The following is a 57671-nucleotide window of genomic DNA, read 5'->3' as shown; positions in this document are numbered from 1 at the left end:
CTGACGACGGCGTCGGGCGCCAAGATGGGCAAGACCGCGCAAGGCGCGGTCTGGCTCAACGCCGACCAGTTCTCGCCGTATGATTTCTGGCAGTACTGGCGCAACACCGAGGATGCCGACGTCGGCAAGTTCCTGAAACTGTTCACGACGCTGCCGATCAGCGAGATCAGGAAGCTCGAAGCGCTCGGCGGCTCCGAGATCAACGAGGCCAAGAAGGTGCTCGCCACCGAGGCGACCGCGCTCTTGCATGGCCGCGACGCAGCGAACGAGGCGGCCGAGACCGCGCGCCACACCTTCGAGGAAGGCGCGTTGTCCGAGAAGCTGCCGACCGTGGAAATTCCGCGCGGCGAGTTCGACGCCGGCCTCGGCGTGCTCAACGCCTTCGTCAAGGCGGGCCTCGTTGCCTCCAACGGCGAAGCACGGCGCCAGATCAAGGGTGGCGGTCTGCGCGTCAATGACGAGCCCGTCACCGACGAGAAGATGACGCTCTCAGTGGCCAACCTGACCCCGGAGGGCGTGGTCAAGCTGTCGTTCGGCAAGAAGAAGCACATCCTCATCAGGCCTGCATAGGCGTATGAGCTTTTCGCTGCTTGTCAGGGCGCGCCGAAGCGCGCTCCCTGATCGGCAATGAACCAGAACACGCCCAGGGAACGGTCCAAGGAACAGTCCAAGGAACAGTCCAAGCAAGCGACCAGGGAACGCGTCACAGCGACGCCGCAGGGTGTCGCGCGCACCGCGCTGGTGGTGCTCGCGCTCTGCTTCACGCTCGCCGTGCTCGGCCGCGGCCTCAGCGAAAGCTTTACCGTCTTCCTGAAGCCGATCTCGGAAAACTTCGGCTGGGATCGCGCCCAAGTCGTCTCGATCTATTCGCTGACCTGGCTCGTCAGCGGACTGACTGCACCGCTGGTCGGGCGCCTGTTCGATCATTCCGGACCGCGCATCGTCTATGCACTCGGTCTCTTGCTGCTCGGCTCGGCCTTCCTGATCGCAAGCCATGCGCAGTCGCTCTGGCAATTCCAGCTCTCGATTGGATTGTGCGTCGGCATCGGCGTCGCCTTCATCGGCAACGTGCCGAACTCGATTCTGCTGGGCCGCTGGTTCGGCCCAAAACTGCCGACCGCGATGGCGGTCGTCTATTCGGCCATGGGTGGCGGCGTGCTGGCGCTGCTGCCGGCTTCGCAGCTTTTGATCGATCATCTCGGCTGGCGCGAAACCTACCAGCTGTTCGGCTTCGTCACGCTCGGCCTGCTGGTGCCGCTCATGCTGCTGCCATGGCGGCTGTTCGCCTCAGGCTCGCCGCATATCGCGAAGAAGACCGATCCGGATTTCGTCGATCACGGCTGGACGCTTCCGAGCGCAATGCGCCATCACGCCTTCTGGGCGCTGTTCTCGACATTCTTCTTCACTGCCGTCGGCATGTATGCGATCGCCGCGCAGATCGTGGCCTATCTGATCGATGCCGGCTTTCCGCCGCTCCAGGCCGCGACCGCCTGGGGCTTTTCCGGCGTCGTGCTGGTGTTCGGCATGCTCGGCGTCTCCGCGCTCGACGGGCTGATCGGGCGTAGGCCGTCGGTGCTGCTGAGCTACGCGATCTCGATCCTCGGCATCTTCCTGTTGTGGCTGTTGCAGTACACCCCCAACATCATTGTGCTCTCCGGTTTCGTCGTCTGCTTCGGCAGCATGATGGGCTCGCGTGGACCGCTGATCACGGCAACCGCGATGAAGATTTTTCGGGGTAAGCGTGTCGGCACCATCTTCGGCACGATCTCGATCGGCAGCGGCCTCGGTTCGGCGTTCGGCTCCTGGAGCGGCGGCCTGATCCATGACGTTACCCATGGCTACAACGCGCTGCTCGCTTTCGCACTTGCGAGCGTGGTGCTCGGGATGATCCCGTTCCTGGTCGTGCCCGCCTTGCGGCGGTAGGTCTCCTCGACGTAACCTGCATCCCTCGATGTCACCGGGAAATTACGCACGACTCACGAGGCCACGCGTGAAAAAAATTCGGCGCAACCGGAGTGAAGCGGCAAACTGCGGTGTTTTGTCCTATATGACGAAAATGTCAGCGCGGAATCGATCCCGGGTGGCTTGCGAGGCGGAACTGAATACGTTCCAAGTCGCGCATTGGATGGAGGGACAAACCCATGAACTTTCCCTATCTCACTCGCTTTCAACCGGTTCTCTTGAGCCTGTTTCGCTTCGTCACCGGCCTCTTGCTGTTCCAGTACGGGATCGCCAAACTGTTCAAGTTTCCGGTGCTGCCCTACTTCGCGAACATCCCGCCGATCATCTACGCGGCCGGTACGATCGAGCTCGTGCTTGGCGCGCTCTTGATGCTCGGCCTGCTCACCCGCCTCGCGGCATTCATTCTCTCGGGTGAAATGGCGTTCGCCTACTTCATGGGCCACATGCTCAAGGGCGAAACGCCGGTGTTCCTGCCGCTGCTCAATGGCGGCACCGCGGCGATCCTGTTCTGCTTCGCCTGCCTCTACCTCTCGGCAGCCGGCGGCGGATCGGTCAGCGTCGATGCGGCAATAGGCAAGGAAAGCGATTCGACCAGCGGCGCATTCGCACGGCGCTAAGGCTTCTAGTTATCTCGCAAGCAAGTCGGTACCGGCGGATTTGCCGGTGCCGGCTCAGCGCGTCCCCAGCACGTTCCAGATGAGAACGAGGGCCGCCACGAGCAGCAAGGACATGATGATGCGGTGAACGAATCGATTCATCGGCCGTCCTGCCAAGCTCGATCACCACCAAAGTCTGAGAACGATATCCTTCCGCAAAAATACGGGTGCACGGCGATGCATGGCGTTTTACCTGCACGCTTGCGCATAAGGTTGCGCAGCGGCTGTCCCGCAGCGGGTCGAGGCATGGCTATGTTCATGAATGGTAAGAACTTCATGCTACCGATGCGAGCAATAACAACCATTTCGTAGAGGCTGCGATGAAGCTGCTGAGCCATCTGAAGATCCGCACCAAGCTTACCAGCATGGTCTGCCTCGCGGCTCTCACAATCACGGCCATCATCGCGGTATCGGCCTTCCTCAGCAAGAGCCGCATGATGGAAGACCGGGTCCAGCAGATGAAGACAGCGGTCGACATCCTCTACACCCTTGCCCAGTCGGTCCAGGACGACGTCACCGCCGGCAAGCTGACGCAGGCCGAAGCGAAGGCCCAGTTCCACATGCGCGGACGGCGCATGACATTCAACGGTAACCAGGGCTACCCGGTGGTCTATAACGCCGATACCTCGATCCTGGTGAACGGCGCGAACCAGCAGCTCGAAGGCAAGATCACGGGTGCAAAGGACTCCAACGGTGTCCTCATCGCAGATGCGATCATAAGTGCCGGCAACCAGACTGCTCAGGGCGGCGTAACCTCATATCTCTACCCCCGCCCCGGCCAGACGGAGCCCGTCCGCAAGACCGTTTTCACGCGCAAGTTTGCGCCCTGGAACGCGACGATCAGCTACGGCCTCTATGTCGACGACATCGACGCCGACGTCCGCGCGCTGACGCTCGAGCTTGCCGGGATCGGCGTTGGCCTGATGCTGCTGATGGCGACGCTGTCCTGGCTGATCGCCCGCGACGTGCTGAGCGCCCTCGACCGCCAGAAGACCCGCATGCAGGAGATTTCCGAAGGCGCCATCGACAAGCCGGTCGAGGAAACCGGTCGCGGCGACGAGATCGGCCGCATGGCCGAGACCCTCGAAGTGCTCAGGCAGACCGCGCTGACGGCGCGTAACCTGGAGGCCGAGCAGGTCGCCACCAAGACCCGCAGCGAGCAGGAGAAGCGCGATGCGCTGATCTCGCTTGCCGACCGGTTCGATGCCTCCGTCGGCCAGCTCGTCGGCCTGATGGCCTCGGGCTCCGGCGAACTGGAGGTCACCGCCAAGTCGATGTCGTCGACCGCGGAAGGCACCAACCGCCGCGCCGCCGTGGTCGGCTCGGCCGCCACCGAAGCCAGCCAGCGCGTTCAGACGGTCGCGGCCGCTGCCGAAGAACTCTCCTCCTCCATCACCGAGATCAGCCGTCAGGTCGCGCAATCCGCCGAGGTCACCGGCCGCGCCGTGGACAGCGCACGCCGCACCGACACCATCGTGCGCGCCCTCTCCGACGGTGCCCAGCAAATCGAGCATGTCGCCGAGCTGATCTCCAGCATCGCGGCGCAGACCAATCTGCTCGCGCTCAACGCCACCATCGAGGCCGCGCGCGCCGGTGAAGCCGGCCGCGGCTTTGCCGTCGTCGCCTCCGAGGTGAAATCGCTGGCGAGCCAGACCGCGGAAGCGACCCGCGAGATCGGCGACAAGATCGCGCAGATCCAGGGCGCGACCAAGGAGGCCGTGGACGCCATCGGCGGCATCACCGCCACCATCGAGGAAGTCAGCCGGATCGCGACCTCGATCGGGGCTGCGATCGAGGAGCAAGGCGCCGCCACCGCCGAGATCGCCCGCAGCGTTTCGCAGACCGCCGAGGCGACCCAGGAAGTCACCACCAATATCGGCGGCGTCAGCACGGCAGCGAACGAGACCGGCAATGCCGCAGGCATGGTGCTCGCAGCCGCCTCGAACCTCTCCAAGCAGGCCGAGCAGCTCTCCGGCGAAGTCGGGACGTTCCTGGCCGGCGTGCGCGCGGCGTAGGCTGACTGGGCGGCGGCCCGACCTGATCGCACTCGGCGAATCAGCCCAGCGCGCTATCGCCGCGCGACGCTGCAGCCACTCGATAGTTGACGCGGCGATCCGGTCGAACCATCGTGCGACTGCGAGGGGAATTCCTCGAACGGCGTGTTCTGCTTGCCGGTGTTGAACTCGAAGATCTTTCGGAACACGCCCGGCACCATGGCCGAGACCGGATTGACGCGCATCACCGGCGCGGCCGGCGTGCCGACGACCTCGTAGGTCACGCCGATCAGTCCCTCTTTATCGCCACCACCCAGGAACAGCCCGAGTACCGGAATCTGTCCGAACATGTTGTTCAACCCGTACATCGGCACGAAGGTGCCGCTCATGCACACTTGGTTGCCGGGAAAGTCGATCGAGCCCTCGATGGTGGCGCCGACCATCGGACCCTTGACCACGCCGTCGCGGATTGTGAGCGCGCCGTTCTGCCGCGTGAACTCCGCGCGCAACGCCGTGAAGGCCACCCCGCTCTGCGCGCCGTTAGCAGCGCCCGCCGCGACGCGATCGAGCTGTTCCATTCCCTTGACCGAGAAGTCGCGCACATTGATCAGGCCTTCTCTTGTCGTAGGCTCAGACGTCGGCGGCTCCATCGCCACCACCATCTGGCCGCCGAAGACCTTGTTGGTGGTGTCGGTGAAGCGCAGGAAGCTGCCGGCATCGCTGGTCTGGAGATAGATCACCTCACGGTTGCCCTGGGCGCGGCCGCCGCGCAAATCGGCCGCCACGGGCGTGTCTTTTCCGATCCTGCCGCTCAGCGTGAAGGCTTTGACCGCGCCGCTGCGGCGCGACATCTTGGCGTCGACGCTGCGCATCGCCTCGCCGTTGAAACCCATGACGGCGCCAAGCTTCACGTCTATGTCGAAATCGACGTTCTTCGTCTTGCTCTTGGCATCGTCCTTGGAATTGCCTGAGATCGCCGACTTAAGGAAGCCGCGGCCGTCGAATACGTCGCCGCGCATCGTGCCCTTGATCACGCCGTCCTGGCCTCGCTCCACCTTCAGCGACGCCTTGTCGCCGTCGGACGGCGCGTAGGTCGGGAAGTTCGCGTTCATGAGGTCGCCGCTGGCATCGACCTCGAGCGCCCCTTTGATCGAAGCGCCGCCGCCTTCGACGACGATGTCCTCCAGACGCGTCGATTGCGCCGTCGGCACCACCTTGAAGCTGGCCTTGCCCGATTTGCCCGGCAGCTTGACCCAGCCGGGCAGGATGTTGTCGAGCCTGACCGAAGTCAGGTCGGCCTCGATGCCGAGCTTCGTCGTCTGGTCGGGCCCTCCTGCGATCTTGCCCGACAGCTTGATCGGCAGCGATCCGCTGACGGCGGGGCTCAGATCGAATCCTAGGCGCGCGCGGCCCGCATCATCGAGCGTGGCCTGCAATTTGACGTCCGCATCGCCCTCAGCCGGCTTGCGGTAGTCGAGCGAGGCCGCCTGCCCGTTGATCTTGACGTCGCCCTTGACCTGATAGCCCTGGTTGTTCGCGACGATCTTGAGGTTGTTGGCCTCCAGCTTCTGGTTCATGACCAGCTTGTCGGCAGCAAAACCGTTGAGATCGGCGGTGACGGTATAGGTGGTGTCGGCCTTGGTCAGCTCGCCCTTGACCGGCAGGCCCAGCTGGATGTTCGCCGAGAACGTCCCTTTGCTGGTGTTGGGATCGATGACGGTCGACGACAGATCGCTCAGGCGATCATTGGAAAGCATTTCGGCGGCCGCAGGCACCGGGCCATCGGCACGGAACCTGGTCCGCGACGGCGACGGCTTGGGAACCATATCAGGCACCTCGAACACGAAGTCGGAAATCGTGATCTTGCGGCCCGCCGGGGTGTCGGCAATGCCCTGCCCGATATTCACGGTCGCGGTGCGCCCGGTCACGCGCGCCTTCAAATCGGCATCGTGCACCACCGGCATGCCATCCACGGGGCGAACCGCGACACCGCTTGCAACGATATTGACCGACAGGCCGTCGTCGGGAATGGGTGGACCCCTGCGCGGAAGATTCTTGACCGGCGAATTGATGCCGATCTCGATGCGCTGGAGCGTGCCACGCTCGATCCGCTCGATCACCCATTCGCGCAATTCGGGAACGACAAGCGTCGGCCACATCCGCTTAAGCGCGGAGGCCGACATCGGCGTCCCCGCAAAACCCAATGTCAGCCTTGGCTCGCCCGAATAGTCGATCGCACCGGTGCCGGCGACGCCGATCTCTCCGTTGGAGATATCGGCCTGCGTCAACAGCAGCCTTTTGTGATCGGTGTCGAAGCGGAAGCCGATCGCGATCCGGTTGAAGACCAATGGCGGCTCGTTGTCGATGCCGCCCAGCAGGATCGAACCGCCGCTGAAGCCGAGCTGCCAGTCATTGATGGTGCCGTTGGGCGGCTCGAGATGGGCCAGAAGGGTCAGGCGGTTCGCGCCCGAGAGAATCTTGAACGGCGCGACCAGCACCCGCCGGTTCGAATCCCACTCGACATTGATCTCGGCCGAGTCGATCGCCATCGGGTAGTCGGGCGTGTCGGTGTCGATGATGTTGCCCGCGCCGATCGCAATCTTGCCGCGGAAGAATGTCGGCACGCCGTCGCGGCCGAGCTCGCCCTTGAGCTCGCCGGTGAGCGGCAGGTCGGCGGTATAGGTGAGGTCCTTCACCCGCAACGCCAGCAGGATGTTGGCGGTCGAGACCTTGTCGGCGCGGATATCGACCGAGCGCACGCCATTCTCCGCGGGGCCGATCGTGGCACGCAGCGACCACGGACGCGCGCCCTCCTCGCCGAGGCTGAGCGCGACGCCGCCACGGCTCGGCCGGCGCAGGCTGAGCGTGATGTTCTCAAACGTCCATTTGCTGCCGCGCTGCTGATCGTCAACGACCAGATTGCCGTTCTTCAGGCCGATCTCGTTGAGGTTCTGGCCGTCGAGGCCGGTCATGCTCAGACTGTCGAGCCAGTCGAGACCCTGAAGAATCCCACTCGGGGGCGTGGCCTGGGCAACGGCTTGCGATGCGTCCGGGCTCGCAGGCACTGTTGCGAATGGCGGTGGTGGGCCACCGTTGCGCGGGAATGTCGGTGGCAGGCCCGCGTCCTTCTTGGAGGCGACGCCGGTTGCGAGCGGCTTTGCGGTGTCGCCGGCCGACACTGTGACGGTGCCGTCGGGCGCGATCCGGATCGCGAGCTCGGCATCGACGAGGTTGAGGCTTTCGGCGCGCAGGCGTCCCATCAGCAGACCCGCACCCGACAGCCTCACCTCAGCCTTCGGCGCGGTGGCGACAATGGCGTGATCCTGGTCGCGCACGACGATGTCACGGATACGCACGGCGATGCGGATCCGCCCGGCCCGCTCGATCTGCGTGCCGCCGACCTCAACCGTGTTGCCGTGGCCTATATTGTCCTCGATCGCCGCGGCGAGCCACGGCGTCGCAATGTCCAGATTGATGGGACCGGCGCCGAGCCGCCACCACAGCGCGCCGAAACAGCCGACGAAGATGACGGCCAGGGCACCGACGACCACGGCCGTGCGCTTTAGCCAGCGCCCACCACCCAGCCAGCGGCGCAACCTTCCAAACCCGTCACCGAAACGATGGAAGCCCGAACTGGAACGCGACAACAGCCGGCGCGCCCGATGGCCCGCCGCCGCTTCCTGATCCGAATCCCAATCGGCGTCGTCCCATTGCTGCGACTCTTGTTGGCCGCCGCGCCGATCCAAATCCCGATTGTAGTCCTGGGGCGACGTATTCCTTGCCATTGCCTCTCGATACAGGCGCCCGTCGTGGGATTGAGCGCCGCCAGGACCGCAGCCGTCGACCGGAAGCGAAGCTCCCTGCGCCGGCATTGCCGCCATACCTCGAATGTTCCTGCTGTTCGTCATTTCGCCCCGGGAGCGCGTTCAACGAGCAGTGGGGTGGTGCGTGTAATTCCTTGTAACCAGACTCCGGCGTCGTCAGACTCGCCTACCTGAGGGCGCGATTCCGGCACACCGGACGAAGGCTGTAATACCGCTTTGGTTGACCCGCCGAAAGCGACGAAAGGAAGGCGTATGTCCCAGAAATCCCGAAAGAAATCGTCCAAAACGCGCTCCGGCAGTTCGACGGCTAAAAAGGCGCCCCTGAAAACGCGGGCCGCGACTCAAACAAAGTCCGCGAAAACACAGCGGACACCGGCGAGCAAATCAACTGGAACGATAGCAAAAGCAGCATCGCATAAGGCCGCATCGAAACGGTTAAATTCTTCTAAATCCGCCTCCGCGCCCGGAACGGCGGCGAAGGCGGCCTTGGCCGAGGGCCAGAAGGCTCCCGCCTTCCGCCTGCCCCGCGACGGCGGCGGTGTCGTTGCGCTATCGGATTATGCCGGCCAGAAGCTCGTCCTGTTCTTCTATCCCCGCGCCGACACGCCGGGCTGCACCAGGGAGGCCATCGACTTCACCCGGCTGACCGGCGCCTTCGCCACGGCTGGCACGGCGGTGCTTGGTATCTCCGCCGATCCGTTAAAGGCCCAGGAGAAGTTTCGCGACAAGCACGGTCTCGGCGTCCCCCTGATCTCGGATGAGAAGCATGAGATGTTGGAGGCCTACGGCGTCTGGGGCGAAAAATCGATGTATGGCAAGACCTTCCTGGGAGTTCTTCGCACCACGATATTGCTCGGCGCCGACGGCAAGGTCGCCAAGGTCTGGCGTAATGTCCGGGTCGACGGCCACGCCGACGAGGTGCTGGAAGCGGCAAGAAGCCTTTAACCAATCCTTTAAATTCAAGGGGTTCCATTTCCGGAAAATTAACCATGACCGGCCCAGATTGCTGCGGCAATTAAGCCGTACGGACTCATCCGACCGGCGCGGGAGTGCCGATGTCGAAAAGTTCTGCCCAATATTCGCAGTACACCCAACATCACCCGCACGACCACGGACGGTCTTTCAACCGCCGTCCTGCCGCGACGGCGGCGACCGCGATTCCCCTTCCGGACACCGATGACGCCTACACCATTGTGCATCACGGCAAGCAGGTTCGCCTGGGGCCTGTGGTGTTCTGGATCGTGGTCGGCACCGTCGTGCTGCTCGGGCTCTGGTCGGCCGCAACCGCGACCTATTTCGCCTTCCGCGACGACGTCCTCACCCGGCTGATCGCCCGGCAAGCCGAGATGCAATACGCCTATGAGGACCGCATCACCGAGCTGCGCGCCAAGGTCGACCGCACCACCAGCCGGCAGCTGCTCGACCAGGAGCAGTTCGACCAGAAGCTCGACCAAATCATGAAGCGCCAGACGGCGCTGGAGTCCCGGGCCACGGCGCTCGGCGCCATGCCCGACGTGACCGGATCGATTCCCCGGTCCACCCCGCAGCGTGGCGAGGCGAGCCAGGCGACGCAGGGCACGCCAAAACCCTCGCCGATCAGCGACACCGTGATTTTCGTGGCGCCGCCGGATCGCGAAGCGCGGCTCGAATCGCGCGCACCGACCCTCGCGGCTCCGCCGGTCAATCAATTCGCCAAGAACCAGGGGTTCGACAACGTCGTGGTTCGGCTCACGACCTCGCTTGACCAGGTCGAGCGTCGCCAGATGGCGGCGCTCAGCGCCGTCGAGGAAGGCATGGATTCACGCATGCGGCGGATGCGCGGCGTCGTCAGCGACCTCGGCCTGAACCTCGCAAATCTCGAAGCCGCCGTGCCGCGCACCGCGATGGGCGGGCCTTTCGTACCCGTAAAACTCACGGCCAGTTCAGGGCCGTTCGAGAAGCAGCTCTCTCGCATCAACACCACGCGTGCCGAGATGGACCGTCTCAATCGCACGCTCGCCCTCGTGCCCTATCGCAAGCCCGTCATCGGCGAGGTCGAGTTCACCTCCGGCTTCGGCGTGCGCAGCGACCCGTTTCTCGGCCGGCCCGCGATGCACACCGGGCTCGACTTCCGTGCCGCGACCGGCGATCCCGTTCGCGTCACCGCCAACGGCAAGGTCGTCTCGGCCGGCTGGTCCGGCGGCTACGGCCGCATGATCGAGGTCGATCACGGCAATGGACTTGCGACCCGCTACGGCCATCTCTCCGAGATCAACGTCAGGGTCGGCGAGATCGTGAAGATCGGCCAGGTCGTCGGTCTCGTCGGCTCGACGGGACGGTCCACCGGCCCGCATCTGCACTACGAAACCCGTATCGACGGCGAAGCGGTCGATCCGCAGAAGTTTTTGCGCGCCGGTGTGCGGCTGAGCGCCGGCTAGGCCTGCGCTTCTCGCTTTGGGTGCAAGCGCTTAGCTCTGGCCGCCAGCCCTGACTATTGACTGCGCTCGTGGCCGACTTCGCCGGTGATGACGTCGCCGAACAACTCCCAAGCCTGCCCGTTGAAGCGCATCAGCTGCATCTGCTCGATTGGGAAATAGTCATCGGCCGAGGTGTTGACCAGGATGCCGGGCAGCATCAGATCGGTGTGAAAATCCTTCAGGCTGGTGGCCTGCTTCATGACGTTGTCACGTGTGAGGTTGTCGCCGCACTGCTTCAGCACCTGCGCCATCGCCTCGGCCTGGACGTAGCCGTAAACGTTGTTGGCATTGGCCTTGTCGCCGTCAGGGTAATATTTGTCCATGAACTCGCGCCATTTGACCACCGCGGGATCCTTGTCCCAGGTCGGATCGGTCGGGTCCTTGAGATAGACAGTCGAGATGATGTCCTTGGAATAGTCGAGCCCGGCGGGCTTGAGCACCGAGGCGACCGAGGTCGCGGTGTTGGCGAGGAAGAATTTTGGCTTCCAGCCGAGTTCGCCGACCTTGCGGATCGCCTGCGCGGAGCCTTTGGGCGCAGCCCAGGAGAAGAAGATGTCGGCGCCTGAATCATGCAAGGCGACGATCTGCGAATCGATCGAGGGATCGCTGACCTCATAAGATTTGTCTGCGATGATCATGTTGGCCTTGTCGCCAAGCCCATCCTTCAGGCCCTTGAACTGGTCCTTGCCGGCATCGTCGTTCTGCCAGAACACCGCAATCTTGCTGTTGGGGAATTTGTCGCGGATATACTTTGCGTAGATCCGCCCTTCGCTTTGGTAGTTCGGCTGGAATCCCATGGTCCACGGGAAATTCTTGGGGTCGCCGAACTTGGTGCCTCCGGAGGCGACGAAGAGCTGCGGCACCTTCTTGGAATTCATGTATTTCATGATCGCGGAGTTCGAAGGCGTGCCAAGCGGCTGGAAGATCAGCAACACCTCGTCGCTCTCGACCAGCTTGCGCGCCTGCTCGATCGCCTTCGGCGGCGAATAGGCGTCGTCATAGCTGATGAAATTGATCTTGCGGCCGTTGATGCCGCCCTGGTCGTTGACCATCTTGAAGAACGCGGCCTCGGTCTTGCCGATCACGCCATAGGATGACGCCGGCCCGCTATAGGGCATGATGTTGCCGAGCTTGATTTCGGTGTCGGTGGCGCCGGGATCGTATTTCTTCTGCGCCAGCGCCGGTGTCGTGACCAACACTCCGGCAGCAAAAATGGCGAGGGCAACAAGGTTTTCGCGACGACCCGGCATCGTTCTCTCCCCTATTTTGTAGTCTTGTTTTGCCGGGAGTGTCGCAAGCGGACTTGCCGCTGGCAAGCGCTTCGATTTTCCGCGACGTGAAACGACGATCCGGAACTTACGCGACGCGCCGCAGTAGATTTAGAACGCGTCCGTCGATCACCAGCAACGCGCTGCCGATGACGATGGCGCCCGCGATCTCACGCATGGAGATCGGCTCGCCCAGCACAAGCCATCCCAGAAGAACGGCGGTGACGGGAATGAGCAGCGTCACCAGCATCACATTGGTCGCGCCCGAGCGCCGCAGGATCTGGAAGAAGACGATATAGGCGAGCGCCGTCGACAGGCCGGCAAGGCCAAGCACCGCGAGCCAAATCGTCACGCCCGGCATCGGGAGACGCCACAGCTGCTCCATTGCGCCGGCGACGATCGCCATCATCACCGTGGAAGCCATCAGCTGAAATGCTGCCGTCCCCAGCGGGGCTGCGTCCTTCAACAACCGCCGCGCCACCAGCGCCGCAAAGCCATAGCTGAAGGCGCCGCCGAGGCAGAGCAGGATGCCGAGCCCCTGCCCTGCCCGTGTTTCAACGCCCCATCCGCGCAGGATGATCACGCCGGAGAGGCCCAGTGCCACGCCGGCGACGCGGCGCAGCTGTAAGGCCTCTTCGCCTGCCGCCGCCATCACGATCACCGTGAACAGCGGCGTGGTGGCATTCAGGATCGACGCCAGGCCGCTCGGGATGAAAGTCTGTCCGATCCAATCGCAACGAACGGCTTCCAGCCCGCCATGCCCTTGGGAAAACGGATTCCCTGGACGCGCAGCAGCGGCAGCAGAATGGCCGCGCCCAGCCCGACACGCAAAAACACCAATGTCAGCGGCGGCAACTCCCGCAACGCCGCACCGTTGAAGAAGAACGAGCGGCCCCAGAGGACCGAGAGCAGCGCGAGCAGCGACCAGTCCCGCGCGTCGATCCGGTTGTCGTTTGGGGGCATGGCGTCTCATCTCGGCGGCCGAGCTTGCCGCCTAGGACAGCACAGCGAACAGCGCCACCCGATTTCCGATGAAGCACCGGTTTACGAAGCCGATGCTCTAACGGTGCGAACGAGGCTACCGATGTCGATGTGATCCGCTATGACGGCCTCTTCGGCCGCGACACCAGCTCGATCATCTTGCCTTCATCGTCATCCGGCATCGTAGCTTTTGCCTGCGCGTAGGACTCGACCGCGGCGCGCGAGACCAGTGGCTTGTCGGCCAGCAGGCTTTCGGCGAGCTTCACGGCGTAGGCGGCATCCTTGTGCCGCAGCGCCGCCGTGAACGTCGCGCCGCTGAAATCGCGGGCGACCATGCGCTTGGAGTGTCGCTGCACCTGTGGGCTTGCGGCGACGCCCGCCTGGATCGATTCCAGCACGAGGTTCATGTCGAGCCCGGCCTGCTCGGCGATGGCGAGGCCTTCGGCGAGACCGGCGATCTGGATGGCACCCATCAGATTATTGACGAGCTTGTAGACGGTGCCGGTGCCGACCGCGCCGAAATGGCGGATGGTCGAGCCGATCGGTTCGAGATAGGGCCGCGCGCGTTCGAGATCGGCAGCGTCAGCGCCAACCAGCAGCGTCAGCTTTCCGCTCGCTGCCGCATCCGGCAAACCCGTCACGGGGCAATCGATATAGATGAGCCCGCGCGCGTTGAGCTCGCGGCCCATCTCGCGGGCGTGGTCATAGGAAACGGTGGAGCATTCGATCGCGATGGTGCCGGCCTTCGCGGTCTTGGCCGCGCCCTTCGGGCCGAGCCAGACTGCGCGCGAGGCTTCGTCGTCGGCGACCATGGTCACCACCGCGTCCGCATCGATCGCGGCGTCCTCAGGCGAGGTCGCCCAGAGCGCGCCGCGCGCGATCAGGTCTTCTGCCTTCGCCTTGCTGCGATTCCACAGCGTCACCGTAAAGCCGGCATCGAGATAGCGGCCGGCCATGCCGTGGCCCATCCGTCCAAGCCCGATGAAAGCGATCCGGGGCATCAGTCGACGTCCTCGATGTCAGCGCCCGTGGTGCCGAAGGCGCGCTGCGCCAGCGTCGCGGCCATGAAGTCGTCGAGATCGCCGCCGAGCACGCCGGAGGTGTCGGAGGTCTGCACACCCGTGCGCAGATCCTTCACCATCTGGTAGGGCTGCAGCACATAGGAGCGGATCTGGTGGCCCCAGCCTATATCGGTTTTGGCGGCCTGGTCGGCGGCGGCTTTCTCTTCGCGCCTCTTCAGCTCGATCTGGTAAAGCCGTGCGCGCAACATGTCCCAGGCCTGCGCCTTGTTCTTGTGCTGGGAGCGGCCGGCCTGACAGACCACCGCAACGCCGGTCGGAATATGCGTCAACCGCACCGCGGATTCGGTCTTGTTGACGTGCTGGCCGCCGGCGCCGCCCGAGCGCATGGTGTCGACGCGGACGTCAGATTCCTTGATGTCGATCTTGATGCTGTCGTCGATCACCGGAAACACCGCGACCGACGAGAACGAGGTGTGCCGCCGCGCGTTGGAATCGAATGGCGAGATGCGCACCAGGCGATGCACGCCGGCCTCGGTCTTGAGCCAGCCATAGGCATTGCGGCCGGAGACCTGGATCGTTGCCGACTTGATGCCGGCCTCTTCGCCGTCGGACTCTTCCATGACCTCGACCTTGAAGCCGTGGGTCTCCGCCCAGCGTGTGTACATGCGCAGCAGCATCTGCGCCCAGTCCTGGCTCTCGGTGCCGCCGGCGCCGGCATGAACCTCGAGATAGGAATCGAAGCTGTCGGCTTCGCCCGACAGCAGCGCCTCGAGCTCGCGCCGCGCCACTTCCTTCTTGAGGTTCTTCAGCGCAGCTTCGGCTTCCTTGACGACGCCCTCATCGCCCTCGGCTTCGCCGAGCTCGATCATGCCGATGTCGTCTTCGAGTTCCTGCATGACCTTGCCGATGCCCGAGAGCGAATCCTCAAGCGAGGTCCGCTCCTGCATCAGCTTCTGGGCCTTCTGGGGATCGTTCCAGAGATTGGGATCTTCTGCGAGCTTGTTCAGCTCAGCGAGGCGCGCCGTCGATTTCTCGACGTCAAAGATGCCTCCTCAGCAGCCCGACTGACTGCTTGATCTCTTCTACCAACCGTTCGATTTCGGCGCGCATATGGTTCTCTGGTCTCGCGGAATTGGTCCCGCGCGTAATTGAGATCGGGATGTAGCGGCGGCGGCTGCAAAGCGCAACCGCGGCCGCGAAGAACGCCCGTCTTGTCCTAAGTCTTAGTACAGTCCGCCGGTGCCCGGACGCATGAAGAAGCCGGAATCCGGCTGCTGCTGCTGCGACGCCGGCATGCGGCCGTCGGCGTCGGCAACGCCGATGACGGAGTAGTTGTCCGGCGGTGCCGTGCCCGGCTTGAAGGCTTCGAGGATGGTTCCGCCGGTCTCGCCCGGACCGGCGCGCATGCCGGTCTTGGAGACGACGCGCACCAGCTTGATGCCGGCCGGCACCTTGAACGGAACGGCGGGCTTGTCGGCGAGCGCGAGCTGGAGGAAGTCGCGCGCTATAGGGGCTGCGAGATGGCCGCCGGTCGCGGCGTTACCCTTGCCGAGCGGACGCGGCTTGTCGTAGCCCATGTAGATCGCGACGGCGACGTCGGGCGAGAAGCCGACGAACCACGCGTCCTTGGCCTCGTTGGTGGTGCCGGTCTTTCCGGCGATCGGCTTGCCGACCGCCTTGACCACGGTCGCGGTACCGGCCTGGACCACACCTTCCATCAGCTCGGTGATTTGATAGGCGGTCATGGAATCCAGCACCTGCTCGCGCCGGTCGATCAGCTGCGGCTCGTTCTGGTTCTTCCAGCCGCCCGGCGCGTCGCAGCCACGGCATTCGCGCTGGTCGTGCTTGAAGATGGTGTGGCCATAGCGGTCCTGGATGCGGTCGATCAGGGTCGGCTTCACCCGGCGGCCGCCATTGGCGAGCATCGAATAGGCCGTGACCATGCGCATCGCCGTGGTCTCGCCGGCGCCGAGCGCGTAGGACAGATAATTCGGCAGCTCGTCATAGACGCCGAAGCGGCGGGCATATTCGCCGATCAGGGGCATGCCGATGTCCTGCGCGAGGCGCACCGTCACCGTGTTGAGCGACTGCCGCAACGCGTTGCGCAGCGTCACCGGTCCCTGGAACTTGCCCGAGGAGAAGTTTTCGGGCCGCCAGACGCCGGCGCCCTGGCCCTGGTCGATTTCGATGGGCGCGTCGAGCACGACAGTCGAGGGCGTATAACCGTTGTCGAGCGCGGCCGAATAGACGATCGGCTTGAACGACGAACCGGGCTGCCGATAGGCCTGCGTGGCGCGGTTGAACTGGCTCTGGTCGAACGAGAAGCCGCCGACCATCGCCAGCACGCGGCCGGTCCAGGGGTCCATCACCACCATCGCGCCGGACACTTCGGGAATCTGACGCAGTCGGTACTGGCCCTCGACAGGCTGGCCGTCCTTGTACAGTGGATCGGCATAGATCACGTCGCCGGACTGGAGCACCTGCGATACCGCGCTCGCCGCCCTGCCCTTCGCAGCCCCGGTGGCCGCCTTTGCCCATTTGATGCCGTCGAGCGTGATGAGGCCGGTCTCGCGCTGCTTGCTCACAGCGCCGCCGAGCTCACGGCTCGGCTGGAAGCCGATGCGCGCCGACTGGTCGCTGGTCTCCAGCACCACCGCCATGCGCCATGGCGAGATGTCGGAGAGCGATTTGATCTCGGCGAGCTTCACGCCCCAATCGCCCGAAATATCGAGCTTGCTCATGGCGCCGCGATACCCCTGCTGCTCGTCATAGTTCACGAGGCCGGAGACCATGGTCTTGCGCGCCATGACTTGAATCTTTGGATCGAGCGTGGTGCGGACAGAGAGGCCGCCCTCGTACAACTTCTTCTCGCCATAGCGCTCGAAAATGTCGCGGCGGACTTCCTCTGCGAAATATTCGCCGGCGAAGGTGTGGGCACCGTTGGAACGATTGGTGACGGCCAGCGGCTCCTTGCGCGCCTTGTCGGCGTCGGCCTGCTTGATCCAGCCGTTCTCCAGCAGACGGTCGATCACGTAGTTGCGGCGCTCGATGGCGCGGTCGCGGTTGCGAACCGGATGCAGCGTCGCGGGCATCTTCGGCAGCGCCGCGAGATAGGACGCTTCCGCCACCGTCAGCTCGTTCACCGACTTGTCGAAATAGACCAGCGACGCGGCCGCGATGCCGTAGGCGCCGAGGCCGAGATAGATCTCATTCAGATACAGCTCGAGGATCTTGTCCTTCGAGTAGGTCTTCTCGATCCGCATCGCCAGCAAGGCTTCCTTGATCTTGCGGGCGAAGGAGACCTCGTTGGTCAGAAGGAAGTTCTTGGCGACCTGCTGGGTGATCGTGGAAGCGCCCTGCGGACGGCGGTTGGAGCCGTAGTTCTGGATGTAGGCCACGCCGGCACGCGCCATGCCGGTGTAGTCGATGCCGCCATGCTCGTAGAAATTCTTGTCCTCGGCCGCGAGGAACGCGTTGATCACGAGCTTCGGCACCGCCTGGATCGGCAGATAAAGCCGCCGCTCCTTGGCGTATTCGCCGAGCAGCGAGCCGTCGGTCGCGTGCACGCGGGTCATCACCGGCGGCTCGTAATCCTGGAGCTGGGAGTAGTCCGGCAAGTCCTTGGAGAAATGCCAGATCAGGCCCGCGACGGCACCGACACCGACCAGGAACAACACCGTTCCCGCGGCGAACAGGAAGCCCATGAACCGCACCAGCAAGCGCATTATCTGTTTATCCGTTCAAACTCTGGATCAGCCCAGTATCAGCCCCTTGGCACACAAAACTGGCGCCAACCTCACGTCGCGAATTCACCGGCCTTACTCAATACTATCCGTGCCGGATCCAAGACGCTTGCCGAGCGGGATTCTCGCCGATTCCGGAACCCCCTGCGGCGTTTTTATAAAGCGCCCGCTGTGGCCAAACTAGGGCTTTTGCGGCGGGACGGAAAATCCCCTCTCAATTCGACGACCCCCGGGTCGTCAATTCGACGATCCCCCGGGTCGTCAATTCGACGATCCCCCGGTCGTCAATTTGACGATCCCGCAATGGCCATGCGCTTGGCCAGGAACCCGTCGATCGCCTGCGCCATCGAGCCCACGGCACGCGACCGCCATCCCTCGGAGACCAGATGCTCGAGGTCGCCCTTGTTGGAGACGTAACCGATCTCGACCAGCACCGACGGCACATCGGGCGCCTTCAGCACGCGGAAGCCGGCCGACTTCAGGGGGTGCTTGTGCATCCGCACCGTCGACTTCATTTCGCCCATCAAGAGGCGGGCAAAGCGGCTTGAAAAGGTACGCGTTTCCCGCTGGGTAAGATCGATCAGGATGTCGGCAACATCGGTCGGCTCCTCCGCAAGGTTGAAGCCGGCGATGGCGTCCGCCCGGTTTTCCGCGTCCGCCAGCCGCTGCGCCTCGGCGTCGGAGGCCTTGTCCGACAGCGTGTAGATCGTGGCGCCCTGCGCATCGCCTTCGGCACGCGGCAGCGCGTCCGCATGGATAGAGACGAACAACGCCGCCTTGAGAGCGCGGGCGACTTTGACCCGGTCGTTAAGCGGGATGAAGGTGTCGTCGTCCCGCGTCATCACCACGCGATATTTGCCGGTCTTTTCCAGCCGCTCGCGCAGCGCCAGCCCAAAGGCCAGCACCAGGTTCTTCTCGCTCTCGCCGCTCGACTGCGTGCCGTTGTCGATGCCGCCATGGCCGGGATCGATCACGACCACCGCACGGCCATCGGCCTTCTGCTGCCCTGACTCAGGGGGGGTGGATCCGGGAACCGTTGCCGGCGGCGGATCGGCAATTGCGGGCCGCAGCTCGGGACGGTTTTCCGGAGCGAGCGACGGCACGAAGGCGGCGCGATCGACCTCCTCCAGTTCGAGCACCAGCCGGGCTGGTTGACCGTTGGCGGCCTCCACCACATAGGAATTGGCGATCTTGGCCGGACCCGCCAGGTCGAACACGATTCGCGAGCCGCCGGGCATCACCAGCCCGTAGCGGAAAGCCTTGACCAGTCCCCGTCCCCCGGCCCCGGTGCCCGCGGGGAGTTGAAAATTGACCTGGGGGACGTCGACCACCACCCGATACGGGTCAGCCAACGTGATGGCGCGGAAGGTAACGGTCTGGTCGATGTCGAGGATAAAGCGAGTCTGCTTGCCGTCACCGGCCAGCCGGGCGGCCGAGGCGATTGGGAAATTCGCTGATGCAACAGAGGATTGGGGCTGGCTTTCCGCCGCCTTCAGGCGCGAGGAATCAGCACACGGCACTGCCATGGCGCAGAGCAGCGCGCATCCCAGCAAAAACCTTTGATTTGCGCGGCTCGCCACCGATTCCGTGCCTCCGAGCAGCCTCTTTAACGCAATAGAACCACAGGGTTAAACGATCCTTAATGACGGGCACGCGAAACTCGCTGACTGTGACCGCCGTGCGACGCTCCTTGCACGGATGACCCAATCCACGTATGTACGGAATGCTGACGGCCGATATTTCCGGTTGTGTCGCATTCAGCCTCCCGGTGCAGCGCCGGAACTCTCAAGGTTTGGGAATTCCAGCGTTTTTCCGTTCCCCTCTAAGTCCAGCGCGGTGCGCGGCAGCGAGGTGGGGCGGGGCAAGCCCCGGCGGCGGACGGTCCCCGGTTACCACCACGTTTCCGGGACGGTTCTGACAGCGGCGCAACCCGTTACCCGGTCCCTTAATCTCAAGGGAGCGGTTCGTATACCCTAAGGTGAGCGCGCTCGCGCCATGCCTGGCCAGCAGCAACTGATTGAGGGGCGGCCCCGCCGCCCAATGTTTCATACGGGCCGACGCTTGATGCGCCAGACTGTGCCGACCAATTCTGAAGGACCATTCGCGACGCTGCGGAGTAACAATCCCGCGCGCCGCTTCGGTCCTTCGGCTTCCGGTTCGGCAAGGCGCGAGAGACGGCGTTTCGGCCTTCCCCTCACCCCCGAATCAGGTGGACCGTCGCGTCACCCGGCAGCGCTGATGGCGCCCACGGTGAATCGCGCCCGCCGCCGCCGAGAGTTAAGACATGCCCAACAAGATGTTGATCGATGCCACCCACCCGGAAGAGACCCGGGTCGTCGTGGTCCGCGGCAATCGCGTCGAAGAGTTTGATTTTGAGACCGCGCAACGCAAGCAACTGCGCGGGAACATCTACCTCGCCAAAGTCACGAGGGTCGAACCCTCGCTCCAGGCCGCCTTCATCGAATATGGCGGCAACCGCCACGGCTTCCTCGCCTTCAGCGAAATCCATCCCGATTACTACCAGATCCCGGTTGCCGACCGGCAGGCGCTGATCGAAGCCGAGGAGCAGGCCCACCGCGAGGCCGAGGAAGAGAGCGAGAACCGTTCCCACGGCCGCCGCCGCTCGCGCCACCGCAACTCCCGCCGCCGGAGCCAGGGCGAACGCGTCCGCAGCGACGTCGTCGACGGCGCCGATCCCGCAGCCCAGCCGCTCCAGGGCGAGGCCCTGCCCGAGGGCGCTTCGCACGAGGGCGAGCACCTGCACGCCGGCGCGGAGCATCACGGCGAGCACGAAGGCCACGATCATCACGATCATGACCACGAAGGGCATGATCACGACCACGATCATCATGCCCATGGTGACGATCATCACGCCCATGACCATGACGACCATGGTCATCACGGCGAACACGATCATCACGACCATGATCATGACGACGAGACGCCGGCGCCAGTTGCGGCGATCGGCGCCGAGCCCGTGGTCGCTGCCGAGCAGCAGGCGGCTGCCTTCGAAGCACACGCCGACAATCTCGCCGAGGCCGTAACGTCAGCCGCCGAACCGGCCGACGCCGTGTACGCCGCCGGCGAGAGCGCCGAGGCTCCGCATCACGAATCCGAAGCGGCGGGCGAGGACGACGACGACGAAGACGACGAGGAAGCCGAAGAGGACGTCGTTGAATCCGTCGGCGGCGACGATGTGCTGGAGGAAGTGCCGGAGCGCACCTTCCGTCCGCGCCGCCAGTACAAGATCCAGGAAGTCATCAAGCGCCGCCAGGTGATGCTGGTGCAGGTCGTCAAGGAAGAGCGCGGCAACAAGGGCGCGGCGCTGACGACCTACCTCTCGCTCGCCGGCCGCTACGCCGTATTGATGCCGAACACCGCGCGCGGCGGCGGCATCAGCCGCAAGATCACCAGCGCGCAGGACCGTTCGCGCCTGAAGGAAGTGGTGCAGGATCTCGACGTGCCCGAGGGCATGGGAATCATTCTGCGCACGGCGGGTGCCGCCCGCACCAAGCCCGAGATCAAGCGCGATTTCGAGTACCTGATCCGGATGTGGGAGACGGTGCGCGACATGACGCTGAAGTCGCAGGCCCCCACCCTCGTCTACGAGGAAGGCTCGCTGATCAAGCGCTCGCTGCGCGACCTCTACAACAAGGAGATCGACGAGATCTCAGTTGCCGGTGAATCCGGTTACCGCGAAGCGCGCGACTTCATGAAGATGCTGATGCCCGCCAATGTGAGCGCGGTGAGGCAGTATCGCGACGGCCAGCCGTTGTTCTCGCGCATGGGCGTCGAAAGCCAGCTCGACGCGATGTTCTCGCCGACCGTGCAGCTGCGCTCCGGCGGCTACATCGTGATCAACCAGACCGAAGCGCTGGTTTCGATCGACGTCAACTCCGGACGCTCGACGCGCGAGCATCATATTGAGGACACCGCGCTCAAGACCAATCTCGAGGCCTCCGAAGAGGTCGCGCGTCAGCTTCGGCTGCGCGACCTCGCCGGTCTGATCGTCATCGACTTCATCGACATGGACGAGAAGCGCAACAATCGCGCGGTCGAACGCAAGCTGTCCGATTGCCTCCGGCAGGACCGCGCGCGCATCCAGGTCGGACGCATCTCGCATTTCGGCCTGCTCGAGATGTCGCGCCAGCGCATCCGCGCCAGCGTGCTGGAATCCTCGACCGATCCCTGCACGCATTGCGGTGGCACCGGCCATGTGCGCTCGGTGTCCTCGGTTGCGCTCCAGTTGCTGCGCGGCCTCGAAGAGATTCTGATGAAGGGCGCGACCCACAATCTCGTGGTCCGCACCCGCACCGACGTCGCGCTCTACGTGCTGAACCACAAGCGCGGCCATCTGCGCGACCTCGAGAACGGCTTCAAGGTCACGTTGTCGGTCATCGCCGACGCGAGCGTCAGCGGACCACAGGCCTATGTCATCGACCGCGGCGAGCAGGTGCATACGCTGGAAGCCGCCAAGGCTCTGCTGGCGGCGCAGGCGGCCGCAAGCCCGCCGCCCCTGGTCGAAGAGGCCTATGACGACGAGGAGTTCGATCCGGAGACCGAATCCGAGGTCGAGACCGAGGAGACCGAAGGTCTCGTCGAAGAGCAAACCGCAGGCGACGCCGCGTCCGAGCAGGACAGCCAGCGCCGCAAGCGTCGCCGTCGCCGCCGCGGTCGCGGTGGCCAGCGCGACGAGGAGACGCGCGAGGATGGCGCTCCCGCTGTTGCCGAGACGGCCGTAGCGGCCGGCGAAGGCGAAGAGGAAGTCGAGGCCGAGCAGGACGGCGAGGAAGGCGAGGAGCAGGCAGCCCGTGGCGAGCAACAGGCCAGCGCCGACCGCCGCCGCCGGCGTGGTCGCCGTGGCGGACGACGCCGGCGCGGTCCTGGCGAGGAAGGTCTCGCCGGCTCCATTGGCGACGAACTCGCCGCCAATGCGCCGTCGGAAGCGACCGACGCGGTTGCCGATTTCGACGGTTTTGGCGGCGAGGCTGCGCCCTCGATCGCGCAGGCCGAGCACACCTCGGAGCCGCAGGTCACCCAGCCAGAGCCGCGCGCCGAGGCACGGATCGCCCAGCCTGAGGCGGCTCCCGCTGCCGCGGACGAAGAGCACGCCGACGACAAGGCCGGACGACGCCGTTCTACGGTTCGGGAAAAAGTGAGCTTCGGGTCAAGCAGCCCGAGTGAGCCGGCACCGGTTGCGCAGGCGGCCGAGCCGGTTGCCCCGCCGGCTCCGGAGCCCGCGCCGGAAGCAGAAAGTCAAACATCGTCCGCACCGCGTCGCGCCGGCTGGTGGTCGCGCCGCTTCGGCGGCGGCGAATAAAGCGAACAAGACTGTTGAAACCGCCCGGCCAAACCGGGCGGTTTCGATTTGGCGAGGTCATTCCGATGCAAAGCGCGATCGTACTTGGCGGCGGCATGATCGGCGTCAGCGCGGCACTGCACCTCCAGCAGCGCGGCTGGTCCGTCACGCTGGTCGATCGCAGGGAGCCGGGCCGCGAGACCAGCTACGGCAATGCCGGGATGATCCAGGCGGAAGCGGTCCGCCCCTATCCGATGCCGCGCGATATCGCCTCGCTCCTGAAGATCGCCACGGGCCGCACCAACGACGTGCGCTACAGCCTGTCGTCGCTTCATCTCCATATCGAGCCCCTGCTCCGTTACTGGTGGCATTCGGCGCCGAAGCGGCATCGCGAGGCGACCGACGCCTGGGCGCGGCTGATCGCCTACGCGACGGTGGAGCACGACATCCTCATTCGCGAAGCCCATGCCGACAATCTCATCCGCCGCGCGGGGTACCGCCATCTGCATCGCGACGCTGCATCGTTCGATCTCGCCGTCAAATCGGCGGAAGAAGACCAGCGCGAATTCGGCGTGAGGTTTCGGGCGCTCTCGGGCGCCGAGCTCGCCAAGGCCGAACCGGTCCTGCGCGACGATTTGCCCGGTGCGATCCATTGGCTCGACACCTGGACCGTGTCCGATCCCGGCGCGCTGGTCACGGCTTATGCCGAACTGTTCGAGCGCCTCGGCGGCGGCATTGTGCTCGGTGATGCCCAGAGCTTGCAGCAGACCTCCACCGGCTGGTCGGTCGATACGGATCAGGGACGCATCGATGCCGCCCACGCCGTCGTGACGCTCGGACCGTGGTCGCCCGATCTGCTGCACAAATTCGGTTATCGCATTCCGCTGGTGCGCAAGCGCGGCTACCACATGCATTACAGCGGCGGCGCGTCGCTCGATCTGCCGCTGGTCGACAAGGCCGGTGGCTACGCCATGGGTCCGATGGCCAAGGGCATCCGCATCACGACTGGCGCGGAGCTGACCGGCATGGATGCGCTCGCGACGCCGGTGCAGCTCGCCAGCGCCGAAGCCAACGCGCGCGAACTGATCGACCTCGGCAGGCGCGTCGAGCCCGATCCGTGGTTCGGCACCCGCCCCTGCACGCCCGATATGCTGCCGGTGCTCGGGCCTGCCCCACGCCATCCCGGCCTCTGGATGAACTTTGGCCACGGCCACCAGGGTTTTACGCTGGGCCCCGCAACCGGACGATTACTCGCCGAGATGATGAGCGGCGAAACGCCGGCGATTGATCCGACGCCTTACCGGCCGGAGCGGTTCTAACCTTCGGTGCTCGCGGCGACGACCGCGAGCCGGCCGTCCCATTCGCGTGGGGCGCGCTGACGGATCAGCCGCATGGTCGGATACCAGGGGCTGTGCTCGTCAGTCGACGTGCCCCGCGAGCAGCTTTTTGATCCGCTCGGCATCTTCGGGTGCCGCCGGGTTGTAGACGATCATGCTGAGATCGGAGCGGCCCTCGACATTGAAGCTCGAATATTCGAACGACATGGTGCCGTGAACGGGGTGCCGCAGCCGCTTCGTGCCGTCGCCATGATGGCGTACGTCGTTGTCGCGCCACAGCGCTGCGAATTCCGGACTGGTGCGGCAGAGCTCATCGACGAAATCGGCGACATGCGAGACCGCGCCCGCCCGCGCGGCATCGGCCCTGAAGGCTGCCACCACGAACCGCGCCACGCTGTCCCAGTCATGATTTGCTGCGCGCACCCGGGGATCGCAGAAGATGAAGCGCAGGATGTTTCGCTGTCCCGGCGGGATCGCGCCGTAGTCGGTCAGCACCACGCTTGCGGCACGATTCCAGGCGACGACATCCCAGGTCGCGGTCCGCACCAGCGCCGGGCTGACTTCGAATGCATCGAGCACGCGCTGCAGCCGCGGCGAGACGCCTTCGCTCGCCTGGTAACGCACTTCAGGCGGTCGGCCGAGGCCGATCAGGAACAGATGCTCGCGCTCGACATCGGTCAGCATCAGCGCACGCGCGATGCGGTCGAGCACGTCGGCCGACGGCGCGCCGCCGCGGCCCTGCTCCAGCCATGTGTACCAGGTCGGGCTGATATTGGCGCGCTGAGCCACCTCCTCGCGGCGCAGCCCGGGCGTACGCCTGCGGCTGCCGGCGAACCCGAACGCGGCGGCATCGAGCCGGGTGCGGCGGTCTTTGAGGTAGGTCCCCAAAAGGTTCTCAGCTGTCGCGGTCTCGCTCATCCTGTTAGCTCTTATACCCTGATAATCTCACTACTTTACCCGGATAAACCTAGCGCAGATGGTCGTCTCCACCAACCTCTCAAAGGTTTCTTGGAGATTACTCATGCGTGTTTTCGTCACCGGCGCCACCGGCTTCGTCGGCTCCGCCGTGGTTCGGGACCTGATCGCCGCCGGCCATCGCGTTACCGGCCTTGCCCGCAGCGACACCGGCGCAGCCGCCCTCGCCGCGATGGGCGCCGAGGTCCATCGCGGGTCGCTGGAGGACCATACGTCCCTGCGCAGCGGCGCCGCTGCTTCGGACGGCGTCCTGCACCTCGGCTTCAACCACGACTTCTCGAAGTTTCTGGACAATTGCGAGCTCGACCGCCGCGCGATCCTGGCGATCGGCGAGGAGCTCAACGGCTCTGATCGTCCGCTCATCGTCACCTCCGGCGTCGCGCTGCTCGCCCCCGGCCGCCTCGCGACCGAGGACGACGAGTCCGCGCACGGCTTTCCACGCCTGTCGGAATCGACTGCGTTGTCGCTGACCGGCGTCCGCGCAGCCGTGGTTCGTCTTCCGCCGTCCACCCATGGCGAGGGCGATCTCGGCTTCGTCCCGATCCTCATCAACCTTGCGCGTCAGAAAGGCGTGTCAGCCTATGTCGGCGACGGCCGCAACCGCTGGCCCGCCGCGCATCGCTTCGATGCCGCGCGCGTCTATCGGCTGGCGCTGGAGCAAGGCGCAACCACGAAGCACTATCACGCGATCGCGGAGGAAGGCGTGCCGTTCAAGGCGATTGCGGAGGTGATCGGCCGACGGCTCGGCGTGCCCGTCGTGTCCAAATCGCCGGAGGAAGCGGCCGCGCATTTCGGCTGGTTCGCACAGTTCGTGGGCGTCGACGTTCCGACCTCGAGCGCGAAGACGCGTGCTGCTCTCGGCTGGACGCCGAAAGAAAAAGGGCTGATCGAGGATCTCGACCAGCCCTGTTATTTCGCGACCTGACGGCGCAGCTAGCGCCGTCACAGGCAACCAGCAAATCAGTCCGTCGTGACAGCCGTTTCCATGTCGGTCGGATCGATCTGCCTGGCGAGGTTGGCGTTGAGCTTGTCGCGATCGAGTTCGCCCTCCCACCAGGCGACGATCACGCAGGCCACGCCGTTGCCGCACAGATTGGTCAGCGCGCGGCACTCGCTCATGAACTTGTCGATGCCGAGCACGATCGCCATGCCCGGCACGAGGCGCGGATCGACCACGGCGAGCGTTGCCGCCAGCGTGATGAAGCCCGCGCCGGTGATACCGGAGGCCCCCTTCGAGGTCAGCATCGCCACCACCAGGATCGTCAGCTGCTGGCCGAAGGTGAGATCGAAACCCAGCGCCTGCGCGATGAACAGCGTCGCCAGCGTCATGTAGATGTTGGTGCCGTCGAGATTGAACGAATAGCCCGTGGGCACCACGAGGCCGACCACCGACTTCGAGCAGCCGAGGCGCTCGAGCTTTTCCATCAAGGACGGCAACGCGCTTTCCGAGGACGAGGTGCCGAGCACAATCAGCAGCTCGTCCTTGATGTAGGCGAGGAACTTGAAGATGGAGAAGCCCGCGAAGCGCGCGATGGTACCGAGCACGACGAACACGAACAGCGCCGCGGTCAGGTAGAACGTCGCGATCAGGCCGACCAGGTTGAGGATCGCCCCGGTGCCGAACTTGCCGATGGTGTAGGCCATCGCGCCGAAGGCGCCGATCGGCGCCGCGCGCATCACGATGGAGATGACTCCGAACACCGCATGCGCGGCGTCGTCGATGAAGCTGCGGATGGTGTGACCGCGCTCGCCGAGCCCCATGATGGCGAAGCCGAACAGCACCGAGAACAGCAGCACCTGCAGGATCTCGCCTTGCGCGAAGGCGCCGACGACGGTGTCCGGAATGATATGCAGCACGAAGTCGACCGACCTCTGGCCTTCGGCCTGCTTGGCGTAGTTGGCGACGGCCTGCGCGTTGGCCGCGGCGCTGCCGAAGCCCGCACCCGGCTTCACCAGATTGCCGATGATGAGTCCGATCACCAGCGCGAAGGTCGAGACGATCTCGAAATAGACCAGCGCCTTGACGCCGATGCGGCCGACCTTCTTGGCGTCTTGAATATGTGCGATGCCCGAGACCACGGTGCAGAAGATGATCGGCGCGATCACCATCTTGATCAGTTTGATGAAGCCGTCGCCGAGCGCCTTGACCCATTCGTTGGTGGCGATTGACGGCCAAAGCCAGCCGACGATGGCGCCGAGCACGATCGCGATCAGCACCTGGACATAGAGAACCTTGTACCACGGCTTGGCGGCGGGCGGCACGACCGGCGCCCCCGCCATCGTTGTCGTCGTCATGTTTCACTCCCCCTCAACTCAGAGCCAGCCAAGATCAACTTGGCCGGCCCTGTCAATTGGAACTGCTCGCTATTGCGCGTATTACCGGCGATCGACGACCCGGCGTATCGCCGGCATCAACGTCGCGCCAAGCGCGTTCTTGACCAGCGAGGCCGCAACGAACGGCAGCAGGCCGACCTGCCACGCCTTCGCGGCGCCCAGGCCGAGGCCGAAGGCCAGCCAGCCAAAGCCCGCGGCCAGAATGAGGATGTGGCCCACGGCCATGGCCGCAAACAGCAGCACCACGCTGCGGTCCCAACCGCGCTCGGCGAGCCAGCCGGTGACGAAGGCAGCGCCAATGAAGCCGAACAAATAGCCCGCGGTCGGGCCGACCAGCGGTGCAATTCCACCGACCGGACCGGCGAATACCGGCAGGCCCATCGCCCCCTCAGCGAGGTAGGCAACCATGGTTGCGCTGCCAAGCCGCCAGCCATAGGCGGCACCGATCATCAACACGACCAGCGTCTGCAATGTCATGGGCACGTAAGGCAGCGGCAGGTTCACCTTGGCGGACAGCGCCATCAAGCCGGTGCCGAGCGCAATCAGCACGAGCGCGCGACGTGCGCCGACGGCTTCACCCGGCCGGGTCGGCCACATCAATGCGGCGAGAGAAGAATGAGAAGTGGCGGTGGACGGGACGGAACGGTCAGACAAAATTGAACTCCGGAGGCTGTCGAAGAAGGCTGTCGAAAACTCGCGGCTATTTAAGCCAGTGAGCGATCCGGTCAACTGCTTCCCGCATCTCCTCTGCCGAACGCGCATAAGAGAGGCGTATGAATGAACGACCGTGGATGGGATCGAAGTCGAGGCCTGGCGTGACCGCGACGTGCGCCTGCTCCAGCATCTGCTTGGCGAACTCGAAACTGTCGGAGGTGAAGTCCGAGACGTCCGCATAGAGATAGAATGCGCCGTCGGCCGGCAGAAACCTGGTCAGGCCGGCCTTGGGCAATCCCTCGATCAGGATGCGCCGGTTTTCCTGATAGCCGTGCTTGATCTCCTCCATCTCGGCCGCGCCGTCGAAGGCAGCCTCGGCCGCGATCTGCGACAGCGACGGCACCGAGATCGACAAGTTCTGCTGGAGCCGCTCGATCGGCCGCACCAGAATTTCGGGCACGACCATCCAGCCAACACGCCAGCCCGTCATGCAAAAATACTTCGAGAAGGAGTTGATCACGAGTGCGCGGTCCGACAGCGCTGCCGCCGTCACCGCGGGAAACGCATAGTCGAGCCCGTGATAGATCTCATCCGAGATGAAACGGATGCTCGCGTCTTCCGCCGCCGCGATCAGGCCAGCGAGCGCCTCGCGGGACATCATCGTCCCGATCGGATTGGCGGGGCTGCCGACCAGCACACCCTTCAGCGGCGCCTTGCGGTGGGCGGCCAGCAACGCCTCGCCGGTCAGCGCATGGCGCGTCTCGTTCGTGGTCTCGATCAGCACCGGCTCGCAGCCGAGCGCGGTGAGGATATGACGGTATGGCGGATAGCCCGGCACCGTCACGGCGACGCGGTCGCCGGGCTCGAACATCGCCAGGAAAGCCAGAATGAACCCGCCGGAGGAGCCCGTGGTCACCACGACCCGCTCGGGGCTGACGTCACAGCCATAGGCGTCGCGATAGTGTCGCGCGATGCGCTCGCGCAGGCTGGGGATGCCGAGCGCGGAGGTATAATCGATCCGACCCGCCTCGAGCGCCGCATGGGCGGCCGCAATCGCGGTCTTCGGCGCGCCGGCGGCGGGCTGGCCGACCTCCATGTGGATGACGTGGCCCCCGGCCGCCTCGATTCGGGCCGCCGCGGCCATGACGTCCATGACCATGAACGGGGGAACATCGCTGCGGCGGGAGGGCTCGAGCCACTGCCCTAACCGGTTCCTCAATGTCGCATCGTTCATCGATTTCTGCTATTCGCTGGCGGACTGGTCCGTCCGGTCCGGGAACGGGGCGCTTGCGCCCCAGACTGGCCGCATTGTACGGCTCATAAGGGGTAAGGCGCACAAGGGCATATCGCGTATCCGGTCCGCCGCCAATCGACAAAACCAATCACGAAGCTGCTTGACCAAGAATGCTTGACCAAGACTGCTTGAACAAGTCCGTTTGACCCAGACCGCCTGATGTTGCTCCAGATCGCATTGCGCAAGAATGCCACCGTTCTCACCGCCCTCGTCACGGCGGCTGCGGTTGCGCTGCTGCCGTTGCCGGCCGCGCAGGCGCAGATGAAGGGGCCGCCGGTGCTGCGCGACACCGAGACCGAACAGCTCCTGCGCGAATACACGCGCCCGATCCTGCGCGTCGCCGGTCTGGAGAAGCAGAACATCCAGATGGTGATCGTCAACGAGGGCTCGTTCAACGCGTTCGTCGCCGATGGTCGCCGCATCTTCGTCAATTACGGTGCGATCCTTCAGTCGGAGACGCCGAACCAGATCATCGGCGTGCTCGCGCACGAGACCGGGCATCTGGCCGGCGGCCATCTGTCCAAGCTGCGCGAGCAGCTCGCCAACGCCCAGACCCAGATGATCATCGCGATGCTGCTCGGCGCCGGTGCGATGGTCGCAGGCAGCACACGCGGCAGCGGCAGCGCCGGCAACAATGGGCTGGCCAATGCCGGCGCGGCGGCGATCGCCGGACCGCAGGAGATGATCCGCCGTACGCTGCTGTCCTATCAGCGTCAGCAGGAGGAGAACGCCGACCGCGCCGGCGTGAAATTCCTGACTGCGACCCAGCAGTCGCCGAAGGGCATGTACGAGACCTTCAAGCGCTTCACCAGCGAGAGCCTGTTCGCGGCACGCGGCACCGATCCCTATCTCCAGTCGCACCCGATGCCCGCAGAGCGCGTCGCTGCACTCCAGCAATTCGCCAGCGCCAGCCCCTATTGGGACAAGAAGGACGATCCCGCACTCCAGCTCCGCCACGACATGGTGCGCGCCAAGATCTCCGCCTTCATGGAGCGGCCCGAGACGGTCTACCGCCGCTATCCCCAGACGAACGACAGCATGCCGGCGCGCTATGCCCGCGCCATCAGCACCTATCTCCACGGGGATTTGCGCAGCGCGCTCGCCCAGATCGACGCGTTGATCCAGGTCCAGCCCAACAATGCGTATTTTTACGAGGTGCGCGGCCAGGCCCTGCTGGAGGGTGGCAAGCCGGCCGAGGCGATCCCCGCCCTGCGCAAGGCTGTCGCACTCTCGAACAACGCGCCCCTCATCGAGATGTTACTTGGGCAGGCGCTGGTTGGGTCCGATAATAAGGCCTACACCGATGACGCCGTTCGGATTCTCAGGAGCGCGGTGGCACGGGAACCGGAGGCCCAGCTCGGCTACATGCAGCTCGCGATGGCCTATGGCCGGAAGGGAGACTATGCCGAGGCGGATCTCGCGTCGGCACAGGCCGCTTATCTGCGCGGCGACAACAAGACCGCCCGCGAGCTTGCGACGCGCGCGAAAACCCGTTTCGCCGTCGGCACGCCCGGATGGGTCAAGGCCGACGACATCGTGGCGTCAAAACCGTCGCGCAACTAAATCGACCAAGCTACGCCTTACATCACGACGTCACGACACCGAGCTTAAGTCAGCCGGGACGTTTTCCGAAACCTGCTTTGGATAAGAGGATTTGCCTATGCCTTCGTTGCGCCTGCTTGCTCCCGCGCTGTTCGCGCTCGCCCTGTTCGGCGCGGCCGCGCCCGCGTCGGCCGACAGCTTCTCCGATGCCCAGCGCACCGACATCGAGGCGATCATCAAGAACTACCTCGTCACTCATCCAGAGGTGCTCGAGGAGGCGATGACCGAGCTCACCAAGCGCCAGGCCACGGCCGAGACGCAGAAGCACGAGGCCAGCATCGCGCAGAATTCCGATGCGATTTTCAACTCGCCGCGCCAGGTCGTGCTCGGCAACAAGGACGGCGACGTCACCTTCGTCGAATTCTTCGACTACAATTGCGGCTACTGCAAGCGCGCCATGGGCGACATGCTCGACCTCATGAAGGCCGATCCGAAGCTGAAGGTCGTGCTGAAGGAGTTTCCGGTGCTGAGCCAGGGCTCGGTCGAAGCAGCCCAGGTCGCGGTCGCGGTGCGCATGCAGGATCCCTCCGGCAAGAAATATCTCGATTTCCATCAGAAGCTGCTGGGCGGCCGTGGCGCGGCCGACAAGGCGCGCGCGCTTCAGGCGGCCAAGGAAGCCGGTCTCGACACCGCCAAGATCGAGAAGGACATCGGCAGCGCCGAGGTGCGCACCACCATCGAGGAGAACTTCAAGCTCGCGGAAGCGATGGGCATGAACGGCACGCCGAGCTATGTGATCGGCAAGCAGATCGTTGTTGGCGCCATCGGTGTCGAGGGCCTCAAGGAAAAGATCGGCATTGCCCGCTGCGGCAAGGCGACTTGCTGAGCGCGCATTTACAACGACACGATGAGAAAAGGCCGGCTGATGAGCCGGCCCTTTTTTGTTTGCACTGCTTTCATCGCGAACGTGGCGCGAATCCGACGTACGCATTCATCTCGCGTTTAGGAAACAAATGCCCCGGAACCCCCGATGTTCCGGAACAACTCAAATCTCCTTTCGTTGTCGGCGCGGGCAATGACGCAAAGAGACACGTGAGGAGAATTACATGTCTAACCGCTTTATGATTTCGGTTGCCGCGCTCGCGCTGGTCGCGGGCACGGGTCTGGCAAACGCACAGGGCACCACGAACCGCGACAGCGGTGGTGGCGCCGGTGGTGCGCAGATGCAGCATTCGCAGCCTTCCGGCGGCTCCGCCGAGCGCGGCGGTTCGATGGGCCGCGAGTCGACCCAGGAGAAGGGCACCGTTGGCCAGGCCGGCGGCTCCAGCAGCATGAAGTCCGGCACGTCCGCGGAGGAGAAGTCCTCGGGTGCGACCAAGGACGAGCATTCGGGCCGCGAGATGAACAAGAACGCGGCTGAGGACAAGGCCGGCGCCACCAAGGGCCAGCGCACCGACGAACGCGCGCAGGACAAGTCCCAGCAGGACAAGTCCAAGAGCACGATGGACAAATCGCAGACCGACAAATCCCAGATGGACAAGTCCAAGAGCACGGAGACGGACACCAAGAGCGGCAACATGAACGCCCAGACCAAGGGCGCGGAGACCAAGGGCGCGGACAGCAAGTCGCAGACCACGACCGGTAACGCCTCCGCCACCGCCTCCGCACCACCTCCCGAGAAGCGGAGCCAGATCTCGACGGCGATCAAGTCGACCAATATCGAAGAGACTACGAACGCCAACTTCAACATTTCGGTCGGCACGGCCGTCCCGGCGTCCGTCCGATTCCACCCGCTGCCGCCCCAGATCGTGGAAATCTATCCGGAATGGCGCGGCTACGATGTGATCTTGGTGCACGGCAAGTACGTCATCGTCCGTCCCCAGACGCGTGAGATCGTGTACATCATCGAAGGCTAAACCACTTCGCTGAAGCCCAAAATGAGCCCTTGCCGAGCGATCGGCAGGGGCTTCTGCTCTATTGGGTGGCTTCTGCCCATGGGGCCTCCCGGCAGCCATGCTTTAGACTGGTTAACAAGCAATTTCCGTAGCTTCCGCACAGGTTTTTGCACCCCGGATGAGGTATCTGAAGCCCCCTGGGAGGTCCTTCAAGGCTTCCCCTCACGCGCTTTGTTACCTATAACCCCCGCCACGCCGAAGCACCTCTTGCGGGATTGGGATGGCCGAACCAGCAACCGACACGATCCTTGTTCTGAACGGGCCGAACCTCAACATGTTGGGGACGCGGGAGCCCGAGAAGTATGGCCATGCGACGCTGGCCGACGTCGAGGCGCTGTGCCGGGAGACGGCGGCGACGTTCGGCCTCAAGGCCGACTGCCGACAGTCCAACCGCGAAGGTGAGCTGATCGACTTCATCCACGAGGCGCACGGGCGCAAGATGAAGGGCATCATCATCAATGCCGGCGGCTATTCACACACCTCGATCGCGCTGCACGACGCGCTGCTCGCGGTGCAGATCCCGACGGTCGAAGTGCACGTGACCAACATCCACGCCCGCGAGAGCTTCCGTCACCACTCCTACACCGCGCGCGCGGCCTTCGCCTCGCTCTGCGGTTTCGGCATCGAGGGCTACCGCCTCGCCATCCAGGGCCTTGCCGCCAAGCTCGGCATCACGCCCAAAGCCTGACGCTCCCTCTTCACACAGAACATTCGGATCAAACAACATGGCGCGCCAGCCAGACGACAAAGCAGCCACAAAGTTTTCCAGCGAGGATTCCGCCCTCGTCCGCGAGCTCGCTTTGCTGCTCGATGAGACCAGCCTCACCGAGATCGAGATCGAGCGTTCCGGCCTGCGCCTGCGCGTCGCCCGCAACGTCAGCGTTGCTGCGACCATGCCGATGCAGATGGCAGCCGCCCCCGCCGCCCTCCAGGCGGCCGCAGCTGTCGCCGCGCCAGCCGCTGCCGACCTGTCGAAGCATCCCGGCGCCGTGACCTCGCCGATGGTCGGCACCGCCTATTGGGCGCCGGAGCCCGGCGCCAAGCCGTTCATCGAGGTCGGCAGCAAGGTCGCGGTCGGCCAGACGCTGCTGATCATCGAAGCCATGAAGACCATGAACCAGATCCCCTCGCCGCGCGCCGGCACGGTGACGCAGATCGTGATCGAAGACGGCCAGCCGGTCGAGTACGGCGAGCCGCTCGTCATCATTGAGTGACGGTCGAGGCCAACAGAGCCCTCGCCGCTTCCCGCGCGCCAGTCCCTTAAGGACACCATGTTCGACAAGATCCTCATAGCCAATCGCGGCGAGATCGCCCTTCGCATCCTGCGCGCCTGCAAGGAGCTCGGGATCGCGACTGTTGCCGTGCACTCCACCGCCGATGCCGATGCCATGCATGTGCGCCTGTCGGACGAGAGCGTGTGCATCGGGCCACCGGCGTCCAAGGACAGCTACCTCAACGTGCCCGCACTGCTCGCGGCCTGCGAGATCACCGGCGCCGATGCCGTGCATCCCGGCTACGGTTTCCTCTCGGAGAACGCGCGTTTCGCGGAGATCCTCTCCGAGCATAATCTGCATTTCATCGGCCCGAAGGCCGAGCACATCCGCCTGATGGGCGACAAGATCGAAGCCAAGAGGACTGCCAGGAAGCTCGGCATTCCCGTGGTGCCCGGTTCCGACGGAGGCGTCGGCCCCAACGACGACGCGATGGCAATCGCCAGGAAGATTGGCTTCCCGGTGCTCGTGAAGGCCGCAGCCGGCGGCGGCGGCCGCGGCATGAAGGTGGCGCAGAGCGAGGGCGACCTTCAGATGGCGCTGTCGACGGCCGCCAACGAGGCCAAATCCGCCTTTGGCGATGCCTCCGTCTACCTCGAAAAATATCTCCAGAAGCCGCGTCACATCGAAATCCAGATCCTCGGCGACGGCCGCGGCGGCGCGATTCATCTCGGCGAACGCGACTGCTCGCTGCAGCGGCGCCACCAGAAGGTCTGGGAGGAAGGCCCCTCGCCCGTGCTGGCCGCGGCCGCGCGCGCCAAGATCGGCGAGACCTGCGCCAAGGCGATGCGCGAGATGAAATATCTCGGCGTCGGCACCATCGAATTCCTGTTCGAGGACGGCGAGTTCTACTTCATCGAGATGAACACCCGCATCCAGGTCGAGCATCCCGTCACCGAGAGCATCACCGACATCGACCTGGTGCTCGAGCAGATCCGCATCGCCGCCGGCGGCGACCTGCCGGCGAGGCAGGAAGAGGTTCAGGTCATCGGCCACGCGATCGAGTGCCGCATCAACGCCGAGAATCCGCAGACCTTCCGTCCTTCGCCCGGCCGCATCACGCAATATCACCCACCCGGGGGGCTCGGTGTGCGCATCGATTCCGCGGTCTATCAGGGCTACACGATCCCGCCTTATTACGACTCGCTCGTCGGCAAGCTGATCGTGCACGGCAAGACCCGCGGCGAGTGCCTGATGCGACTGCGCCGGGCGCTGGACGAGATGGTGGTCGAGGGCATCGAGACCACCCTGCCGCTGTTCCGCGCGCTGGTCCGCGAAGACGACATCATCAACGGCGACTACCACATCCATTGGCTGGAACAGTATCTCGCCGGCAAGACGGAACCCGGCCGGCAATAATCCGCCTCCCATGGAACCCTTTCCCCCCGATCGCGTTCTGGTCGGCGGGGACAGTTCCGAGGGGGCGTTGTGAATTCCGCTAAACCTGATCAGGCGAGACCGTCGTGATCGCTGAAGCGCAGCGACGGCGCGCATTTTGGCAGATCCTGCTGTTCTCGGCGGGCCTTGTGGTGCTGACCGTGATCAGCGCCGGCTCGGTCTACCTCGTCAACAAGGCGAGAGACGACAGCAAATGGGTGGTTCACACCATCGAGGCGGAGAACCAGATCAACACGCTCCTGCTGGAAATCCGGCGCGCCGAGAGCGCAGCCCGTGGCTACCTTCTGACGCAAGCGGCGGATTTCCAGGCCGACCATGACAAGGCCGTGGCAGCAATCATCCCGGCGCTCGACAAGCTCACGCGCCTGACGGGCGACAATCCGGCGCAACGCGAAAGCATCGAGAGGCTGAGCGCGGCGATCGAGACCCGGCTCGGCCAGTTCGTGCAGGAGATGGATTTCGTCCGCCACGGTGAGCCCGAGAAGGCCGCAGCGCTGGTCCGCAAGCTCGCCTCCACCGACGCCACGGCCGCGATCGCCGAAGTCGCGTCGGGAATGATTTTGGAAGAAGAACGGCTGTTCCGGCTCCGAACGGTCAACTCGGACCGCAGCCAGTCCCTCGCCGCGTCGATGACCGGCGTTGGCTCCGGCCTCGTCGTGCTGCTGGCCCTGATCTCGATCTGGCTGGTGCGGCGCTCGGCCCGCGCCCGTGACGACGCCGAGGCGCGCCTGCGCGATGCCAATGTCAATCTGGAGACCATCGTCGACGAACGCACGGCCGATCTGCGCGAAGCCAACAACGAGATCCAGCGCTTTGCCTATATCGTCAGCCACGATCTGCGCTCGCCACTCGTCAACATCATGGGCTTCACCAGCGAACTCGAAGAGCTCGGCGGCGACATTTTCCGCCGCATCGGCGGCCTCACCCATGTTCCGGCCAACGGGCCGCTGCTGACTGGCGGCGAGATCGCACTCGAAGGTCCCGACAAGCAGCTTTCAGCAGATTTTTCCGAAGCGCTGAGCTTCATCAAGTCGTCGATCGCCAAGATGGACCGCCTGATCTCGGCGATCCTCAATCTCACCCGCGAGGGCCGGCGTGAGTTCCAGCCGGAAAAGATCGACACGCGCGGGCTGATCGAAGCGATCGTGTCGACGCTGGCGCATCAGGCTGCCGAAGCGCAGGCCGAGATCCACATCGCGTCCCTGCCGGATCTGGTCAGCGACCGCCTCGCGCTGGAGCAGATCTTCTCCAATCTGATCGACAACGCCATCAAATATCTCAAGCCCGGCGTCCCCGGCGAGATCAGAATCCGCGGGCGTACCAAGCTCGGCTACGCTATCTTCGAGATCAGCGATACCGGCCGCGGGATCGATCCAAAGGATCACCAGCGGATATTCGACCTGTTTCGCCGCGCGGGAACCCAGGACAAGCCCGGTCAGGGCATCGGTCTCGCGCATGTGCGTGCACTTGTGCGTCGCCTTGGTGGCACCATGTCGGTATCATCGGAACTGAATACGGGCAGTAGCTTCACCATCACGCTGCCCATCTCCTGGAACGCCAGCAGCCGGAACGCGGATCAATGACTCAACCCGTCAGCATCATCATGATCGAGGACGACGAGGGACACGCGCGACTGATCGAGCGGAACATCCGCCGATCCGGCGTCAACAACGAGATCATCTCCTTCGCCAATGGCACGGATGCGATGAAGCACCTGTTCGGGGCCGACGGAAGCGGGCTCGTGCAAAAGGGCAATGCGCTCCTGATCCTGCTCGATCTCAACCTCCCCGACATGACCGGGATCGACATCCTGAAGCAGATCAAGGAGAACAAATATCTGAAGACCTCGCCCGTGGTGGTGCTGACCACCACCGACGATTCCCAGGAAATCAAGCGCTGCTACGAGCTCGGCTGCAACGTTTACATCACCAAGCCCGTGAACTACGAGAATTTCGCCAATGCCATCCGGCAGCTCGGCTTGTTCTTCTCGGTCATCCAGGTCCCGTCCGCCGCCTCATGAACCAGCGAACGCCAACACTGCTCTACATCGACGACGACGGCGCGCTGGCGCGCCTGGTCGATCGCGGCCTGACACGGCGCGGCTACAAGGTCCTTCATGCCGCAAGCGGTGAGGAAGGCCTCGAGCTCATCCGCCGCGCGGGGACGACCGGCGGCATCGACGTCGTCGCGCTCGACCAGTACATGCCCGGCCTCGACGGGCTGGAGACGCTGGAGCAGATCATGGCGATCCCCGGCGCACCTCCCGTGGTGTTCGTCACGGCCTCGCAGGATTCCAGCATTGCGGTGACGGCGCTGAAGGCGGGCGCGGCCGATTATCTCGTCAAGGACGTCAAGGGCGACTTCATCCCCCTGCTTCACGTCGCGGCCGAGGGCGCGCTGCGCCAGGCCGAATTGCAGAAGGCGCGCGAGGAGGCCGAAGCCGAGATCCATGCCTCGCGCGACCGCTACGCAGCGCTGGCCGCCGAACGCGAACTGCTGCTGCGCGAGGTCAACCACCGCGTCGGCAACTCGCTCCAGATCATCGCCTCGCTGCTGCATCTCCAGGCAAGCTCCGCGGCGCAGGACGAGGTCAAGGCGGCGTTGACCAATGCGATGGGCCGCGTCGCCGCGGTCGCGCAGGTGCACCGCCGCCTCTACACCTCGCAAGACCTGAAGAGCGTGGTGCTGAACCAGTATCTGGACTCGTTGCTCGAGGATCTCCGCCGCTCGGCCGAAGGCGACCGGATGTCGCGCTTGACGCTGAAGGCCGAACCGGTCGAGATCGATCCGGACCGTGCGGTCGCCGTCGGCATCATCGTCAACGAGCTGGTGATGAACGCGGTGAAATACGCCTATCCTGATGGCGCCGGCCCGATCCATGTCGAGCTGACCTCGCAGGGCGACGATCTGCTGCTGGCGATCAGGGATGACGGCGTCGGCGACAACGTCAAGGCCGATCCGCGCTCCACCGGCATGGGCCAGCGCATCGTCGCAGCCATGGCCACCAAGCTCGACGCTTCGGTCGAGCGCGACCCCACCCATTCCGGAACCCGCATCATGTTGAGGTTCCGCCGTGTGCCCGCGGGCCCCGTCAAGCCCAATACTGCCGCAGCGAGCTGACCCGCACCGCCCATCGCAACCGCATTGCGATCCTGCTATTGTCGCGAGCCATGACTTCGCGCGACTCTGCCCCGTCTGAAATCACGCCAGCCGTACTGCTGCGCGCCTATGCCTGCGGCATCTTTCCGATGGCCGAAAGCGCCGACGATCCGACCCTGTTCTGGGTCGAGCCGGAGTTGCGCGGCGTCATCCCGCTCGAGGGATTTCGCGTGGCCTCGCGGCTCGCGCGCACCGTGCGTTCGGATTCGTTCCGTGTGACCGTCAACACCGCGTTCAAGGCCACGATCGCCGGCTGTGCCGCGCCGCAGGCCGGGCGCGAGGACACCTGGATCAACAAGCGCATCCGCGACCTCTATGGCGGCCTGTACGAGCTTGGCCATTGCCACAGCGTCGAGGCCTGGCAGGGCGAGGACCTTGTCGGCGGGCTTTACGGCGTCAGCCTGGGGCGGGCCTTTTTCGGCGAGAGCATGTTCCACAGCGCGCGCGATGCCTCGAAGGTCGCGCTGGTGCATCTGGTCGCGCGGCTGATCCATGGCGGCTTCGAGCTGCTCGACACCCAATATGTCACCGAGCATTTGAAGAGTTTTGGTGCGGCCGAGATTTCGCGGCGGCGCTACACCGCGCTGCTCGACAAGGCGCTCGCGGGCGAGCCCGGCGATTTCCTGAAGCTCTCCGCCGGTGAAGCGATCCCGGGCGCACGCGCGCTCGAGATCATCGCCTCACGGCAATAATCAGGGATATCACCGGCCGAATCCGGGGGATTTGGCCTAGCGGCCAAACCCCGGGATACCGAACAGACCCGGCCGCTGCTCGGGCGGCGGAGGTGGCGGCGGTGCCGGTTGCTGCTGCTGGATCGGCGGCAACGGCTGCGGCGGACGCTGCTGCACCTGCTTGGGCGCGGACTTCTTCTGCGCGGGCGGCGGCGGCGCAGCCGGCTTGGTGCCGGGATCCGGCGCCGCGGTCGCGATGGTCTGCTGCGGCTCTTTGCAGTCGGTGAGCCAGATATCGTAGATCGGGTGCTCGACGCCGTGCAGGCCCGGACTTGCCGCGTACATCCAGCCCGAGAAGATGCGCTTCACCTCGCCCTGCAAGGTGATCTCGTCGACCTCGACGAAGGCGTCGGTGTTGGCGGCCTCCGTCGCCGGCCGCGTGTAGCAGGCGTCGGTTTTGACGCGCAGCGCGCCGAACTGCACGGTCTCGCCGATATCCTCGTCGAAATTGATGATGCGGCCGGTGATTTTGTCGAGGCCGGAGAAAGTCGCTTTCTTGTTCACGATCTTCTGGGCCGGCGGTTCGGTGACGACCTCGTCGCCCGGCTGCAGGGTCGCCGGCGTCTGCGGCACAGTACCACCCGGTCCGCCCTTCTGCTGCGGCTGGCGCTGACCGGGCGCGCCCGGCTGCGGGGCGCCTTGCGGATTGGGCGGAGCGACCGCAACGGACGGCGGCTGGTTTGGCGGAGCGGCGGCCGAGCCAGGGGGCGGCGCCAGAGGTTGGGTCTCGACCGGCCCCGGCATCACATTACCCTGCCGGCCCGGCGGCGGCGGCATCGGGCGCGACGGCAGCACACGACCCTGCGGCGGCAGCTCCGGCACCTCTTCGTCGTCATCGGGGATCTGCTGCTGCGGCTGAGGCTGGCCACGCGGAATGTTGCCGGGCGGTCGCAGCGGCGGCGGATCGGAAAAGATCGTGCCGATTTGCGCCTGAGCCGGCGTCGCAGCCGTCAGTGCGGTGGCGGCCAGAAGCGCCGCAAGACCTGTCAGGGTAAAGGTTCGAAACATCTCGCGCGGCTTCAACAGCGAATCGGGCTTGCTGGACATTCTACAGGGGATACCGCCGCTCGCAGGTCATCCGGTTAACACGGCGAATACGGCGGGGGAAGGGCGGCATCCCTGCCCTTCCCGGCCCCGGTCTGGCCAGACCGGCTCCCGGATGGGATAGTCCGAACGCCCCTCGCCCGGGCCAAGGCGGCGGCGTCCCCGAAGAGGCGGCGCCGCTCCCCGAAAACGACATCCAACGATCGCTGGAAACCCGTAAGGTCGCTTCCCCATGCCTGTTGTGCTCGATCCCGACGCCGCCGCCGTCTACAGGGCCTTTCAGGAGGCCGGCCGCCCCGCCTACGAGACCCTGACCGCTCCGGAAGCGCGCGCCTATTACACGCAGGCGCGCTTTGCGACCAATCCCGAGCCACCGGAACTTGCGCGCGTCACGCCGCTGGCGATCCCGGCATCGCACGGAACGATCCCGGCCCGCATCTACGTTCCGAAAGACCCCCGCCGGCATGACGGCCTCTCCCCGGCGCTGGTGTTCTTCCATGGCGGCGGCTGGGTGATCGGCGATCTCGACTCCCACGACGTCGTCTGCCGCCAGCTCGCGGTCGAAGCCGCGCTGATCGTGATCTCGGTCGACTACCGCCTCGCGCCCGAACACAAATTTCCCGCCGCAGCCGATGACGCGATCGCCGCGACCAAATGGGTCGCCGCCAACGCCCGCGAGCTCGGCGTCGACGCCGCGCGCCTGTCGATCGGCGGCGACAGCGCCGGCGGCAATCTCGCCGCAGTCGTCGCGCTTGCTGCGCGAGACGGCAACGGCCCCGCGATCGCGGGCCAGGTGTTGATTTACCCCGCCGTCGATTTCGCTATGACGCACGGCTCGCACAGCGAGCCCGAGACCAGTGTGCTGCTGACGCATTCGGTAATCCGCTGGTTCCGCGACCATTATCTCAATGGCGCCGCCGACGTCGACGATTGGCGCGCCTCGCCGGCGCGCGCGCAAAACCTTGGCGGCCTGCCGCCGACCTATGTGCTGACCGCCGGCGCCGATCCGCTGCGCGACGAAGGCGACGAATATGCCGAGCGACTCAGGCAAGCCGGCGTGCCCGTCGCCACCAAGCACTATCCCGGCCAATTCCACGGCTTCTTCACGATGGGCAAATTGCTGCGCGAGGCCAATGTCGCCGTGAGCGAGATCGGCGCGTGGCTGAAGGGCTTGGGCTGATGCCGCCTCCCGCATGCCATCCTTCTTTCAAAACCTCTTCGCCCTCCCGCTGCGCGGGCTGACATGGCTCGGCGGCCAGGGCACCCGCGCTGTGGCTGCCGTCGTGTTCATCGCACTCGCGGTGCCGCCGCTCGGGGCGTTGCTGCGCCCTTACGTCACCGAGGCGATCTTCGTTCTGCTCTGCATCTCCTTCATGCGGGTCGATCTCGCCGCGCTCTCCGGCCATTTGCGCCGGCCGGCGCTGGTTGCGACCGCGACCGCCTGGACCGTGATCGGCGTGCCTGTGATCGTCGGGCTGATCGTCCATCTCACCGGTCTCACCGCGCGCTCGCCCGGCCTTGCGCTGGCCATGATGCTCCAGAGCATGGCTTCGCCGATGATGGCCTCGCCGGCGCTGGCCGCACTGATGGGCCTCGATGCCACGCTCGTTCTGGTCACGCTGGTGACCGCGACCGCGCTGGTGCCGTTCACCGCGTCGCTGTTCGCGAGCCTGTTCCTCGGCGACATGCTCAGCGTCACGCCGGCCACGCTCGGCCTGAAACTGATCGGCATCCTCGCGGCATCGCTGCTTGCAGCGACCGTGATCCGCTGGGTCTTCGGCGCGGCCGCGATCCAGCGCCACAGGCGGCCGATCGACGGCTTCAACATCGTCATCCTGCTGATTTTCGCGGCCGCGATCATGGGCGACGTTGCGAGCGACCTGGTGGCCCAGCCGGTGTTCACGATCGGCTTGGCGCTGCTGTCCTTCACGATCTATTTCACGCTGCTCGCGATCACCACGCTGCTGTTCCGCCGCATCGGCTATGAGCGCGCACTGGCGCTCGGGCTGATGGTGTCACAGCGCAATCTGGGCCTGATGCTGGCCGCGACCGCCGGCGCGCTGCCGCCCACCACCTGGCTCTACTTCGCGATGACGCAGTTTCCAATTCACCTGGCGCCGTACATGCTGACGCCGATCGCGCGGCGGCTGAGCGCGCGGGCGACTCTTGCAACTGCAAAAAAGAGACCACGACCTGGCGATGAGATGAAACGTATCAGCTGATGCCCGGCCGCACGGCGTTGCCAGAGAATATGGAAACTGCCGGCGCCCGTGAAACCGAGCGCTGCGCGCTACTGACGTGTCACTGCGACCTTACTCGTGTGTTGGCGGAACTTGGTTGAGGAGTTGTGAGATCGCGGTCACGACCTGTGCCGGGGCGAAGGGTTTTTGCAGGAGCATACTGTGAGGAACGCCAAGGGACGGCCAATCATCGGCGGCGGCACCGGTCATGTAGACCACGGGAATGTGGGGATTGAGTTCTCTTGCGCGCCTGGCAACGTCCCAGCCGGTGAGAGCACCGCTGAGGTTCACGTCGGTGATCAGGGCCAGATATTTGCTTTCTTCGTTTTGGAGAAGTGTGAGCGCTTCCTCCCCGGATGAACCAACCTCTGGGTGGAAGCCACCCTCGGCCAATGCCTCTTCTACAATTGTCTGAATAAGCGGATCGTCTTCTACAACCATGATGACGAGCAACTCAGTATTCACCGCTTACCTCCATCCACTTCGGGTGGCGCACATCAAGCCGAAGCGGGAGCTTTGGTTCCCTGAATTGTGCAAAAATGCACACAAGGTGCTGCCGGGATGGGGCGCAGCCGCCCGCCACGAACTACAGCTACCGGCGAAACCTAGTTGGCCCTTGCCGCACGCCGCAGCGCCTGCGGCGGTTGGCCGAAGGCGCGGATGAAGGCGCGCCGCATACGCTCGGGGTCGCGGAAGCCGGTCGCCTCTGCGACGAGCTCGATCGCCTCGCGCGAGGACTGCACGCGTTCGCGCGCCACCTCGATCCGCAAGCGCTCGACGGCCTTGGAGGGTGTCGTGCCGGTCTCGGCGGCAAAGGCGCGGGCAAAATGCCGCGCGCTCATGCCGGCGCGGTCGGCGAGATCTTCGACCGTCAAGCGCGCATCGAGGTTCTCGCGCGCCCAGGACAGCAATGCACCGAACCGGCCGTTCGGCGTCTTCAACTCCAGCAGCGAGGAGAATTGCGACTGGCCACCGCTGCGGCGATGATACAGCACGAGCTGCCGCGCCGTTGCCTGCGCGATCTCCTCGCCATGGTCTTCGGTCACCATCGCGAGCGCGAGATCGATACCTGCGGTGATGCCGGCGGACGTCCACACATTGCCGTCACGGGTGAAAATCTGGTCCGGCTCGAACTTCACCTTGGGATAGCGCGCGACGAAATCCCTCGTGCGGCCCCAATGCGTGGTGGCGCGGCGGCCGTCGAGCAGGCCCGCCTCGGCCAGCACATAGGCGCCCGAGCAGACGCTCGCGACCCGCACGCCGCGCCGTGCCAGCCGCTGCACGAAGGCGCGCGTGACCTCGCAGCGCGCCGCATCCGTGACGCCTGCGCCGCCCGCCACGACCAGGGTCGTGATCGCATTCGCCGACTTGAAATCGCGCGCCATCATTTCAACGCCGGACGAGCTGCGCACAGGCCCTGGGTTCAACGCGAGCACCCGGATCGCGGGTGCCTTGCCAGTGGCACGTGCCGCGATCTCGAACACCGAGATCGGGCCCGCCGCATCGAGCAACTGGAAATCCGGGAAGATCAGGATGCCGATCATCGGTGATGTCCGAAAGTGAGGGAAAAACGCCATTTTGGACAGGAGGGCATCATGCCAATTTGCTGGCGTCAAGCACATAGTTGGAGGCTCTCATGTCGACACCGCTCCAGATCGGACTTCTGGTGTTCCCGCGCGTCACTCAGCTCGACTTCACCGGCCCCTTGCAGGTGTTCTCGTCCGTCCCAGGCGTAAAACTGCATTTGATCTGGAAGCGGATCGAGCCGGTGCCGAGCGATTCCGTGCTGACGCTGACGCCAACCACGACCTTCGCCGATTGCCCGCAGCTCGACGTGATCTGCGTGCCCGGCGGCGGCGGCACCAACGATCTGCTCAATGACGAGGAGGTGCTGGCTTTCCTGCGCCGGCAGGCCGAAGGCGCCAAATACGTCACCTCGGTCTGCACGGGATCGTTGGCGCTCGGCGCCGCAGGCCTCTTGAAGGGCTACCGCGCCGCCACCCATTGGAGCGCGATGGAGATGCTTGGCCAGTTCGGCGCAACGCCGACCAGGACGCGCGTCTGCATCGACCGCAACCGCATCACCGGCGGCGGCGTCACCGCGGGAATCGATTTCGCGCTGACCCTGGTGTCGATCCTGGTCGATCGCACCACGGCGGAAGCGATCCAGCTTCAGCTCGAATACAATCCCGCTCCGCCGTTCAATGCAGGCTCGCCCGACACCGCGCCCGCCGAAGTGCTGGCCTTGCTGAAAGAGCGCGGCGCCCCAAACCAGGCCCGCCGCCTGGAAGCGGTGAAGCGCGCCGCCGAACGGGTGATGTAGCCCCTCTCGTGTCCCGGACGCGGTGCGGCACGCAGTGACGCTCCGCAGAGCCGGGACCCAGGAAGCTACCCGTGTCGCTGCTACATGGGTCCCGGCTCAGCGGTGCAGCGTTACACGCTGCAGCGCGTCCGGGACACGCAACTCGTCACACCAGAAAAAGGCCGCTCGGTTTCCCAAGCGGCCTTTCCTGCCTTACGGCGGCTGCACATTTCACCGGGCGATTTCGGAGCTTCCAGACCGGGGGCCTATCTCCCGATCGAGTCCTGGTCGGCGGCCGCTGCATCTCGGGACAGTCGCGAACTGTTGCCCGAACCGAACGCGATGGTCTCCCATCTCCGTAAGATGCGCCATTGAGCCGCATCGCTCGCATGGCTGCAACGAGCGCGCAGGAATCGTCCCCGCTGTTCGCGTTGTCCACAGCAGGGTGAGGCGGATGCGGGTGCATCCACTCCCACGAAGGAATCGGACGGGAATCGGAAGCCTAGCCAGGCGTCCAGGGCTGATAGTCGCCGGTCGCCTTCGGCCGCTTGCCGCTGGCGAGCGTCGAACCCGAGGGACGGTAGGCGTTGGCCGTGCCGGTGAGATTCGGCTGGTGCGGCTTTTCCCACTCGCGCGGCTGATAGTTGTCCTGCGTCGGCGGCACGTCGACGGTGTGATGCATCCAGCCGTGCCAGGACGGCGGGATCCGGCTTGCTTCGGCATAACCGTTGTAGATCACCCAGCGCCGCTCGAAGCCGAGCGTCGGGTCGATCACCCCGCCGCGGGTGCGATAATAGAGGTTGCCCTGCTCGTCCTGGCCGACCAACTCCCCGTACCGCCTGGTCCAGAGTTGGGTGCCAAAAGTCTGGCCATTCCACCAGGTGAAGAACTTGAGGAAGAATTGTTTCATGCGGCAAGGGCCCTGCTTGGTCGGGTCCTGATGCCATCCGGACGGCGAAATGTCCAGTTCGGCGGATGCGGCGGTGCCCCCCCCCCCCCCCGCTTAGGGATGCGGCCCCCGGCACAGACGCTGCCGCAAATCGGACGCGATCCGTTCATGCCGGATACAGCGTTCCCATGAGAGCCTTGCCGCGCACGCAAACCGCCGTGATCCCAGGAACTACAGCCCCTTCATTGGGTTTGCTTCCGGGAAAAGGAGTTTTGATCATGAAAAGTCTGAAAGTCTTGAGCGCCGCTGCGGCAGTGGCATTGGTTATCCCGTTGGCGACGCCGAGCTTTGCACAAAGCCGGGCCGCGGTGGTCGGTGGCGGCGCACATATCGGTGGCGGCGGCGGCGGCGCACACTTTGGTGGCGGCGGTGGTGGCGCACACTTTGGCGGCGGCGGCGCGCGAATGGGCGGCGGCAGCTTTGGCGGCGCGCGGATCGGCGGCGGCGGCGGTAACTTCGCGGCGGGTACAACTGTGCGTCCGGGTGGCGGCGCTGCTTTCAACGGCGGCGGCCGCGGCTTCGCAGCAGCCGGGGGCCACAACTGGAATGGCGGCGGCGGCCATTGGCACGGCGGCGGCTGGCGCCATCGCGGCGGCGGCTTCTGGCCCGGTGTCGCGGCGGGTGCTGCGATCGGCGGCCTCGGCTCGTACGCCTATTACGGCGGCGGCTATTACAACGATCCCTACTACTATGGCGACGACAGCTATTATGACGAGCCGTCAGTGGCGGTGGTCCCCGACAGCGGCGGCGACTCCGCAGCCTATTGCGCACAGCGCTACAAATCCTACGATCCGGCGTCCGGCACCTATCTCGGCTATGATGGCCAGCGTCATCCCTGCCCGTAAGCACACCGACAACGCTTGAAGAGAGGCGCCGCAGCGATGCGGCGCCTTTTTCGCGCATGTCGAGCACCTCAACTGTTTCGCGCGCATCGTGGTCGTTGTCCGCCACGATGAAGCCCGGGGACCTTTAATCACCGCACCGTGCATACCTACCCCGACCCAATCCAAAATTGACCCGACGCGCGATTCACCTGTATCAATTTGGTTATGGGGATTTCGATTACTGGAAAGTGTCATGCCGCGTATTCTCGTGGTCGATGACGATCCGATGGTCGGCGCGACCATCGAGGTCCTCCTCCAACGTCAGGGCTTCGACGTCACGTTGACCGACGGCGGAGAAACGGGTTTGGCTGCGCTCGAAACACAGAATTTCGACGTGATGCTGGTTGACATCTTCATGCCGCACATGCGCGGCTTCGAGTCCGTCCGCATCTTTCACGAGCGCGCGCCGGCGGTACCGCTGATCGCGATGTCCGGCTACGCCTTCGCGTCATCCGCGTCGCCCTCTCCCGATTTCCTCCGCATGGCGCTGGAGCTCGGCGCAACACGCTGCCTGCGCAAGCCGTTCACGCCGGACGCGCTGCTGACCACAATCCGGGAATGCCTCGGGGGCGAAAGTGCACAGCCGAAGGACAAGAAAGAAGTCCCTTGATCCCAACGCAGCGCATCATTCTCGGTACTGGACTTGCCATCCTCCTGATCATCACCGCAGCCTCGATCGGCCTCGACGTCAAGTCACGGTCCGATGCGGCCTGGGTCAATCACACCATCGAGGTGCTGAAGAAGATCTCCGATCTGCGCCTGCTGATGCGCCGCGCCGAGAGTGCCGCACGCGGCTACGAAATCTACGGCAGCCCGAGCTTCAGCGAGGAGTTCCAGGCGGCACACGCCCAGATCGCGCCGGCACTTGCCGATCTCAAGCGCGGCGTGCGCGACAATCCCGATCAGGTCATGCTGCTGGAGGGCACCGAGCCGCTGGCGCTGCGCCGGATGGAGATCGCCGCCGAGGCCATGCGCCTGCGCGCCGGCAACGACCAATCCGGCATTGCCACGCTCCAGGGCAAGGGCGAGGGCCGCGGCCTGATGGACACGGTGATGGGCAACCTCGATCGTCTGAGCGCGGGCGAAGAGCAATTGCTCGCCGCGCGCTCGCAGGATTCGCGCCGCACCGGCATCGTGCTGCTCGGCATCGATGTCGCCGGCGCGCTCGTGATCATGCTGCTGGTCGCGATGGTGATGCGCGAGAGCCAGCGCACCCAGGGCGCGCTCAAGAGCACGCTATTGGAGACCACGGCCGCCAATCAGCAACTCGAGGCCGCGGTGGCCGAGCGCACCGAGCATCTGGTCACCGCGCATGACGAGCTGCGCCTGTCGGTCAACGTGCTTCAGAGCACCTTTCGCAGCATGGCGGAGGCGGTGCTGGTCATCGATGCCGAGGGCAATGTCCTTCTGTCCAATCCGGCCGCGGAGCGCATATTGCTGCACCGGACCGGCATGAACCTGCGCAATCTGCGCACGCTGTCCGACGTATTTCAGGGCGACGGCGTCACCCCGCTCAAGCCCGACGAGCTGCCGTCGGCGCGCGTGCTGCGCGGCGAGCAGTTCGAAGACATGGAGATGATCGTCCGCCCGCACAGCAGCAATTCTCCCCGCCATCTCATGATCAGCGGCCGGCCGATGCTGGACGGTCAAGGCAGGATTTCCGGCGCGGTGCTGGTCTATCACGACGCGACCATGTCGCGCGAGACCGAGCGGCAGCTGTATCAGTCACAGAAGCTGGATGCCATCGGCAAGCTGACCGGCGGCGTCGCGCACGACTTCAACAACATGCTGACCGTCATCTCCGGCAACACCGAGACGCTGGTGGCGAGCCTGAAGGCCCAGCCCGAGCTCCAGCGCACGGCGCGGCTGATCGACGAGGCCGCCGAGCGCTGCGCCGAACTGATCCAGCACCTGCTCGCCTTTGCGCGCAGGCAGCCGCTCCAGCCGCGCAACGTCGAGATCAACGCTGCGGTCGCGGATATCGCAAAACTCCTGCGCCCCACCCTCGGCGAGCAGATCCAGATCGAGACCGTGCTGGAACAGGGGCCGATGACCTCGCACATCGATCCGTCCCGGCTCACCAATGCCGTGCTCAACATGGCGATCAACGCCCGCGATGCCATGCCGAACGGCGGCAAGCTGCTGTTCGAGGCCCATCGGGTCGTGCTCGACGAGGCCTATGCCCAGAATAATCCGGATGTGCGCCCCGGCCCTTACGTGATGCTCGCCGTCAGCGACACCGGCACCGGAATGCCGGCCGAGGTCCAGCAGCAGGCGTTCGAGCCGTTCTTCACCACCAAGGAGGTCGGCAAGGGAAGCGGCCTCGGCCTCTCCATGGTCTACGGCTTCGTCAAGCAATCCGGCGGACACATCAAGATCTACAGCGAGGAAGGCCACGGCACCACGATCAAGCTCTATCTGCCGCCGGGCGAAGGCATGACGGATGTGGTCGCCGCCGCGACGCCGCAAGCCGAAGGCGGCGCCGAGACCATTTTCGTGGTCGAGGACGATCCGCTGGTGCGCAACTTCGTCACCGCGCAGCTTCAGAGCCTCGGCTACAAGACGGTGGCGGCGTCCGACAGCAAGACAGCGCTGGAGCTGATCGAGACCGGCCAGCCGTTCGATCTCTTGTTCACCGACGTCGTCATCCCCGGCGGCATGAGCGGGCGCGTGCTCGCCGAGGAAGTGGCAAAACGGCGCCCCGGCCTGAAGGTGCTCTACACCTCCGGCTATACCGACAACGCCATCGTCCACCACGGCAAGCTCGACGACGGCGTGATACTGCTGACAAAACCCTACCGCCGCAACCAGCTCGCCGAGATGATCAGGAAGGCGCTGAACGGCGGAGGGATGACTGCAAGCTAGCTAGCGCGTCGCCAGCACCACGGCTGCCAGCGTGAAGATCAGCGATGCGATCTGCCCCGGGCCCAGCGGCTCGCCGAGCGCCAGCGCCGACGCCACCACGCCGATGACAGGCACCGCCATCGTCCCGATCGCGGCGACCGAGGCCGGCAGGCGCGCGAGCGCTGCGAACCAGCTGACATAGGCGATGCAGAACTGCACCACGGTCGAATAGACCAGCAGCCACCAGCCGACCGGCGTCACCTGCTCCAGATGCGTGGTCTCGATGACGAGGCCGATGATCGAGATCGGCAGGCAGCCGATCCCGATCTGCCACGCCGCGGCCGTGATCGGCGGCAGATGGATGGGGTACCTTTTGGAAAACACCGTGCCGACGGCAAAGCCGATCGCGCCGCACAGCGCCATGATGATGCCCGGCAGCTTTTCCGCGCTGGCGGCAATGCCGTTGCCGCCCATGATCGAGGCAAGCCCGGCAAAGGCCATCACCAGGCCGATGGTGCGCAACAAGGTCGGTCGCTCGCCCAGCACCGGCCAGGCGATCAGCGAGGCCCAGACCGGCATGGTGTAGGCGATCAGCGCCGCCTCGCTGGCTGGCAGCCAGAGCAGCGCCAGGCCCATCAGCACCATCCAGCCGGTGACGTTGAGGATTGCGGCGGTCACCAGGCGCGGCCAGATCGCAGGCTCGACCCTGAGGCTCTGCCGGCTGATCAGCGCGAGGGCGGCGAGCAGCACTGCGCCCAGCACCCCCGTCACCCCGCGCAGCGTCAGCGGCGGCAGCTCGGAAAGCAGGAATTTCGTCACCGGCCAGTTGAAGCCCCAGCCCACCGAGGTGATGGCGAGGAACATCAGGCCGGCCGGGGCGATGCGTGGTCGCAAGCCCGGTCGCGTCGAATCAAGCATGTGGGTATCCGGCAAAATCGAGGTCAGCTTGGCGCGGATTCGCGCGCCCCACCACCACCCCGGCGGGCATGCCTGCCCTCACCGTCCGTAGCCCCACGTGAGTCCCGTTGAGGCAAGCCCGGTCCTCAAAAATATACCTGCCCTGTGAACAGCGGGGTGAAGCCTCCGCAGCACCACCGGATGCAAATTTTTTCGGTTGGGAATCCCTGAGGACTCACCGATACTTGGCTCAAGAACAGGTGTGGGCTTGCCCCCTGTTATCCCCGACAATCCACCATATTTAGTATTTGATTCAGGAACCCGCACTAGTTCTTGACGGGCGCAATGGAGAGTCCTAGTTTTCGATCCGTTCGGCGCGAGTGTGTTTGCGTCCCGCCGGCACTCCCCGAAGGGTCTGCAAAACAGCACTCCGCCAAGCCAGCCAAAGGCAGCGGGATGAGGGCTTGTCTGCCCGCGATAGCGGTCTCCCAGGGCGCCAGAACGGGCCGGCAACAGGCTCGCATGGCAATTGGTTGAAGTGTCGTTGTGGGGCGTTGAACGCATGTCGGGCTCATCCCCTTGGGGGCGGATGGATCCGGACATGCCGGCCGGTGAGAGGTGCACGCACCTCACCATCGCCGGGAGAAAAAGGGCCGGGTCCACCGGCTGAACTGCGAAGCCTTGGGGCGGAAACGCCTTCGGGGACTCGCGAAATGAAATATCGATCCGGTCGCCTTGCGGAGGCGGTCCGGCTAAAAAATAGGACGGGGCAAGACCATGCGGATTGAGCGGCGCCACACCACGGTAGGACAGTCACCTTACGCCGGCATCGAATTCCGGCAGACCACGTCGGAGATCAGGAATCCCGACGGCTCGGTCGTGTTTAAATTGGACGGCGTCGAGGTCCCGACCGAGTGGTCGCAGGTCGCCTCCGACGTCCTCGCCCAGAAGTATTTTCGCAAGGCCGGCGTTGCCGCGCGCCTGAAGAAGGTCGAGGAAGAGTCCGTCCCCTCGTTCCTGTGGCGCTCCGTGCCCGACACCGAGGCGCTCGCCCTCCTGCCCGAGAAAGAGCGCTTCGTCAGCGAGCTCTCGGCCAAGCAGGTGTTCGACCGTCTCGCCGGCTGCTGGACCTATTGGGGCTGGAAGGGCAACTACTTCTCCTCCGACGCCGACGCCCAGACCTTCTACGACGAGCTCCGCTACATGCTGACCATGCAGATGGTCGCGCCGAACTCGCCGCAATGGTTCAACACCGGGCTTCATTGGGCCTATGGCATCGACGGCCCCGGCCAGGGCCATTATTACGTCGACCCCTTCACCGGCAAGCTGACCCGGTCGAAATCCTCCTACGAGCATCCGCAGCCGCACGCCTGCTTCATCCAGGGCGTCGGTGACGACCTCGTCAACGAGGGCGGCATCATGGACCTCTGGGTCCGCGAGGCGCGCCTGTTCAAATACGGCTCCGGCACCGGCTCCAACTTCTCGCGCCTGCGCGGCGAAGGCGAACGCCTCTCCGGCGGCGGCCGCTCGTCCGGCCTGATGAGCTTCCTCAAGATCGGCGACCGCGCGGCGGGCGCGATCAAGTCGGGCGGCACCACGCGCCGCGCGGCCAAGATGGTCGTGGTCGATGCCGACCATCCGGACATCGAGACCTATATCGACTGGAAAGTGAAGGAGGAGCAGAAGGTCGCAGCTCTCGTCACCGGATCCAAGATCAACCAGAAGCACCTCAAGCTGGTGCTCAAGGCCTGCGTGAACTGCGAAGGTTCGGGCGACGATTGCTTCGACCCTGAGAAGAACCCTGCCCTGCGCCGCGAGATCAAGCTCGCGCGCCGCTCGCTGGTGCCTGACAATTACATCAAGCGCGTCATCCAGTTCGCCAAGCAGGGCTACAAGGACATCCAGTTCGACGTCTACGACACCGACTGGGATTCGGAAGCCTATCTCACGGTGTCCGGCCAGAACTCCAACAATTCGGTCTCGCTCAAGGACGATTTCCTGCGCGCGGTCGAAACCGACGGCGACTGGAATCTCATCGGCCGCACCACCAAGAAGGTGACCAAGACCCTGAAGGCGCGCGACCTCTGGGAAAAGATCGGCTACGCCGCCTGGGCGTCGGCCGACCCGGGCCTGCACTTCAACACCACCATGAATGACTGGCACACCTGCAAGGCGTCCGGCGACATCCGCGCCTCCAATCCGTGCTCGGAATACATGTTCCTGGACGACACCGCGTGCAACCTGGCGTCCGCCAACCTGCTGACGTTCTACGACGCCACCACGAAGCGGTTCGACGTCGAGGGTTACGAGCACCTCTGCCGGCTCTGGACCGTCGTGCTCGAAATCTCCGTGATGATGGCGCAGTTCCCGTCGAAGGCGATCGCCGAGCTCTCCTATGAGTTCCGCACGCTCGGTCTCGGCTTCGCCAATATCGGCGGCCTGCTGATGACCATGGGTCTCTCCTATGACAGCAAGGAAGGCCGCGCGCTCTGCGGCGCGCTGACCGCCGTGATGACTGGCATCACCTACAAGACTTCTGCGGAAATGGCGGCCGAGCTCGGCACCTTTCCCGGCTATAAGAAGAACGCCGCGCACATGCTGCGCGTGATCCGCAACCACCGCCGCGCCGCGCATGGCGAGACCTCCGGCTACGAGGCGCTCAGCGTCAACCCGGTGCCGATGGACCTGGTCTCCTGCCCGCAGGCCGACCTCGTCACGCATGCGCAGGCGGCCTGGGATGGGGCGCTCGAGCTCGGCGAGAAGCACGGCTATCGCAACGCCCAGACCACGGTGGTCGCGCCGACCGGCACGATCGGCCTCGTCATGGATTGCGACACCACCGGCATCGAGCCCGACTTCGCGCTGGTCAAGTTCAAGAAGCTCGCCGGCGGCGGCTACTTCAAGATCATCAACCGCGCGGTCCCCGCGGCGCTGCGCACGCTCGGCTATCGCGAAGCTGATATCGCCGAGATCGAGGCCTACGCCGTCGGCCACGGCTCGCTCTCCAACGCGCCGGGCATCAACGTCTCGACGCTGAAGTCCAAGGGTTTTACGGATGAGGCGATCGCCAAGGTCGAAAAGGCCCTGCCGACCGCCTTCGACATCAAGTTCGCCTTCAACAAGTGGACCTTTGGCGAGGACTTCATCCGCGACCAGCTCGGCATCGGTGCCGAGGCAATCGCAGCACCCGGCTTCGACCTGCTCCAGGCCGTTGGCTTCACCAAGCGCGAGATCGAGGCGGCCAACGTCCACATCTGCGGCGCGATGACGGTGGAAGGTGCTCCGCACCTCAAGGCCGAGCATTACGCGGTGTTCGACTGCGCCAATCCCTGCGGCAAGGTCGGCAAGCGCTATCTCTCGGTCGAGAGCCACATCCGCATGATGGCGGCGGCGCAGCCCTTCATCTCGGGTGCGATCTCGAAAACCATCAACATGCCGAACGACGCCACGGTGGAGGATTGCAAGTCCGCCTACATGCTGTCGTGGAAACTGGCGCTGAAGGCCAACGCGCTCTATCGCGACGGCTCGAAGCTCTCCCAGCCGCTCAACTCCCAGCTCATCAGCGACGATGAGGACGAGGACGATGCGGTCGAGAATCTCTACGACAAGCCGATGGCGGCGCGAACCGCCCAGGTCTCGGAAAAGATCGTCGAGAAGCTGGTCGAGCGCATCATCGTGATGCGCGAGCGCGAGAAGATGCCGGATCGCCGCAAGGGTTACACCCAGAAGGCGGTCGTCGGCGGCCACAAGGTCTATCTCCGCACCGGTGAGTATGACGACGGCCGGATCGGCGAGATCTTCATCGACATGCACAAGGAAGGCGCGGCCCTGCGCTCCTTCATCAACAACTTCGCCATCGCGGTGTCGCTGGGCCTGCAATACGGCGTGCCGCTCGAAGAATATGTCGACGCCTTCACCTTCACCCGCTTCGAGCCGGCGGGCCCCGTGCAGGGCAACGACAGCATCAAGTACGCGACCTCGATCCTCGACTATGTCTTCCGCGAACTGGCGGTAAGCTACATGTCGCGCTTCGACCTCGCCCATGTCGATCCGACCGAGTCGAACTTCGACGCGCTGGGCAAGGGCGTCGAGGAAGGCAAGGAGCCGGAGGAGGCGAACCACCAGGCGACCAGGCTGGTCTCGCGCGGCCTCACCCGCTCCCGCACCGACAATTTGTTCGTGATGCGCAGCGGCTCCGCCGCGGTCGCATCCGGCAATGACAGCGCGCCCGCCGGCGGCAGCAAGGTCACCTCGCTCGCCTCCCACGGCGCCACCGCCCGCGGCGCCGGCGAGACCATCGAAGGCGCGGTCGCGCTGAAGCAGGAAGCCAGCCACGATTTGTCTCCCACGGAGAAGCTCGAAGCCCTCCAGTGGAGCAAGTCCGGCAGCGCGCAAGTCGCAGTCCCCAGCAAGGCCGAGCGCCGCGCGGAAGCGAAAGCAAAAGGCTACGAAGGCGAAATGTGCGGCGAGTGCGGCAACTTCACGCTGGTGCGGAATGGGACGTGTATGAAGTGCGATACTTGCGGTTCAACGACGGGATGTTCGTGAGGGACCGGTCGTCACGTTAGGACCGCGATTAGTCCAAACCTTCATGAAGGGCGGCCGAGAGGCCGCCTTTCTGCTAACAACACAGAGGCCACGTGCAGCCGGGGCTTTGCTGTACGCTGTCAAGCTTAGCCGAAGTCGGAGGTCATATTGCTCACCCCGGATAGAATGACCTTCCACCTACGAAGTGGTGGAGGAAACTATGTCGGAGCAGAGTGGGTCGCCGCAGATGGTGTGATCACCTCCGAGACACCGCACGACCTTGAGAGCTTTATGAAAGGCCATGGCTACACAGAGAACCCAGGCGGCTGGAGCGTAAGGTTCAACTCCCCTGGCGGAGATTTGGCTGGTGGCATCCAACTCGGGAACGTTATTCGGAGAATGAAGCTCAATACAGAGGTTGGAAGCACAGAGCGCGACGGACGGTTCTGGGAGCGAGCCCCCGGACGTTGTGCCTCGGCAGCATCATTTGCGTTTCTTGGGGGAGTTACGCGAAGCGTCGAGACCAGCGAACTTGGAATTCATCAATTCTATCACGAGATCTCATTAAGAGACCCAACAGCAAAGCTTTTCAACTCTCTAGACCTCTCCAATCAGCAATTTGTCTCAGCCTTGCTGATCGACTACGCGTTCCGAATGGGCGTCGATCCTAGATTTGTCTCTATGTCTGCGGCCACGCCACCGAACGATATGCTATTTCTCGGTGACCGCGAACTCAACGAGCTTAATGTACGGTGGTTCCCGAAGGAGCTAGGGCGTTGGCTCATCGAACCAAGTGGAGTTGGAGTGACTGCAGTTACTACAAGCAAGGACGCCACCCGAAGGGTCACATTCGCACACTTGGGTGGCAGCCGATCACGATTGACGGTTGAGGACCGAGCTTCAGCTATCGAGGCGTCCTGGTTGAAAAAGGCGCTAGACGATGTCGAAGAAGTGATTGCATTCGATCGGATTTTTCCGAAGAACGCACTCAAAGCAAGCGTGATGGATAACGTTCTGAACGTCGAATTTGCACTTCAGGATGTCGATGGAAAAACAATCGCGAACTCTCGATGGTCCGGCGTCACTGTGAGCGGCCCCCGCTATATGTGGGGCGCATTTTCCTATGAAGTACCCAAAGAGAACGCAGAACCAGCAATTGGCGTTAGCATGAGAAATCCGATCTAGTCCTCAGGAAAGGGCGTAGCGAAATTCATCGACCGTGGCACGCCTCCGCTGAGCCCTCTAAGCTTCCATGGCTTTAGATTCGTCCTCAATCCATTGGTATCCAACTGGACCAAAGCGGACCTCGTACTCGACTCGTGCAAGCATCAGTCGATTAATGCTCGTCACTTCGACCTTCTTTTCACTGATGGGGCGCCCAAAAATCGCAATATTTGGTATAATTTTCGCTCGCTCGCGACCCGCGAACTTGGGAATTCGTCTATGCGATATGCCTGTCAAAGTCTCGAATGGTATCCCGCCCGAGCGCAGCATACTAAAATATGACGGATATAGCACTCCATCGAACCCTCCTCTCTGCGCAGCAAGAGCAATCTCGCGTGCGATCGGATAAGAATGCTTTCCAGCAAGAAAGAGCATGTGAACAGCCATATCGAGGCTTTCAAACTCGGTTACCTGCTCTTCAGTAAGAAGTTCGGTTAGGTCAAGCAGCTTCAGATCTTGCTTGGGCGCTAGCGTAGCCACAAAAACGTCGTCGTCAGCCGTCACGCGGCACTCGTGTATGCAGACCTGCAGGTCCTGTGAGCCGTACATGACCCGAAGGTCTACTGAGTCCAATCTTCCGGGATCGTCGGACGGCTTTGGCGGACTGTCGTATTCAGCGCCATTCTCCGGCGCTGCCGGTCCGACCCGAAGGCGATAGAACGATTCCCCTGGCCTTAGTATCTTTACGGGGTATCCCTTCAAAATTCTTTCGAGGACGGCCTTTCGAGTTTCCTCACTTTCGAGGGCCTTCAATGGCTCGACTTCTCCAACCATCCAAAGACGAGGGCCGTAATAAAAAAAGCCGACGTTTGAGCTGCACCCGGTTCTGTTGACACCGGCTTAAGCTAATCCGACCTTCCGTTCGAACTCCATAGGGCTCAGATATCCGATCGTCGAATGCCTTC

Annotated in this window: 44 protein-coding genes and 1 pseudogene (1 of these 45 running past the window's edge); 27 read left to right on the top strand and 18 right to left on the bottom strand. The window is 64.5% G+C overall.

Annotation, left to right across the window (positions count from 1 at the left end; all coding sequences use genetic code 11):
* From tyrS to ABIB06_RS22455, 3 genes are all read left to right on the top strand, one after another.
* A protein-coding gene (gene tyrS / locus ABIB06_RS22465) for a tyrosine--tRNA ligase (protein WP_354048663.1) crosses the window boundary here: on the top strand, positions 1 to 570 show its final stretch. 684 nt of this gene lie to the left of the window's left edge; the window shows 570 of its 1254 coding nt (coding positions 685-1254); its start codon lies beyond the left edge, outside the window; it ends in the stop codon at positions 568 to 570.
* 57 nt (positions 571 to 627) lie between these two features.
* Positions 628 to 1923, top strand: coding sequence for an MFS transporter (locus ABIB06_RS22460; protein ID WP_354048664.1), 1296 nt, complete (start codon positions 628 to 630; stop codon positions 1921 to 1923).
* Positions 1924 to 2141: 218 nt separating this feature from the next.
* Positions 2142 to 2579 carry a DoxX family protein gene (locus ABIB06_RS22455; RefSeq protein WP_354048666.1) on the top strand — a complete coding sequence of 146 codons (438 nt, stop codon included), beginning with the start codon at positions 2142 to 2144 and terminating at the stop codon, positions 2577 to 2579.
* Positions 2580 to 2716: 137 nt separating this feature from the next.
* Here the strand turns inward: ABIB06_RS22455 and ABIB06_RS22450 are convergent, their stop codons facing one another.
* Positions 2717 to 2956: a hypothetical protein gene (locus tag ABIB06_RS22450; RefSeq protein WP_247440580.1), complete on the bottom strand. Its 240-nt coding sequence runs from the start codon at positions 2954 to 2956 to the stop codon at positions 2717 to 2719.
* Here ABIB06_RS22450 and ABIB06_RS22445 point away from each other — a divergent pair.
* Complete coding sequence (locus tag ABIB06_RS22445; protein ID WP_354048668.1) at positions 2939 to 4633, top strand: methyl-accepting chemotaxis protein; 1695 nt, start codon at positions 2939 to 2941, stop codon at positions 4631 to 4633. The two genes, ABIB06_RS22450 and ABIB06_RS22445, sit on opposite strands and share 18 nt — an antisense overlap.
* A 53-nt stretch (positions 4634 to 4686) precedes the next feature.
* Here the strand turns inward: ABIB06_RS22445 and ABIB06_RS22440 are convergent, their stop codons facing one another.
* Entirely contained in the window at positions 4687 to 8484 is a 3798-nt protein-coding gene (locus ABIB06_RS22440; protein ID WP_354048832.1) for a YhdP family protein, read from the bottom strand.
* A 204-nt stretch (positions 8485 to 8688) separates the two neighbouring features.
* Here ABIB06_RS22440 and ABIB06_RS22435 point away from each other — a divergent pair, with 204 nt between their 5' ends.
* Together ABIB06_RS22435 and ABIB06_RS22430 are read left to right on the top strand one after the other, a co-directional pair.
* A complete protein-coding gene (locus ABIB06_RS22435) occupies positions 8689 to 9381 on the top strand; it encodes a peroxiredoxin (RefSeq protein ID WP_354048834.1) in 693 nt (230 codons plus the stop codon).
* Positions 9382 to 9491: 110 nt separating this feature from the next.
* Complete coding sequence (locus ABIB06_RS22430) at positions 9492 to 10853, top strand: M23 family metallopeptidase (protein ID WP_354048670.1); 1362 nt, start codon at positions 9492 to 9494, stop codon at positions 10851 to 10853.
* A 53-nt stretch (positions 10854 to 10906) separates the two neighbouring features.
* Here ABIB06_RS22430 and ABIB06_RS22425 read toward each other — a convergent pair whose 3' ends face one another.
* The 6 genes and pseudogenes from ABIB06_RS22425 to ABIB06_RS22400 all read right to left on the bottom strand — a co-directional run bounded on the left by ABIB06_RS22425 (position 10907) and on the right by ABIB06_RS22400 (position 19486).
* The gene (locus ABIB06_RS22425) at positions 10907 to 12142 is read right to left on the bottom strand and encodes an ABC transporter substrate-binding protein (protein WP_354048672.1); all 1236 of its coding nucleotides are present in this window, start codon (positions 12140 to 12142) and stop codon (positions 10907 to 10909) included.
* A gap of 106 nt (positions 12143 to 12248) precedes the next feature.
* A pseudogene (locus ABIB06_RS22420) lies at positions 12249 to 13123 on the bottom strand (DMT family transporter).
* A 137-nt stretch (positions 13124 to 13260) separates the two neighbouring features.
* Positions 13261 to 14142: an NAD(P)-dependent oxidoreductase gene (locus tag ABIB06_RS22415; RefSeq protein ID WP_354048675.1), complete on the bottom strand. Its 882-nt coding sequence runs from the start codon at positions 14140 to 14142 to the stop codon at positions 13261 to 13263.
* Positions 14142 to 15273 (bottom strand): peptide chain release factor 2 gene (prfB, locus tag ABIB06_RS22410; protein WP_354048677.1). Its coding sequence is split into 2 segments (ribosomal slippage): positions 14142 to 15203 and positions 15205 to 15273, totalling 1131 coding nucleotides; the frame shifts between segments, so codons are not numbered across the junction. The genes ABIB06_RS22415 and prfB overlap by 1 nt, the downstream gene beginning before the upstream one ends.
* A 113-nt stretch (positions 15274 to 15386) precedes the next feature.
* A complete protein-coding gene (locus ABIB06_RS22405) occupies positions 15387 to 17888 on the bottom strand; it encodes a penicillin-binding protein 1A (RefSeq protein WP_247347175.1) in 2502 nt (833 codons plus the stop codon).
* 302 nt (positions 17889 to 18190) lie between these two features.
* Entirely contained in the window at positions 18191 to 19486 is a 1296-nt protein-coding gene (locus ABIB06_RS22400) for an N-acetylmuramoyl-L-alanine amidase (protein WP_354048679.1), read from the bottom strand.
* A gap of 704 nt (positions 19487 to 20190) precedes the next feature.
* Between ABIB06_RS22400 and ABIB06_RS22395 the strand changes: the two genes are divergently transcribed.
* Entirely contained in the window at positions 20191 to 23226 is a 3036-nt protein-coding gene (locus tag ABIB06_RS22395) for an Rne/Rng family ribonuclease (protein WP_354048681.1), read from the top strand.
* Positions 23227 to 23291: 65 nt separating this feature from the next.
* On the top strand, positions 23292 to 24524 hold the full coding sequence (locus tag ABIB06_RS22390) for an NAD(P)/FAD-dependent oxidoreductase (RefSeq protein ID WP_354048683.1): 1233 nt from the start codon (positions 23292 to 23294) through the stop codon (positions 24522 to 24524).
* A 99-nt stretch (positions 24525 to 24623) separates the two neighbouring features.
* Here ABIB06_RS22390 and ABIB06_RS22385 read toward each other — a convergent pair whose 3' ends face one another.
* The gene (locus ABIB06_RS22385; RefSeq protein ID WP_354048685.1) at positions 24624 to 25460 is read right to left on the bottom strand and encodes a helix-turn-helix transcriptional regulator; all 837 of its coding nucleotides are present in this window, start codon (positions 25458 to 25460) and stop codon (positions 24624 to 24626) included.
* Positions 25461 to 25563: 103 nt separating this feature from the next.
* Here ABIB06_RS22385 and ABIB06_RS22380 point away from each other — a divergent pair, with 103 nt between their 5' ends.
* The gene (locus ABIB06_RS22380; RefSeq protein WP_354048686.1) at positions 25564 to 26442 is read left to right on the top strand and encodes an SDR family oxidoreductase; all 879 of its coding nucleotides are present in this window, start codon (positions 25564 to 25566) and stop codon (positions 26440 to 26442) included.
* A 35-nt stretch (positions 26443 to 26477) separates the two neighbouring features.
* On the opposite strand, the gene ABIB06_RS22375 is transcribed toward ABIB06_RS22380, so the two are convergent.
* From ABIB06_RS22375 to ABIB06_RS22365, 3 genes are all read right to left on the bottom strand, one after another.
* A complete protein-coding gene (locus ABIB06_RS22375; RefSeq protein ID WP_247347187.1) occupies positions 26478 to 27812 on the bottom strand; it encodes a dicarboxylate/amino acid:cation symporter in 1335 nt (444 codons plus the stop codon).
* A gap of 81 nt (positions 27813 to 27893) precedes the next feature.
* The gene (locus ABIB06_RS22370) at positions 27894 to 28448 is read right to left on the bottom strand and encodes a biotin transporter BioY (protein WP_247347232.1); all 555 of its coding nucleotides are present in this window, start codon (positions 28446 to 28448) and stop codon (positions 27894 to 27896) included.
* A 103-nt stretch (positions 28449 to 28551) separates the two neighbouring features.
* The gene (locus ABIB06_RS22365) at positions 28552 to 29739 is read right to left on the bottom strand and encodes a pyridoxal phosphate-dependent aminotransferase (RefSeq protein ID WP_354125636.1); all 1188 of its coding nucleotides are present in this window, start codon (positions 29737 to 29739) and stop codon (positions 28552 to 28554) included.
* Positions 29740 to 29958: 219 nt separating this feature from the next.
* On the opposite strand from ABIB06_RS22365, the gene ABIB06_RS22360 reads away from it, so the two are divergent.
* The 10 genes from ABIB06_RS22360 to aat all read left to right on the top strand — a co-directional run bounded on the left by ABIB06_RS22360 (position 29959) and on the right by aat (position 39816).
* Positions 29959 to 31362 carry a M48 family metalloprotease gene (locus ABIB06_RS22360; protein WP_354048690.1) on the top strand — a complete coding sequence of 468 codons (1404 nt, stop codon included), beginning with the start codon at positions 29959 to 29961 and terminating at the stop codon, positions 31360 to 31362.
* Positions 31363 to 31459: 97 nt separating this feature from the next.
* The gene (locus tag ABIB06_RS22355; RefSeq protein WP_247347192.1) at positions 31460 to 32227 is read left to right on the top strand and encodes a DsbA family protein; all 768 of its coding nucleotides are present in this window, start codon (positions 31460 to 31462) and stop codon (positions 32225 to 32227) included.
* Between the two features lie 220 nt (positions 32228 to 32447).
* Positions 32448 to 33257, top strand: coding sequence for a DUF1236 domain-containing protein (locus tag ABIB06_RS22350; RefSeq protein WP_354048692.1), 810 nt, complete (start codon positions 32448 to 32450; stop codon positions 33255 to 33257).
* A 259-nt stretch (positions 33258 to 33516) separates the two neighbouring features.
* Positions 33517 to 33984: a type II 3-dehydroquinate dehydratase gene (gene aroQ / locus ABIB06_RS22345; protein WP_247347194.1), complete on the top strand. Its 468-nt coding sequence runs from the start codon at positions 33517 to 33519 to the stop codon at positions 33982 to 33984.
* 37 nt (positions 33985 to 34021) lie between these two features.
* Positions 34022 to 34510 (top strand): acetyl-CoA carboxylase biotin carboxyl carrier protein, encoded by a 489-nt coding sequence (accB, locus tag ABIB06_RS22340; RefSeq protein ID WP_354048694.1) that lies wholly within the window; start codon positions 34022 to 34024, stop codon positions 34508 to 34510.
* A gap of 57 nt (positions 34511 to 34567) precedes the next feature.
* A complete protein-coding gene (gene accC, locus ABIB06_RS22335) occupies positions 34568 to 35926 on the top strand; it encodes an acetyl-CoA carboxylase biotin carboxylase subunit (RefSeq protein WP_247347196.1) in 1359 nt (452 codons plus the stop codon).
* Positions 35927 to 36030: 104 nt separating this feature from the next.
* Positions 36031 to 37548, top strand: a complete 1518-nt coding sequence (locus tag ABIB06_RS22330) for a sensor histidine kinase (protein WP_354048696.1) — start codon at positions 36031 to 36033, stop codon at positions 37546 to 37548.
* Positions 37545 to 37985, top strand: coding sequence for a response regulator (locus ABIB06_RS22325; protein WP_354048698.1), 441 nt, complete (start codon positions 37545 to 37547; stop codon positions 37983 to 37985). The genes ABIB06_RS22330 and ABIB06_RS22325 overlap by 4 nt, the downstream gene beginning before the upstream one ends.
* Positions 37982 to 39085, top strand: coding sequence for a sensor histidine kinase (locus ABIB06_RS22320; protein WP_354048699.1), 1104 nt, complete (start codon positions 37982 to 37984; stop codon positions 39083 to 39085). The genes ABIB06_RS22325 and ABIB06_RS22320 overlap by 4 nt, the downstream gene beginning before the upstream one ends.
* A gap of 50 nt (positions 39086 to 39135) precedes the next feature.
* Positions 39136 to 39816, top strand: coding sequence for a leucyl/phenylalanyl-tRNA--protein transferase (aat, locus tag ABIB06_RS22315; RefSeq protein WP_247347203.1), 681 nt, complete (start codon positions 39136 to 39138; stop codon positions 39814 to 39816).
* A 36-nt stretch (positions 39817 to 39852) separates the two neighbouring features.
* On the opposite strand, the gene ABIB06_RS22310 is transcribed toward aat, so the two are convergent.
* Positions 39853 to 40902 (bottom strand): DUF2155 domain-containing protein, encoded by a 1050-nt coding sequence (locus ABIB06_RS22310; RefSeq protein WP_354048701.1) that lies wholly within the window; start codon positions 40900 to 40902, stop codon positions 39853 to 39855.
* Between the two features lie 229 nt (positions 40903 to 41131).
* Between ABIB06_RS22310 and lipP1 the strand changes: the two genes are divergently transcribed.
* Entirely contained in the window at positions 41132 to 42079 is a 948-nt protein-coding gene (lipP1, locus tag ABIB06_RS22305; RefSeq protein WP_354048703.1) for a LipP1 family hormone-sensitive lipase, read from the top strand.
* Between the two features lie 13 nt (positions 42080 to 42092).
* On the top strand, positions 42093 to 43121 hold the full coding sequence (locus ABIB06_RS22300) for a Na+-dependent transporter (protein WP_354069356.1): 1029 nt from the start codon (positions 42093 to 42095) through the stop codon (positions 43119 to 43121).
* A gap of 90 nt (positions 43122 to 43211) precedes the next feature.
* On the opposite strand, the gene ABIB06_RS22295 is transcribed toward ABIB06_RS22300, so the two are convergent.
* The gene (locus ABIB06_RS22295) at positions 43212 to 43604 is read right to left on the bottom strand and encodes a response regulator (protein WP_354048707.1); all 393 of its coding nucleotides are present in this window, start codon (positions 43602 to 43604) and stop codon (positions 43212 to 43214) included.
* Between the two features lie 140 nt (positions 43605 to 43744).
* Positions 43745 to 44683 (bottom strand): GlxA family transcriptional regulator, encoded by a 939-nt coding sequence (locus tag ABIB06_RS22290; RefSeq protein WP_354048709.1) that lies wholly within the window; start codon positions 44681 to 44683, stop codon positions 43745 to 43747.
* Between the two features lie 92 nt (positions 44684 to 44775).
* Here ABIB06_RS22290 and ABIB06_RS22285 point away from each other — a divergent pair, with 92 nt between their 5' ends.
* A complete protein-coding gene (locus ABIB06_RS22285) occupies positions 44776 to 45462 on the top strand; it encodes a DJ-1/PfpI family protein (RefSeq protein ID WP_354048711.1) in 687 nt (228 codons plus the stop codon).
* A 481-nt stretch (positions 45463 to 45943) separates the two neighbouring features.
* On the opposite strand, the gene ABIB06_RS22280 is transcribed toward ABIB06_RS22285, so the two are convergent.
* A complete protein-coding gene (locus ABIB06_RS22280; RefSeq protein WP_354048713.1) occupies positions 45944 to 46351 on the bottom strand; it encodes an NADH:ubiquinone oxidoreductase subunit NDUFA12 in 408 nt (135 codons plus the stop codon).
* A gap of 257 nt (positions 46352 to 46608) precedes the next feature.
* Between ABIB06_RS22280 and ABIB06_RS22275 the strand changes: the two genes are divergently transcribed.
* From ABIB06_RS22275 to ABIB06_RS22265, 3 genes are all read left to right on the top strand, one after another.
* Entirely contained in the window at positions 46609 to 47235 is a 627-nt protein-coding gene (locus tag ABIB06_RS22275; RefSeq protein ID WP_354048715.1) for a BA14K family protein, read from the top strand.
* Positions 47236 to 47467: 232 nt separating this feature from the next.
* The gene (locus ABIB06_RS22270; protein WP_247347211.1) at positions 47468 to 47884 is read left to right on the top strand and encodes a response regulator; all 417 of its coding nucleotides are present in this window, start codon (positions 47468 to 47470) and stop codon (positions 47882 to 47884) included.
* Positions 47881 to 50139, top strand: a complete 2259-nt coding sequence (locus ABIB06_RS22265) for a CHASE3 domain-containing protein (RefSeq protein ID WP_354048717.1) — start codon at positions 47881 to 47883, stop codon at positions 50137 to 50139. Before ABIB06_RS22270 ends, ABIB06_RS22265 begins: the two co-directional genes overlap by 4 nt.
* Here the strand turns inward: ABIB06_RS22265 and ABIB06_RS22260 are convergent, their stop codons facing one another.
* Entirely contained in the window at positions 50140 to 51036 is an 897-nt protein-coding gene (locus ABIB06_RS22260; RefSeq protein WP_354048719.1) for a DMT family transporter, read from the bottom strand. It abuts the gene before it with no gap.
* A 756-nt stretch (positions 51037 to 51792) separates the two neighbouring features.
* On the opposite strand from ABIB06_RS22260, the gene ABIB06_RS22255 reads away from it, so the two are divergent.
* Positions 51793 to 55563 carry a vitamin B12-dependent ribonucleotide reductase gene (locus tag ABIB06_RS22255; RefSeq protein WP_354048721.1) on the top strand — a complete coding sequence of 1257 codons (3771 nt, stop codon included), beginning with the start codon at positions 51793 to 51795 and terminating at the stop codon, positions 55561 to 55563.
* 147 nt (positions 55564 to 55710) lie between these two features.
* Complete coding sequence (locus ABIB06_RS22250; protein ID WP_354048745.1) at positions 55711 to 56727, top strand: COG3904 family protein; 1017 nt, start codon at positions 55711 to 55713, stop codon at positions 56725 to 56727.
* Positions 56728 to 56784: 57 nt separating this feature from the next.
* Here ABIB06_RS22250 and ABIB06_RS22245 read toward each other — a convergent pair whose 3' ends face one another.
* Positions 56785 to 57540 (bottom strand): RES family NAD+ phosphorylase, encoded by a 756-nt coding sequence (locus ABIB06_RS22245; RefSeq protein WP_354125635.1) that lies wholly within the window; start codon positions 57538 to 57540, stop codon positions 56785 to 56787.
* Positions 57541 to 57671: the final 131 nt, after the last annotated feature.

Source organism: Bradyrhizobium sp. LB8.2, assembly GCF_040548035.1.
GTDB lineage: Bacteria > Pseudomonadota > Alphaproteobacteria > Rhizobiales > Xanthobacteraceae > Bradyrhizobium.
The sequence above is the reverse complement of the archived record's forward strand: the minus strand, read 5'-3'. Positions and strand labels throughout refer to the sequence as shown.

Coding starts and splice junctions, on each gene's coding strand:
- ABIB06_RS22350 (WP_354048692.1), top strand. CDS start 32,448: ATGTCTAACCGCTTTATGATTTCGGTTGCCGCGCTCGCGCTGGTCGCG.
- ABIB06_RS22300 (WP_354069356.1), top strand. CDS start 42,093: ATGCCATCCTTCTTTCAAAACCTCTTCGCCCTCCCGCTGCGCGGGCTG.
- ABIB06_RS22360 (WP_354048690.1), top strand. CDS start 29,959: ATGTTGCTCCAGATCGCATTGCGCAAGAATGCCACCGTTCTCACCGCC.
- ABIB06_RS22245 (WP_354125635.1), bottom strand. CDS start 57,540: ATGGTTGGAGAAGTCGAGCCATTGAAGGCCCTCGAAAGTGAGGAAACT.
- ABIB06_RS22385 (WP_354048685.1), bottom strand. CDS start 25,460: ATGAGCGAGACCGCGACAGCTGAGAACCTTTTGGGGACCTACCTCAAA.
- aroQ (WP_247347194.1), top strand. CDS start 33,517: ATGGCCGAACCAGCAACCGACACGATCCTTGTTCTGAACGGGCCGAAC.
- accC (WP_247347196.1), top strand. CDS start 34,568: ATGTTCGACAAGATCCTCATAGCCAATCGCGGCGAGATCGCCCTTCGC.
- ABIB06_RS22260 (WP_354048719.1), bottom strand. CDS start 51,036: ATGCTTGATTCGACGCGACCGGGCTTGCGACCACGCATCGCCCCGGCC.
- lipP1 (WP_354048703.1), top strand. CDS start 41,132: ATGCCTGTTGTGCTCGATCCCGACGCCGCCGCCGTCTACAGGGCCTTT.
- ABIB06_RS22325 (WP_354048698.1), top strand. CDS start 37,545: ATGACTCAACCCGTCAGCATCATCATGATCGAGGACGACGAGGGACAC.
- ABIB06_RS22460 (WP_354048664.1), top strand. CDS start 628: ATGAACCAGAACACGCCCAGGGAACGGTCCAAGGAACAGTCCAAGGAA.
- ABIB06_RS22365 (WP_354125636.1), bottom strand. CDS start 29,739: ATGAACGATGCGACATTGAGGAACCGGTTAGGGCAGTGGCTCGAGCCC.
- ABIB06_RS22455 (WP_354048666.1), top strand. CDS start 2,142: ATGAACTTTCCCTATCTCACTCGCTTTCAACCGGTTCTCTTGAGCCTG.
- ABIB06_RS22320 (WP_354048699.1), top strand. CDS start 37,982: ATGAACCAGCGAACGCCAACACTGCTCTACATCGACGACGACGGCGCG.
- ABIB06_RS22380 (WP_354048686.1), top strand. CDS start 25,564: ATGCGTGTTTTCGTCACCGGCGCCACCGGCTTCGTCGGCTCCGCCGTG.
- ABIB06_RS22285 (WP_354048711.1), top strand. CDS start 44,776: ATGTCGACACCGCTCCAGATCGGACTTCTGGTGTTCCCGCGCGTCACT.
- ABIB06_RS22430 (WP_354048670.1), top strand. CDS start 9,492: ATGTCGAAAAGTTCTGCCCAATATTCGCAGTACACCCAACATCACCCG.
- ABIB06_RS22375 (WP_247347187.1), bottom strand. CDS start 27,812: ATGACGACGACAACGATGGCGGGGGCGCCGGTCGTGCCGCCCGCCGCC.
- ABIB06_RS22290 (WP_354048709.1), bottom strand. CDS start 44,683: ATGATCGGCATCCTGATCTTCCCGGATTTCCAGTTGCTCGATGCGGCG.
- ABIB06_RS22390 (WP_354048683.1), top strand. CDS start 23,292: ATGCAAAGCGCGATCGTACTTGGCGGCGGCATGATCGGCGTCAGCGCG.
- ABIB06_RS22425 (WP_354048672.1), bottom strand. CDS start 12,142: ATGCCGGGTCGTCGCGAAAACCTTGTTGCCCTCGCCATTTTTGCTGCC.
- ABIB06_RS22275 (WP_354048715.1), top strand. CDS start 46,609: ATGAAAAGTCTGAAAGTCTTGAGCGCCGCTGCGGCAGTGGCATTGGTT.
- ABIB06_RS22255 (WP_354048721.1), top strand. CDS start 51,793: ATGCGGATTGAGCGGCGCCACACCACGGTAGGACAGTCACCTTACGCC.
- ABIB06_RS22405 (WP_247347175.1), bottom strand. CDS start 17,888: ATGCGCTTGCTGGTGCGGTTCATGGGCTTCCTGTTCGCCGCGGGAACG.
- ABIB06_RS22280 (WP_354048713.1), bottom strand. CDS start 46,351: ATGAAACAATTCTTCCTCAAGTTCTTCACCTGGTGGAATGGCCAGACT.
- ABIB06_RS22270 (WP_247347211.1), top strand. CDS start 47,468: ATGCCGCGTATTCTCGTGGTCGATGACGATCCGATGGTCGGCGCGACC.
- ABIB06_RS22440 (WP_354048832.1), bottom strand. CDS start 8,484: ATGCCGGCGCAGGGAGCTTCGCTTCCGGTCGACGGCTGCGGTCCTGGC.
- aat (WP_247347203.1), top strand. CDS start 39,136: ATGACTTCGCGCGACTCTGCCCCGTCTGAAATCACGCCAGCCGTACTG.
- ABIB06_RS22355 (WP_247347192.1), top strand. CDS start 31,460: ATGCCTTCGTTGCGCCTGCTTGCTCCCGCGCTGTTCGCGCTCGCCCTG.
- ABIB06_RS22435 (WP_354048834.1), top strand. CDS start 8,689: ATGTCCCAGAAATCCCGAAAGAAATCGTCCAAAACGCGCTCCGGCAGT.
- ABIB06_RS22415 (WP_354048675.1), bottom strand. CDS start 14,142: ATGCCCCGGATCGCTTTCATCGGGCTTGGACGGATGGGCCACGGCATG.
- ABIB06_RS22395 (WP_354048681.1), top strand. CDS start 20,191: ATGCCCAACAAGATGTTGATCGATGCCACCCACCCGGAAGAGACCCGG.
- ABIB06_RS22445 (WP_354048668.1), top strand. CDS start 2,939: ATGAAGCTGCTGAGCCATCTGAAGATCCGCACCAAGCTTACCAGCATG.
- ABIB06_RS22310 (WP_354048701.1), bottom strand. CDS start 40,902: ATGTCCAGCAAGCCCGATTCGCTGTTGAAGCCGCGCGAGATGTTTCGA.
- ABIB06_RS22450 (WP_247440580.1), bottom strand. CDS start 2,956: ATGGCTCAGCAGCTTCATCGCAGCCTCTACGAAATGGTTGTTATTGCT.
- accB (WP_354048694.1), top strand. CDS start 34,022: ATGGCGCGCCAGCCAGACGACAAAGCAGCCACAAAGTTTTCCAGCGAG.
- ABIB06_RS22370 (WP_247347232.1), bottom strand. CDS start 28,448: ATGTGGCCGACCCGGCCGGGTGAAGCCGTCGGCGCACGTCGCGCGCTC.